Source organism: Klebsiella sp. CTHL.F3a (assembly GCF_019890895.1).
GTDB classification, from domain to species: Bacteria; Pseudomonadota; Gammaproteobacteria; order Enterobacterales; family Enterobacteriaceae; genus Klebsiella; species Klebsiella grimontii.
Window position 1 is genome coordinate 457035 of sequence record NZ_CP082360.1, and the last position, 53023, is coordinate 510057.

At 51.6% G+C, this 53023-nt stretch carries 68 protein-coding genes, 2 tRNA genes and 4 rRNA genes (2 of these 74 only partly in view); 61 read left to right on the forward strand and 13 right to left on the reverse strand.

The annotated features are described in order from the left end of the window. A protein-coding gene (gene prs / locus K7H21_RS02050) for a ribose-phosphate diphosphokinase (RefSeq protein ID WP_004125959.1) crosses the window boundary here: on the forward strand, nucleotides 1-438 show its 3' portion. It extends 432 nt beyond the left edge of the window; the window shows 438 of its 870 coding nt (coding positions 433-870); its start codon lies beyond the left edge, outside the window; it ends in the stop codon at nucleotides 436-438. A 4-nt stretch (nucleotides 439-442) separates the two neighbouring features. Further along, nucleotides 443-1933 carry a nicotinate phosphoribosyltransferase gene (locus tag K7H21_RS02055; RefSeq protein WP_142445877.1) on the forward strand — a complete coding sequence of 497 codons (1491 nt, stop codon included), beginning with the start codon at nucleotides 443-445 and terminating at the stop codon, nucleotides 1931-1933. Nucleotides 1934-1994: 61 nt separating this feature from the next. Here the strand turns inward: K7H21_RS02055 and K7H21_RS02060 are convergent, their stop codons facing one another. Then, nucleotides 1995-3899: an ABC transporter ATP-binding protein gene (locus K7H21_RS02060; protein ID WP_004125957.1), complete on the reverse strand. Its 1905-nt coding sequence runs from the start codon at nucleotides 3897-3899 to the stop codon at nucleotides 1995-1997. Between the two features lie 175 nt (nucleotides 3900-4074). Here K7H21_RS02060 and kefG point away from each other — a divergent pair, with 175 nt between their 5' ends. From kefG to slyD, 4 genes are all read left to right on the forward strand, one after another. Beyond that, the gene (gene kefG, locus K7H21_RS02065; RefSeq protein ID WP_004125956.1) at nucleotides 4075-4635 is read left to right on the forward strand and encodes a glutathione-regulated potassium-efflux system ancillary protein KefG; all 561 of its coding nucleotides are present in this window, start codon (nucleotides 4075-4077) and stop codon (nucleotides 4633-4635) included. Beyond that, nucleotides 4622-6427, forward strand: coding sequence for a glutathione-regulated potassium-efflux system protein KefB (gene kefB, locus K7H21_RS02070; protein ID WP_004125954.1), 1806 nt, complete (start codon nucleotides 4622-4624; stop codon nucleotides 6425-6427). The genes kefG and kefB overlap by 14 nt, the downstream gene beginning before the upstream one ends. A gap of 11 nt (nucleotides 6428-6438) precedes the next feature. Continuing rightward, nucleotides 6439-6639: a YheV family putative zinc ribbon protein gene (locus K7H21_RS02075; RefSeq protein WP_004106389.1), complete on the forward strand. Its 201-nt coding sequence runs from the start codon at nucleotides 6439-6441 to the stop codon at nucleotides 6637-6639. Nucleotides 6640-6733: 94 nt separating this feature from the next. Next, on the forward strand, nucleotides 6734-7321 hold the full coding sequence (slyD, locus tag K7H21_RS02080; RefSeq protein ID WP_004125951.1) for a peptidylprolyl isomerase: 588 nt from the start codon (nucleotides 6734-6736) through the stop codon (nucleotides 7319-7321). A gap of 59 nt (nucleotides 7322-7380) precedes the next feature. Here the strand turns inward: slyD and K7H21_RS02085 are convergent, their stop codons facing one another. Then, the gene (locus K7H21_RS02085) at nucleotides 7381-7599 is read right to left on the reverse strand and encodes a protein SlyX (protein WP_004106384.1); all 219 of its coding nucleotides are present in this window, start codon (nucleotides 7597-7599) and stop codon (nucleotides 7381-7383) included. Nucleotides 7600-7821: 222 nt separating this feature from the next. Between K7H21_RS02085 and fkpA the strand changes: the two genes are divergently transcribed. From fkpA to bfr, 11 genes are all read left to right on the forward strand, one after another. Continuing rightward, nucleotides 7822-8640 (forward strand): FKBP-type peptidyl-prolyl cis-trans isomerase, encoded by an 819-nt coding sequence (gene fkpA, locus K7H21_RS02090; RefSeq protein WP_004125943.1) that lies wholly within the window; start codon nucleotides 7822-7824, stop codon nucleotides 8638-8640. A gap of 166 nt (nucleotides 8641-8806) precedes the next feature. Beyond that, a complete protein-coding gene (locus K7H21_RS02095) occupies nucleotides 8807-9529 on the forward strand; it encodes a helix-turn-helix transcriptional regulator (protein ID WP_004125940.1) in 723 nt (240 codons plus the stop codon). Further along, the gene (gene tusD / locus K7H21_RS02100; protein WP_087828653.1) at nucleotides 9529-9915 is read left to right on the forward strand and encodes a sulfurtransferase complex subunit TusD; all 387 of its coding nucleotides are present in this window, start codon (nucleotides 9529-9531) and stop codon (nucleotides 9913-9915) included. Before K7H21_RS02095 ends, tusD begins: the two co-directional genes overlap by 1 nt. Beyond that, the gene (gene tusC, locus K7H21_RS02105) at nucleotides 9915-10274 is read left to right on the forward strand and encodes a sulfurtransferase complex subunit TusC (protein WP_004125933.1); all 360 of its coding nucleotides are present in this window, start codon (nucleotides 9915-9917) and stop codon (nucleotides 10272-10274) included. Before tusD ends, tusC begins: the two co-directional genes overlap by 1 nt. 7 nt (nucleotides 10275-10281) lie before the next feature. Next, on the forward strand, nucleotides 10282-10569 hold the full coding sequence (tusB, locus tag K7H21_RS02110) for a sulfurtransferase complex subunit TusB (protein WP_004125931.1): 288 nt from the start codon (nucleotides 10282-10284) through the stop codon (nucleotides 10567-10569). A gap of 124 nt (nucleotides 10570-10693) precedes the next feature. Continuing rightward, nucleotides 10694-11068 (forward strand): 30S ribosomal protein S12, encoded by a 375-nt coding sequence (gene rpsL, locus K7H21_RS02115; protein ID WP_002920115.1) that lies wholly within the window; start codon nucleotides 10694-10696, stop codon nucleotides 11066-11068. Nucleotides 11069-11163: 95 nt separating this feature from the next. Further along, nucleotides 11164-11634: a 30S ribosomal protein S7 gene (gene rpsG / locus K7H21_RS02120; RefSeq protein ID WP_004106370.1), complete on the forward strand. Its 471-nt coding sequence runs from the start codon at nucleotides 11164-11166 to the stop codon at nucleotides 11632-11634. A gap of 95 nt (nucleotides 11635-11729) precedes the next feature. Further along, on the forward strand, nucleotides 11730-13844 hold the full coding sequence (fusA, locus tag K7H21_RS02125; protein ID WP_004115957.1) for an elongation factor G: 2115 nt from the start codon (nucleotides 11730-11732) through the stop codon (nucleotides 13842-13844). A 70-nt stretch (nucleotides 13845-13914) separates the two neighbouring features. Next, nucleotides 13915-15099, forward strand: a complete 1185-nt coding sequence (gene tuf / locus K7H21_RS02130; protein ID WP_004097636.1) for an elongation factor Tu — start codon at nucleotides 13915-13917, stop codon at nucleotides 15097-15099. A 173-nt stretch (nucleotides 15100-15272) separates the two neighbouring features. Beyond that, nucleotides 15273-15467 carry a bacterioferritin-associated ferredoxin gene (bfd, locus tag K7H21_RS02135; protein ID WP_004125913.1) on the forward strand — a complete coding sequence of 65 codons (195 nt, stop codon included), beginning with the start codon at nucleotides 15273-15275 and terminating at the stop codon, nucleotides 15465-15467. Nucleotides 15468-15541: 74 nt separating this feature from the next. After that, on the forward strand, nucleotides 15542-16018 hold the full coding sequence (bfr, locus tag K7H21_RS02140) for a bacterioferritin (RefSeq protein ID WP_004125910.1): 477 nt from the start codon (nucleotides 15542-15544) through the stop codon (nucleotides 16016-16018). On the opposite strand, the gene K7H21_RS02145 is transcribed toward bfr, so the two are convergent. Next, nucleotides 16002-16478, reverse strand: a complete 477-nt coding sequence (locus K7H21_RS02145; RefSeq protein WP_004125908.1) for a prepilin peptidase — start codon at nucleotides 16476-16478, stop codon at nucleotides 16002-16004. The two genes, bfr and K7H21_RS02145, sit on opposite strands and share 17 nt — an antisense overlap. Nucleotides 16479-16858: 380 nt before the next feature. Here K7H21_RS02145 and rpsJ point away from each other — a divergent pair, with 380 nt between their 5' ends. The 31 genes from rpsJ to K7H21_RS02300 all read left to right on the forward strand — a co-directional run bounded on the left by rpsJ (nucleotide 16859) and on the right by K7H21_RS02300 (nucleotide 31737). Further along, a complete protein-coding gene (gene rpsJ / locus K7H21_RS02150) occupies nucleotides 16859-17170 on the forward strand; it encodes a 30S ribosomal protein S10 (protein WP_001181005.1) in 312 nt (103 codons plus the stop codon). Nucleotides 17171-17202: 32 nt separating this feature from the next. Then, nucleotides 17203-17832, forward strand: coding sequence for a 50S ribosomal protein L3 (gene rplC, locus K7H21_RS02155; protein ID WP_004106354.1), 630 nt, complete (start codon nucleotides 17203-17205; stop codon nucleotides 17830-17832). Between the two features lie 10 nt (nucleotides 17833-17842). Beyond that, nucleotides 17843-18448: a 50S ribosomal protein L4 gene (gene rplD / locus K7H21_RS02160; RefSeq protein WP_003031119.1), complete on the forward strand. Its 606-nt coding sequence runs from the start codon at nucleotides 17843-17845 to the stop codon at nucleotides 18446-18448. Then, nucleotides 18445-18747 carry a 50S ribosomal protein L23 gene (gene rplW / locus K7H21_RS02165; RefSeq protein ID WP_000617546.1) on the forward strand — a complete coding sequence of 101 codons (303 nt, stop codon included), beginning with the start codon at nucleotides 18445-18447 and terminating at the stop codon, nucleotides 18745-18747. The genes rplD and rplW overlap by 4 nt, the downstream gene beginning before the upstream one ends. Nucleotides 18748-18764: 17 nt before the next feature. Then, the gene (rplB, locus tag K7H21_RS02170) at nucleotides 18765-19586 is read left to right on the forward strand and encodes a 50S ribosomal protein L2 (protein ID WP_000301869.1); all 822 of its coding nucleotides are present in this window, start codon (nucleotides 18765-18767) and stop codon (nucleotides 19584-19586) included. A gap of 16 nt (nucleotides 19587-19602) precedes the next feature. Next, the gene (gene rpsS, locus K7H21_RS02175) at nucleotides 19603-19881 is read left to right on the forward strand and encodes a 30S ribosomal protein S19 (protein WP_001138115.1); all 279 of its coding nucleotides are present in this window, start codon (nucleotides 19603-19605) and stop codon (nucleotides 19879-19881) included. A gap of 14 nt (nucleotides 19882-19895) precedes the next feature. Then, entirely contained in the window at nucleotides 19896-20228 is a 333-nt protein-coding gene (gene rplV, locus K7H21_RS02180; protein WP_002919773.1) for a 50S ribosomal protein L22, read from the forward strand. 17 nt (nucleotides 20229-20245) lie between these two features. Further along, a complete protein-coding gene (rpsC, locus tag K7H21_RS02185) occupies nucleotides 20246-20944 on the forward strand; it encodes a 30S ribosomal protein S3 (protein WP_004106350.1) in 699 nt (232 codons plus the stop codon). 12 nt (nucleotides 20945-20956) lie between these two features. Beyond that, a complete protein-coding gene (gene rplP, locus K7H21_RS02190) occupies nucleotides 20957-21367 on the forward strand; it encodes a 50S ribosomal protein L16 (RefSeq protein WP_002919759.1) in 411 nt (136 codons plus the stop codon). Then, nucleotides 21367-21558, forward strand: coding sequence for a 50S ribosomal protein L29 (rpmC, locus tag K7H21_RS02195; RefSeq protein ID WP_002919754.1), 192 nt, complete (start codon nucleotides 21367-21369; stop codon nucleotides 21556-21558). The genes rplP and rpmC overlap by 1 nt, the downstream gene beginning before the upstream one ends. After that, a complete protein-coding gene (gene rpsQ, locus K7H21_RS02200) occupies nucleotides 21558-21812 on the forward strand; it encodes a 30S ribosomal protein S17 (protein ID WP_004106347.1) in 255 nt (84 codons plus the stop codon). The genes rpmC and rpsQ overlap by 1 nt, the downstream gene beginning before the upstream one ends. Nucleotides 21813-21977: 165 nt before the next feature. After that, nucleotides 21978-22349 carry a 50S ribosomal protein L14 gene (rplN, locus tag K7H21_RS02205; protein WP_000613954.1) on the forward strand — a complete coding sequence of 124 codons (372 nt, stop codon included), beginning with the start codon at nucleotides 21978-21980 and terminating at the stop codon, nucleotides 22347-22349. 10 nt (nucleotides 22350-22359) lie between these two features. After that, nucleotides 22360-22674, forward strand: coding sequence for a 50S ribosomal protein L24 (gene rplX, locus K7H21_RS02210; protein WP_004106345.1), 315 nt, complete (start codon nucleotides 22360-22362; stop codon nucleotides 22672-22674). A gap of 14 nt (nucleotides 22675-22688) precedes the next feature. Then, the gene (gene rplE / locus K7H21_RS02215; protein ID WP_001096202.1) at nucleotides 22689-23228 is read left to right on the forward strand and encodes a 50S ribosomal protein L5; all 540 of its coding nucleotides are present in this window, start codon (nucleotides 22689-22691) and stop codon (nucleotides 23226-23228) included. Between the two features lie 14 nt (nucleotides 23229-23242). Further along, complete coding sequence (gene rpsN, locus K7H21_RS02220) at nucleotides 23243-23548, forward strand: 30S ribosomal protein S14 (protein WP_002919667.1); 306 nt, start codon at nucleotides 23243-23245, stop codon at nucleotides 23546-23548. A gap of 33 nt (nucleotides 23549-23581) precedes the next feature. After that, nucleotides 23582-23974: a 30S ribosomal protein S8 gene (rpsH, locus tag K7H21_RS02225; RefSeq protein ID WP_004106343.1), complete on the forward strand. Its 393-nt coding sequence runs from the start codon at nucleotides 23582-23584 to the stop codon at nucleotides 23972-23974. Between the two features lie 12 nt (nucleotides 23975-23986). Beyond that, on the forward strand, nucleotides 23987-24520 hold the full coding sequence (gene rplF, locus K7H21_RS02230) for a 50S ribosomal protein L6 (protein WP_004106341.1): 534 nt from the start codon (nucleotides 23987-23989) through the stop codon (nucleotides 24518-24520). A 9-nt stretch (nucleotides 24521-24529) separates the two neighbouring features. Beyond that, nucleotides 24530-24883: a 50S ribosomal protein L18 gene (gene rplR / locus K7H21_RS02235; protein WP_000358960.1), complete on the forward strand. Its 354-nt coding sequence runs from the start codon at nucleotides 24530-24532 to the stop codon at nucleotides 24881-24883. Between the two features lie 14 nt (nucleotides 24884-24897). After that, complete coding sequence (gene rpsE / locus K7H21_RS02240) at nucleotides 24898-25401, forward strand: 30S ribosomal protein S5 (RefSeq protein ID WP_004106339.1); 504 nt, start codon at nucleotides 24898-24900, stop codon at nucleotides 25399-25401. A 3-nt stretch (nucleotides 25402-25404) separates the two neighbouring features. Then, on the forward strand, nucleotides 25405-25584 hold the full coding sequence (gene rpmD, locus K7H21_RS02245) for a 50S ribosomal protein L30 (protein WP_001140434.1): 180 nt from the start codon (nucleotides 25405-25407) through the stop codon (nucleotides 25582-25584). Nucleotides 25585-25587: 3 nt separating this feature from the next. Next, nucleotides 25588-26022 (forward strand): 50S ribosomal protein L15, encoded by a 435-nt coding sequence (rplO, locus tag K7H21_RS02250; RefSeq protein WP_004106336.1) that lies wholly within the window; start codon nucleotides 25588-25590, stop codon nucleotides 26020-26022. Nucleotides 26023-26029: 7 nt separating this feature from the next. Further along, a complete protein-coding gene (gene secY, locus K7H21_RS02255) occupies nucleotides 26030-27361 on the forward strand; it encodes a preprotein translocase subunit SecY (protein ID WP_004106334.1) in 1332 nt (443 codons plus the stop codon). A gap of 31 nt (nucleotides 27362-27392) precedes the next feature. Continuing rightward, complete coding sequence (gene rpmJ, locus K7H21_RS02260; protein WP_000868187.1) at nucleotides 27393-27509, forward strand: 50S ribosomal protein L36; 117 nt, start codon at nucleotides 27393-27395, stop codon at nucleotides 27507-27509. Between the two features lie 146 nt (nucleotides 27510-27655). Continuing rightward, nucleotides 27656-28012, forward strand: a complete 357-nt coding sequence (gene rpsM, locus K7H21_RS02265) for a 30S ribosomal protein S13 (protein ID WP_004106333.1) — start codon at nucleotides 27656-27658, stop codon at nucleotides 28010-28012. Between the two features lie 16 nt (nucleotides 28013-28028). Then, nucleotides 28029-28418, forward strand: a complete 390-nt coding sequence (rpsK, locus tag K7H21_RS02270; RefSeq protein ID WP_004138423.1) for a 30S ribosomal protein S11 — start codon at nucleotides 28029-28031, stop codon at nucleotides 28416-28418. A gap of 33 nt (nucleotides 28419-28451) precedes the next feature. Next, nucleotides 28452-29072, forward strand: coding sequence for a 30S ribosomal protein S4 (gene rpsD / locus K7H21_RS02275; RefSeq protein ID WP_004125897.1), 621 nt, complete (start codon nucleotides 28452-28454; stop codon nucleotides 29070-29072). Nucleotides 29073-29097: 25 nt separating this feature from the next. Continuing rightward, nucleotides 29098-30087 (forward strand): DNA-directed RNA polymerase subunit alpha, encoded by a 990-nt coding sequence (locus tag K7H21_RS02280; protein ID WP_002919219.1) that lies wholly within the window; start codon nucleotides 29098-29100, stop codon nucleotides 30085-30087. Between the two features lie 40 nt (nucleotides 30088-30127). Beyond that, nucleotides 30128-30514: a 50S ribosomal protein L17 gene (gene rplQ, locus K7H21_RS02285; RefSeq protein WP_001216372.1), complete on the forward strand. Its 387-nt coding sequence runs from the start codon at nucleotides 30128-30130 to the stop codon at nucleotides 30512-30514. Nucleotides 30515-30621: 107 nt separating this feature from the next. Beyond that, nucleotides 30622-30990 carry a DnaJ family domain-containing protein gene (locus K7H21_RS02290; RefSeq protein ID WP_004125895.1) on the forward strand — a complete coding sequence of 123 codons (369 nt, stop codon included), beginning with the start codon at nucleotides 30622-30624 and terminating at the stop codon, nucleotides 30988-30990. A gap of 2 nt (nucleotides 30991-30992) precedes the next feature. Beyond that, complete coding sequence (zntR, locus tag K7H21_RS02295; protein WP_004125893.1) at nucleotides 30993-31418, forward strand: Zn(2+)-responsive transcriptional regulator; 426 nt, start codon at nucleotides 30993-30995, stop codon at nucleotides 31416-31418. Nucleotides 31419-31476: 58 nt separating this feature from the next. Next, complete coding sequence (locus K7H21_RS02300) at nucleotides 31477-31737, forward strand: alternative ribosome-rescue factor A (protein ID WP_004125891.1); 261 nt, start codon at nucleotides 31477-31479, stop codon at nucleotides 31735-31737. On the opposite strand, the gene mscL is transcribed toward K7H21_RS02300, so the two are convergent. The 5 genes from mscL to def form a co-directional block, all read right to left on the reverse strand. Next, nucleotides 31691-32104, reverse strand: coding sequence for a large-conductance mechanosensitive channel protein MscL (mscL, locus tag K7H21_RS02305; protein ID WP_004125889.1), 414 nt, complete (start codon nucleotides 32102-32104; stop codon nucleotides 31691-31693). The two genes, K7H21_RS02300 and mscL, sit on opposite strands and share 47 nt — an antisense overlap. A 140-nt stretch (nucleotides 32105-32244) precedes the next feature. Next, nucleotides 32245-33621, reverse strand: coding sequence for a Trk system potassium transporter TrkA (gene trkA / locus K7H21_RS02310; RefSeq protein WP_004125888.1), 1377 nt, complete (start codon nucleotides 33619-33621; stop codon nucleotides 32245-32247). Between the two features lie 21 nt (nucleotides 33622-33642). After that, a complete protein-coding gene (gene rsmB / locus K7H21_RS02315) occupies nucleotides 33643-34932 on the reverse strand; it encodes a 16S rRNA (cytosine(967)-C(5))-methyltransferase RsmB (protein ID WP_223035543.1) in 1290 nt (429 codons plus the stop codon). 52 nt (nucleotides 34933-34984) lie between these two features. After that, nucleotides 34985-35932 (reverse strand): methionyl-tRNA formyltransferase, encoded by a 948-nt coding sequence (gene fmt / locus K7H21_RS02320; protein ID WP_139529544.1) that lies wholly within the window; start codon nucleotides 35930-35932, stop codon nucleotides 34985-34987. 14 nt (nucleotides 35933-35946) lie between these two features. Further along, entirely contained in the window at nucleotides 35947-36456 is a 510-nt protein-coding gene (gene def / locus K7H21_RS02325; protein WP_049113989.1) for a peptide deformylase, read from the reverse strand. Nucleotides 36457-36585: 129 nt separating this feature from the next. Here def and dprA point away from each other — a divergent pair, with 129 nt between their 5' ends. From dprA to K7H21_RS02355, 6 genes are read left to right on the forward strand one after another with little or no spacing between them, the layout of a single operon-like run. Then, entirely contained in the window at nucleotides 36586-37710 is a 1125-nt protein-coding gene (dprA, locus tag K7H21_RS02330; protein WP_004125875.1) for a DNA-protecting protein DprA, read from the forward strand. After that, a complete protein-coding gene (gene smg, locus K7H21_RS02335; protein WP_004125874.1) occupies nucleotides 37682-38155 on the forward strand; it encodes a DUF494 family protein Smg in 474 nt (157 codons plus the stop codon). The genes dprA and smg overlap by 29 nt, the downstream gene beginning before the upstream one ends. 27 nt (nucleotides 38156-38182) lie before the next feature. Further along, nucleotides 38183-38725: a DNA topoisomerase family protein gene (locus K7H21_RS02340; RefSeq protein ID WP_004125871.1), complete on the forward strand. Its 543-nt coding sequence runs from the start codon at nucleotides 38183-38185 to the stop codon at nucleotides 38723-38725. A 4-nt stretch (nucleotides 38726-38729) separates the two neighbouring features. Continuing rightward, the gene (gene tsaC, locus K7H21_RS02345; RefSeq protein ID WP_004125868.1) at nucleotides 38730-39302 is read left to right on the forward strand and encodes an L-threonylcarbamoyladenylate synthase type 1 TsaC; all 573 of its coding nucleotides are present in this window, start codon (nucleotides 38730-38732) and stop codon (nucleotides 39300-39302) included. A 3-nt stretch (nucleotides 39303-39305) separates the two neighbouring features. After that, a complete protein-coding gene (gene aroE, locus K7H21_RS02350) occupies nucleotides 39306-40124 on the forward strand; it encodes a shikimate dehydrogenase (protein ID WP_004125865.1) in 819 nt (272 codons plus the stop codon). Next, nucleotides 40121-40378 carry a DUF1488 family protein gene (locus K7H21_RS02355; protein ID WP_004125863.1) on the forward strand — a complete coding sequence of 86 codons (258 nt, stop codon included), beginning with the start codon at nucleotides 40121-40123 and terminating at the stop codon, nucleotides 40376-40378. The genes aroE and K7H21_RS02355 overlap by 4 nt, the downstream gene beginning before the upstream one ends. On the opposite strand, the gene K7H21_RS02360 is transcribed toward K7H21_RS02355, so the two are convergent. Continuing rightward, nucleotides 40354-40908: a gamma carbonic anhydrase family protein gene (locus K7H21_RS02360; RefSeq protein ID WP_004125862.1), complete on the reverse strand. Its 555-nt coding sequence runs from the start codon at nucleotides 40906-40908 to the stop codon at nucleotides 40354-40356. The genes K7H21_RS02355 and K7H21_RS02360 overlap by 25 nt on opposite strands. A 471-nt stretch (nucleotides 40909-41379) precedes the next feature. Here K7H21_RS02360 and K7H21_RS02365 point away from each other — a divergent pair. The 6 genes from K7H21_RS02365 to rrf (K7H21_RS02390) all read left to right on the forward strand — a co-directional run bounded on the left by K7H21_RS02365 (nucleotide 41380) and on the right by rrf (K7H21_RS02390) (nucleotide 46737). Further along, nucleotides 41380-42919, forward strand: a 16S ribosomal RNA gene (locus tag K7H21_RS02365). A gap of 85 nt (nucleotides 42920-43004) precedes the next feature. Continuing rightward, a tRNA-Glu gene (locus K7H21_RS02370) sits at nucleotides 43005-43080 on the forward strand. 190 nt (nucleotides 43081-43270) lie between these two features. Then, nucleotides 43271-46176 (forward strand): 23S ribosomal RNA (locus K7H21_RS02375). A 201-nt stretch (nucleotides 46177-46377) separates the two neighbouring features. Beyond that, nucleotides 46378-46493 (forward strand): 5S ribosomal RNA (gene rrf, locus K7H21_RS02380). Nucleotides 46494-46507: 14 nt separating this feature from the next. Then, nucleotides 46508-46583 (forward strand) — tRNA-Thr (locus K7H21_RS02385). Between the two features lie 38 nt (nucleotides 46584-46621). After that, nucleotides 46622-46737: ribosomal RNA gene (rrf, locus tag K7H21_RS02390) — 5S ribosomal RNA — on the forward strand. The 16S, 23S and 5S rRNA genes sit together here with 2 tRNA genes alongside, the layout of an rRNA operon. A 227-nt stretch (nucleotides 46738-46964) precedes the next feature. Here rrf (K7H21_RS02390) and K7H21_RS02395 read toward each other — a convergent pair. The 3 genes from K7H21_RS02395 to K7H21_RS02405 all read right to left on the reverse strand — a co-directional run bounded on the left by K7H21_RS02395 (nucleotide 46965) and on the right by K7H21_RS02405 (nucleotide 51732). Then, nucleotides 46965-47186 carry a putative periplasmic lipoprotein gene (locus tag K7H21_RS02395; RefSeq protein ID WP_004125860.1) on the reverse strand — a complete coding sequence of 74 codons (222 nt, stop codon included), beginning with the start codon at nucleotides 47184-47186 and terminating at the stop codon, nucleotides 46965-46967. A 282-nt stretch (nucleotides 47187-47468) separates the two neighbouring features. Continuing rightward, nucleotides 47469-50579: an efflux RND transporter permease subunit gene (locus K7H21_RS02400; protein ID WP_049114899.1), complete on the reverse strand. Its 3111-nt coding sequence runs from the start codon at nucleotides 50577-50579 to the stop codon at nucleotides 47469-47471. Nucleotides 50580-50592: 13 nt separating this feature from the next. After that, complete coding sequence (locus K7H21_RS02405) at nucleotides 50593-51732, reverse strand: efflux RND transporter periplasmic adaptor subunit (protein ID WP_087829066.1); 1140 nt, start codon at nucleotides 51730-51732, stop codon at nucleotides 50593-50595. Nucleotides 51733-52110: 378 nt separating this feature from the next. Here K7H21_RS02405 and envR point away from each other — a divergent pair, with 378 nt between their 5' ends. After that, nucleotides 52111-52761, forward strand: coding sequence for an acrEF/envCD operon transcriptional regulator (gene envR, locus K7H21_RS02410; RefSeq protein WP_004125855.1), 651 nt, complete (start codon nucleotides 52111-52113; stop codon nucleotides 52759-52761). A 64-nt stretch (nucleotides 52762-52825) separates the two neighbouring features. Here the strand turns inward: envR and fis are convergent, their stop codons facing one another. Next, nucleotides 52826-53023: the 3' portion of a DNA-binding transcriptional regulator Fis gene (gene fis / locus K7H21_RS02415; RefSeq protein WP_000462905.1), read on the reverse strand. 99 nt of this gene lie beyond the right edge of the window; only the last 198 of its 297 coding nucleotides appear in the window; the start codon falls outside the window, past its right edge — the gene reads right to left on this strand; its stop codon occupies nucleotides 52826-52828.

A 53023-nucleotide genomic window follows, 5' to 3' on the forward strand; every position in this document is an offset into this window, starting at 1 on the left:
CGTCAGGCTATTGCTGCCGGGGAGCTGATGCTGGTGGCGCCGGACGCCGGCGCGCTCAAGAAGATTCACCCTGTGGCTAAAGCCTGCGGTGCCGGAGAGTTCGCGATCCTCGGTAAAGAGCGTGACCTTGCCAGCGGCGCGTTAACCGGATTTTCCCTGTTGGCCGGAAATGTAGCGGGGAAAGCAGCGCTTATTGTTGACGACCTGTGCGACGCTGGCGGCACCTTTATCGGCTCGGCGAAGGTGCTGCGCGAGGCGGGCGCCCGCAGCGTGAGTCTGTATGTCACCCACGGTATTTTTTCCAAAGGCGTAGAGCATCTATTGAATAACGGCATCGATGCCGTTTACACCACCACCTCTTTGACTTCTCCTGCCCTGACTCATCCGCAGCTGGAGCTTATCGATATTGACGCCATCTACCGCGCACATTGGGGATAACATGATGAAAATAAATCCGATTCTGGCTATTGATGGTTATAAAGTTTCCCATCGCGTGCAGTATCCGCAGGGGACTACGAAGGTCTACTCAAACTTTACTCCGCGCAGCGATCGTTTTTTCCAGTCGCCGCAGGCCGACGGCAAGCTGGTATTTTTCGGCCTGCAGGGCTTTCTGCAGTGGTTCCTGGTCGATCTGTTTAACGAGGCGTTTTTCGCCCGCCCGGAAGAGGAGGTCGTCAACGAGTATAAGCAGGTGATGGACGGCTATCTGGGGCGCGATACAGTTGGGGTGGAGCCTATTCGTGCTCTGCATCGACTTGGCTATTTACCATTGCATATCAAAGCGCTGGATGAAGGCACCAAGGTGCCGATGAAAGTACCGGTGCTGACCATCACCAATACGCAACCTGAGTTCTTCTGGCTGGTAAACTATCTGGAAACGGTGCTTTCGGCGGAGCTGTGGAAAGCGTCAACCAACGCAACCATCGCCCACCACTATCGCCTGATTTGCGAACGCTGGGCGGAGAAAACCTGTAGCGATCTGACGCACCTTGATTTCCAATGTCACGACTTTTCGTTTCGGGGAATGTCCGGGCTGCACGACACTGCGCAGTCGGGCTGCGGACATCTGGCCAGTTTCAAAGGTACCGATAGCCTGCCTTCGCTGCTGTATGCCCGTGATTATTACACTCGCGGTGACGATGAGCTCATCGGCGCCAGCATTCCGGCCACGGAACACAGCGTAATGTGTATGGGCGAGCGCGAGCGGGAAATTGAAACCTTTCGCCGGCTGATTACCGAAGTCCACCCGCAGGGTTTCGTCTCTATCGTCTCGGATACCTGGGACTACTGGCAGGTGCTGACCGAATACACCCGCGAGCTGAAGGCGATAATTATGCAGCGTCAGGGGCGAGTCGTATTCCGTCCGGACAGCGGCGATCCGGTGGCGATTCTGTGCGGCACCGCAGCTGACAATGACACCAGCAGCGAGCGCAGCGCCGAGGAGAAAGGCTCCGTAGAGGTTCTGTGGGAAATCTTCGGCGGTACGATTAACGAAAAAGGGTATAAGGTGCTGGATCCGCATGTCGGCCTGATTTACGGCGATTCCATTACCCTTGCCAGAGCGGATGAGATCCTGCGCCGTCTGGAAGCGAAAGGTTTTGCCAGCGCTAATGTGGTATTTGGCGTGGGTTCCTTTACCTACCAGTACAACACCCGCGATACCTTCGGCTTCGCGATGAAAGCGACCTGGGGGGAGGTGAACGGCGAGGGAAGAGCCCTCTTTAAGGAGCCGAAAACCGATAATGGCCTCAAACGCTCAGCGCGCGGTCTGCTGTGCGTGGAACGCGACGCCTTGGGGGAACTGCAGCTGTACGATGGGCAAACGCTGGAACAGGAGCAGCAGGGCGAGTTAAAAACGCGCTTTCTGGATGGCAAGCTGTACGGCTATGCCTCGCTGTCGCAGATCCGCGCCCGGCTGGCGGCACAGCGTTAAGCGGCTGTGAGAGGGATTAAAAAAGGCGGGCGTTCCCGCCTTTTGGTACTGCATCATGCCGTTAGCCTTCCTGGAGCATCTGTTCCAGCTGTTCCTGGGCATCCAGCCAGGCCATCTCACACTCTTCCAGCCCGGACTTCGCGCTAGCCTGCTGCTGTAAACACGCGGTGAGTTCCGCTTTGCGGCTTTGATCGTACAATTCGCTGTCGCCCAGCTTCTCTTCCGCCTGCGCCAGCTGCGCGTTGAACTTCTCCATCTCTTTTTCCAGGCGGGCAATCTCTTTGCGCAGCGGTTGGGTTTGCGTACGCAGCTCGGCTTCCCGGCGTTTCTGATCTTTACGCGCCTGGGCGCTGTTGCCGTTTTCCTTCGGCTCTTCTGAGGCTTGGTTTTCCTGCTTTTGCGTGTCGCTCAGCCACTGCTGGTAGTCTTCAAGATCGCCGTCGAAAGGTTCGACTTTGCTATCGTGCACCAGATAAAGGTCGTCGGTGGTGGAGCGAATCAGATGGCGGTCGTGCGAAACCACCACCAGCGCGCCTTCAAAATCGATTAACGCTTCGGTTAGCGCCTGACGCATATCGAGATCGAGGTGGTTGGTGGGTTCATCAAGCAGCAGCAGATTTGGCCGTTGCCAGACGATTAACGCCAGCACCAGGCGCGCTTTCTCGCCGCCGGAGAAACGCTGCGTCTGTTCGTTGACCTTATCGCTTTGGAAGCCGAAACCGCCCAGGTAGTCGCGCAGTTTCTGCTCTAACTCCTGCGGCGCGAGGCGGGCAAGATGCTGCAGCGGGGATTCATCCGCGCGCAGGAATTCCAGCTGATGCTGAGCGAAGTAGCCAAGCTTGATGCCTTTCGCCAGACCAATTTCACCCTGCAGCGGCTGTAGCTCACCGGCCAGCAGTTTAATCAGCGTTGATTTACCGGCGCCGTTGCGCCCCAGCAGACCGATGCGCGAACCGGGCACCAGATTCAGCTTGATTGAGTCTAAAATCACGCGCTCGCCATAGCCGGCGCTAACCTTTTCCATCTTCAGCAGCGGATTGGGCAGGCTTTCCGGCGCGCGGAAGCTAAAGTGGAACGGGTTATCCACGTGGGCAGGCGCGATGAGCTCCATGCGCTCGAGCATTTTGATACGGCTTTGCGCCTGTTTAGCTTTGGTGGCTTTAGCGCGAAAACGGTCGATGTAGCTCTGCAAATGCGCGACGCGCAGCTGCTGGCTTTCGTACATCGACTGTTGCTGCGAAAGACGGGTCGCGCGCTGCACTTCAAATGAGCTGTAGTTGCCGGTGTACTCGAACATCGTTTGCTGTTCGATATGGATAATTTTGTCGACGATCGGATCGAGAAAGTCGCGATCGTGGGAGATCAGAATCAGGGTTCCCGGGTAGCCTTTGAGCCACTTCTCCAGCCAGATAACCGCGTCGAGATCGAGGTGGTTAGTCGGTTCATCAAGCAGCAGCAGATCGGAACGGCAAATCAGCGCCTGAGCGAGGTTAAGGCGCATACGCCAGCCGCCGGAAAAGTCGCTCACTGGTCTTTCAAGCTGTTCGTTGCTGAAACCGAGCCCGTGGAGCAGGCTGGCCGCACGTGAGCGGATGGTCCAGGCGTCGATAGCGTCCAGCTTACCGTGTACCGTCGCGATGGCGTGACCGTCATTGCGTTCGTTGGCCGCGTGCAGATCCGCCTCCAGCTTGCGGAATTCGCGATCGCCATCAATAACATAGTCAATAGCCGGCTGCGCAAGCGCAGGTGTTTCCTGGTTAACCCAGGCCAGCTGCCAGCTGCCGGGGAAGGTCATCGAGCCGCCATCGGCGCTAATCTCGTTTTTCAAAAGCGAAAGCAGCGTGGATTTACCGCAGCCGTTTTTACCCACCAGGCCGACTTTTTGCCCTGGGTTGATGGTAGCGGTGGCGTTGTCCAGCAGGACGCGTACGCCGCGACGAATTTGTAAGGAGGAGAAAACAATCATAAGGCGCCGTATGTTCTGACTATGTTAATTTGTCATTATGATAATGTAGTGTGGAGCGAATCGCTCAACCGGGCCGCAATGGTAGCCCAAAATGAAGATGATACACAAAGTCATTCTGGTTGCGTCGGGACGCAGCCGCTGCACAGGCCGCCAGAAGACGTTCGGGAGGGGAAAGATGTCTCAGACAGCGAAAGTTTTGCTGCTGTATGCCCACCCAGAATCTCAGGATTCCGTGGCCAACCGGGTTTTGCTTGAACCGGCCTTACAGTTGTCGAATGTGACCGTGCACGATCTCTACGCGCACTATCCGGATTTTTTTATCGATATCGCCTGTGAGCAGGATCTCCTGCGCCAGCATGAGGTGATTGTTTTCCAGCATCCGCTCTATACCTGGAGCTGCCCGGCGCTGATGAAAGAGTGGCTGGACAGGGTGCTCAGCCGCGGCTTTGCCAGCGGGGCGGGAGGGAATCAGCTGGCGGGAAAGTACTGGCGTAGCGTCATTACCACCGGTGAGCCGGAGAGCGCCTACCGGCGCGATGCCCATCGTTATCCGATGAATGACATTCTCCGTCCTTTTGAATTGACTGCCGGCATGTGCCGTATGCACTGGATGAGCCCGATTATCGTCTACTGGGCGCGTCGGCAATCTCCCGAAGACCTGAAAAGCCGCGCTCGCGCCTACCGCGATTGGCTGGCTAATCCTGTAATGGCTGGAGGTCCAAATGGCGGGAGCTGATTTACTGCTGGCCGGGGTGTTATTTCTGTTTGCCGCGGTGGTGGCGGTACCGCTGGCGGCGAGGCTGGGTATTGGCGCCGTGCTGGGGTATCTGCTGGCCGGTATCGCCATCGGCCCCTGGGGATTAGGGTTCATCAGCGATGTTGATGAAATTCTTCACTTCTCAGAATTAGGCGTCGTCTTTCTGATGTTTATCATCGGACTGGAGTTGAATCCGTCCAAACTGTGGCGGCTGAGAAGCTCAATTTTCGGCGTCGGGGCCGCTCAGGTCGCCTTTAGCGCGCTCATTCTTGGCGGTTTGCTTATGCTGAGCGACTTCTCATGGCGCGCTGCGGTGGTCGGCGGGATTGGGCTGGCGATGTCTTCCACTGCGATGGCGCTGCAGCTGATGCGTGAGAAGGGCATGAGCCGCAGCGAGTCTGGACAGCTGGGTTTCTCGGTATTGCTGTTTCAGGATCTGGCCGTGATTCCGGCTCTGGCGCTGGTTCCATTGCTTGCGGGTTCTGGTGACGACCATTTTAACTGGCTCACCATAGGGATGAAGGTGCTGGCCTTCGGCGGAATGCTGGTTGGCGGTCGTTATCTGCTAAGGCCGGTATTTCGTTTTATCGCCGGATCCGGCGTGCGGGAAGTCTTCACCGCTGCAACGCTACTGCTGGTGCTCGGATCGGCTTTGTTTATGGATGCGCTCGGTTTGTCAATGGCGCTCGGGACCTTTATCGCCGGCGTTCTGCTGGCCGAGAGTGAGTATCGCCACGAGCTGGAAATCGCCATTGATCCATTTAAAGGTCTTCTCCTTGGGTTGTTCTTTATTTCCGTTGGCATGGCGCTGAATCTTGGGGTGCTTTATACCCATTTGCTGTGGGTTGTGGTCAGCGTCGCAGTGCTGGTGACGGTAAAAGGTCTTGTCCTGTATCTTCTGGCGCGGGTATACGGTTTGCGCAGTTCAGAGCGTGTGCAGTTTGCCGGCGTGCTGAGCCAGGGAGGGGAGTTCGCCTTTGTGCTTTTTTCACTACCCGCTTCGCTTCGTCTGTTTCAAAACGATCAGATGGCCCTGCTGCTGGTGACGGTGACGTTGTCGATGATGACCACGCCGCTGTTGATGACGCTAATCGATAAAGTGCTTTCGCGGCGATTGAATCAACCCGAAGAAGAGGGTGAGGCGCCGTGGGTTGAAGATGACAAACCGCAGGTCATTATCGTAGGGTTTGGGCGTTTCGGCCAGGTGATTGGCCGTCTGCTGATGGCGAACAAAATGCGCATCACGGTACTGGAGCGCGATATCAGCGCGGTCAATCTGATGCGTAAATATGGCTATAAAGTCTATTTTGGCGATGCGACGCAGCTGGAGCTCCTGCGCTCGGCGGGCGCTGAAGACGCGCAGTCGATCGTTATCACCTGTAACGAGCCGGAAGATACCATGAAGCTGGTGGAGATGTGTCAACAACACTTTCCACATCTGCACATTCTGGCGCGAGCGCGGGGACGCGTTGAGGCCCATGAGCTGTTGCAGGCGGGAGTGGCGCAATTTTCTCGCGAAACCTTCTCCAGCGCGCTGGAGCTGGGACGAAAAGCGCTGATCTCACTCGGTATGCATCCCCATCAGGCGCAGCGCGCTCAGCTCCACTTTCGGCGTCTTGATATGCGGATGCTGCGCGAGTTAATGCCGGTGCATAGTGATACCCTGCAGATATCCCGCGTGCGGGAAGCCAGACGCGAGCTGGAGGAGATCTTTCAGCGTGAGATGCAAAAAGAGAGCAGGCAGTTAGATGGCTGGGATGAATTTGAATAAAGGTAAATGATATGGCTGTGCGTAAACGTTTTATTGCCGGTGCGAAATGTCCGGCGTGCCAGGCTCAGGATTCACTGGCGATGTGGCGTGAGAATAATGTCGATATTGTTGAGTGCGTTAAGTGCGGGCATCAGATGCGTGAGGCGGATAAAGAGGTCCGCGAGCATGTTCGCAAAGAAGAGCAAGTGATAGGCATTTTTCATCCGGACTAGCGTTATCTATCGGCTTTTTTTAAGCTAGAGGGTACACGGCTGCAGAATTCCGCTACAATCTGCGCCACTATTCTTCCCATGCTCAGGAGATATCATGAAAGTAGCAAAAGACCTGGTGGTCAGCCTGGCCTATCAGGTACGTACAGAAGACGGTGTGTTGGTTGATGAGTCTCCGGTAAGCGCGCCGCTTGACTACCTGCATGGTCACGGTTCCCTGATTTCCGGCCTGGAAAACGCGCTGGACGGCCACGATGTAGGCGACAAATTTGACGTCGAAGTCGGCGCTAATGACGCGTACGGTCAGTACGACGAAAACCTGGTTCAGCGCGTGCCTAAAGACGTATTTATGGGCGTTGATGAGCTGCAGGTTGGCATGCGCTTCCTGGCGGAAACCGATCAGGGTCCGGTACCGGTAGAAATTACCGAAGTGGGTGACGAACACGTTGTTGTTGACGGTAACCACATGCTGGCTGGTCAGAATCTGAAGTTCAACGTTGAAGTTGTCGCAATTCGCGAAGCAACGGCGGAAGAGCTGGAGCATGGTCATGTACACGGTGCTCACGGCCACGATCATGGCCACGACCACGATCATGACGGTTGCTGCGGCGGTCACGGCCATGACCATGGCCACGAACACGGCAAAGGCGGTTGCGGCGGTAACGGCGGCTGTGGTTGTCATTAATTCCGCTACGCTCGCGTTGCGGAATAGAAAAAAGCGGGGAGACCCGCTTTTTTTACGTCTTAATAATGCGGAGGAGGCGTTTCTTCCGCCTGTGAAGCCATGTGTGATGGCTGAGTCGCTTTCAATTTTTCCACCATCAGGCGCATATGTTCGCGCATCCTTGCCATTTCTATCTCGTGGGCGGTGACGGTTTTGTTGAGGTCTTCAATAGTGATTTCCTGAAACGCTAGCCTGCTCTCCAGCTCGGCAAGGCGAGTCTCTAAAGTGCTATCGTGCATGAGTAACCTCTTCTGTCTTATTCTGCGGGCGGATTCTACTGAAGTTTCAGCATCCGTGCAGCATCGTTACGTCTGACGGGAAACTAATTTATACAAAAATAGTCTTAAATGAGGCGATATTCAGGTACGTCTGTATGTTGATTTGTTCTGCAACGTTCTATAGTACGTTTTTTGTTTTTTACGATAACCCTGGGGTGAGATGCCCCGGCCCTGGAGAAATGGATGAAATCACTGTTTAAAGTAACGCTGCTGGCGACCACAATGGCCGTCGCCCTGAATGCACCGCTGAGCTTCGCTGCTGAGACGACAGCGAAAGCGGCACCCGCAACGGACAGCAAATCGGCATTCAAAAATGACGATCAGAAATCTGCTTATGCGCTGGGTGCATCGCTGGGACGTTACATGGAAAACTCCCTGAAAGAACAAGAAAAACTGGGCATCAAATTAGATAAAGATCAGCTGATCGCCGGTGTTCAGGATGCTTTTGCTGATAAGAGCAAACTGTCCGATCAGGAGATCGAACAGACTCTGCAGACGTTTGAAACCCGTGTAAAAACGGCTGCTCAGCAGAAAATGGAAAAAGATGCCTCTGAGAATGAAGCGAAAGGCAAAGCTTACCGTGACGCCTTCGCGAAAGAGAAAGGCGTGAAAACCTCTAAATCTGGCCTGCTGTACAAAGTTGAGAAAGCCGGTACCGGTGAAGCGCCGAAAGACAGCGATACCGTTGTGGTTAACTACAAAGGTACGCTTATCGACGGTAAAGAGTTTGATAACTCCTACACCCGCGGCGAGCCGCTTTCCTTCCGCCTGGACGGCGTGATCCCGGGCTGGACCGAAGGCCTGAAGAACATCAAGAAAGGCGGTAAAATCCAGCTGGTCATTCCACCGGATCTGGCTTACGGCAAAACCGGCGTACCGGGTATCCCGGCGAACTCTACTCTGGTATTTGATGTAGAGCTGCTGGATATTAAACCGGCCCCGAAAGCGGATGCCAAGCCTGAAGCAGCCGCTGAAGCCCCTGCCGCTGACGCTAAGAAGTAATCGGTTTTAAGCCGCCGCCTCCAGAGGCGGCGGCTTTTTTATTGCGGGCAGATATAATTAAAACTGGAAAGAACCTCAGGCGCTGTATTACTTTAGATAGATTAATAATGATGATGAGCCTGCCCTGACGATAACGACAGGCTCCTGAAAAGGAGTGCTTTTTTCCATGTCCAGGTCGCTTTTAACCAACGAGACCAGTGAGCTTGATTTACTGGATCAACGTCCTTTTGACCAGACCGACTTCGATATCCTCAAATCCTATGAAGCGGTAGTGGACGGGTTAGCGATGCTCATCGGTTCCCACTGTGAAATCGTATTGCACTCATTGCAGGACTTAAAATGTTCCGCTATTCGTATCGCCAACGGTGAACACACCGGCCGACAAATCGGCTCGCCAATTACCGACCTTGCGCTGCGCATGCTGCACGATATGACTGGAGCCGATAGCAGCGTTTCCAAATGCTATTTTACCCGCGCCAAAAGCGGTGTGCTGATGAAATCGGTCACAATCGCCATCCGCAACCGTGACCATCGGGTTATCGGCCTGCTGTGCATCAACATGAATCTTGATGTGCCGTTCTCACAAATAATGAGCACCTTTATTCCGCCGGAAACGACGGAGGTAAACTCGCAGGTCAACTTTGCTTCATCGGTTGACGATCTGGTTGCCCAGACGCTTGAGTTCACGATTGAAGAGGTAAACGCTGACCGTAACGTTTCTAACAACGCCAAAAATCGGCAGATCGTCCTGAACCTCTATGAGAAAGGGATCTTTGATATCAAGGATGCCATTAACCAGGTGGCCGATCGGCTGAACATCTCTAAGCACACGGTCTATCTCTACATTCGTCAGTTCAAAAGCGGAGATTTCCAGGGGCTGGAAAAATAATGCGCTTTGCCATTACGGTGACGGGCCCCGCTTACGGTACCCAGCAGGCCAGCAGCGCATTACAGTTTGCCCGAGCCGTTTTGCAGGAAGGGCACGAGCTGCTAAGCATCTTTTTCTATCGTGAAGGCGTCTACAACGCGAATCAGCTTACGGCTCCCGCTAGCGACGAGTTTGATCTGGTTCGGGCCTGGCAGGCGCTGCATGACGAACACGCTGTTTCCTTGCATATCTGTGTAGCCGCAGCTTTACGCCGTGGAATCACTGATGAACAGGAGGCCCGGCAGCTGAGTTTGCCTGCGCATAATTTGCAGCTGGGCTTTACCCTGAGTGGATTGGGCGCGCTGGCGGAAGCCGCGTTAACCTGCGATCGCATGGTGCAGTTCTGATGAAACGCGTAGCCTTTATTTTTTCCTCTGCGCCCCATGGTTCAGCGTCGGGCAGGGAAGGGCTGGACGCCTTGCTGGCAACCTCAGCCCTGACCGAAGAGATCGGCGTTTTCTTCGTGGGCGATGGCGTATTTCAGCTGCTTCCAGAGCAGCGGCCTGCCGCGGTGCTGGCGCGCGACTATATCTCCACCTTCAAACTCTTATCGCTATACGATATCGAACAGTGCTGGATTTGCGCTGCTTCAGCACGGGAGCGCGGTCTGAATTCTGCTACGCCATGGGTCGTTGATGGTGAATGGTTGGAGCCAGAGGCTCTACGCGCCCGGCTTGATGATTTTAACGTGATACTGCGTTTCTGAGGCCTGAATGCTCCACACACTAAGCACATCCCCCTGGCACGCCGATATAGCGACGATGCGCCGTTTGATAAAAGAGGGTGACGATCTTCTCCTGCTGTCGGACGGCGTTATCGCCGCCATCGCGGAAGGGCGTTTCCTTGAAATCCTGCAATCTGCCCCCATCTCCATCTACGCTCTGCAAGAAGATATCGAAGCCCGCGGGCTGACTGGTCAAATTGCGGACAGCGTCATCAGGGTTAGCTATACTGAGTTCGTCAGACTGACCGTCAAACATGCGGGTCAGTTGGCCTGGTAATGGCGGGATTGTTGTATATTTCTTGACACCTTTTCGGCACCGCCCTAAAATTCTGCGTCCTCATATTATATGAGGCGATTTATTACGTGTTTACGAAGCAAAAGCTAAAACCAGGAGCTATTTAATGGCAACAATTAACCAGCTGGTACGCAAACCACGCGCGCGCAAAGTTGCAAAGAGCAACGTGCCGGCGCTGGAAGCCTGCCCGCAGAAACGTGGCGTATGTACTCGTGTATATACCACCACTCCTAAGAAACCGAACTCCGCACTGCGTAAAGTTTGCCGTGTGCGTCTGACTAACGGTTTCGAAGTCACCTCCTACATCGGTGGTGAAGGTCACAACCTGCAGGAGCACTCCGTGATCCTGATCCGTGGCGGTCGTGTTAAAGACCTTCCGGGTGTTCGTTACCACACCGTTCGTGGTGCGCTTGACTGCTCCGGCGTTAAAGACCGTAAGCAAGCTCGCTCCAAGTATGGCGTGAAGCGTCCTAAGGCTTAATGGTTCTCCGTTAAGTAAGGCCAAACGTTTTATATTAATGTCAAACTAAACTCTTAGAGTTTTGGACAATCCTGAATTAACAACGGAGTATTTCCATGCCACGTCGTCGCGTCATTGGTCAGCGTAAAATCCTGCCGGATCCTAAGTTCGGATCAGAACTGCTGGCTAAATTTGTAAATATCCTGATGGTAGATGGTAAAAAATCTACTGCAGAAGCAATCGTATACAGCGCGCTGGAGACCCTGGCTCAGCGCTCTGGTAAAAATGAACTGGAAGCTTTCGAAGTCGCTCTCGACAACGTGCGCCCGACTGTAGAAGTTAAGTCTCGCCGCGTTGGTGGTTCTACTTATCAGGTTCCAGTTGAAGTCCGTCCGGTTCGTCGTAATGCTCTGGCAATGCGTTGGATCGTTGAAGCTGCTCGTAAACGTGGTGATAAATCCATGGCTCTGCGTCTGGCGAACGAACTCTCTGATGCTGCAGACAACAAAGGTACTGCAGTTAAGAAACGTGAAGACGTTCACCGTATGGCAGAAGCCAACAAGGCGTTCGCACACTACCGTTGGTAATCCCTTCGGAGTCATAGTCACCAGACGGGCGCTTCAGATAAGTCGCCCGTTTTGGATAACTTAACTGAACGCCTAAAGAAATAACGAGGAATCAAATGGCTCGTACAACACCCATCGCACGCTACCGTAACATCGGTATCAGTGCGCACATCGACGCCGGTAAAACTACTACTACCGAACGTATTCTGTTCTACACCGGTGTAAACCACAAAATCGGTGAAGTTCATGACGGCGCTGCCACCATGGACTGGATGGAACAGGAGCAGGAGCGTGGTATTACTATCACCTCCGCAGCGACTACTGCATTCTGGTCAGGTATGGCTAAGCAGTATGAACCGCATCGCGTAAACATCATCGACACCCCGGGGCACGTTGACTTCACTATCGAAGTAGAACGTTCCATGCGTGTGCTTGATGGTGCAGTAATGGTTTACTGCGCAGTTGGTGGTGTTCAGCCTCAGTCTGAAACCGTATGGCGTCAGGCAAACAAATATAAAGTTCCGCGCATTGCGTTCGTTAACAAAATGGACCGTATGGGTGCGAACTTCCTGAAAGTTGTTGGTCAGATCAAAACCCGTCTGGGCGCGAACCCTGTTCCGCTGCAGCTGGCGATTGGCGCTGAAGAAGCGTTCACCGGTGTTGTTGACCTGGTGAAAATGAAAGCCATCAACTGGAACGAAGAAGATGCAGGTGTAACCTTCACTTATGAAGATATCCCGGCAGACATGCAGGAACTGGCCGAAGAATGGCACCAGAACCTGATCGAGTCCGCTGCTGAAGCTTCTGAAGAGCTGATGGAGAAATACCTGGGTGGTGAAGAACTGACTGAAGAAGAGATTAAAACTGCTCTGCGTCAGCGCGTTCTGAACAACGAAATCATCCTGGTAACCTGTGGTTCTGCGTTCAAGAACAAAGGTGTTCAGGCGATGCTGGATGCGGTAGTTGACTACCTGCCATCCCCGGTTGACGTACCTGCGATCAACGGTATCTTGGACGACGGTAAAGATACTCCGGCTGAGCGTCACGCTAGCGATGATGAGCCGTTTGCTGCTCTGGCATTCAAAATCGCTACCGACCCGTTCGTGGGTAACCTGACCTTCTTCCGCGTGTACTCCGGTGTGGTTAACTCTGGTGATACCATCCTGAACTCCGTGAAAGCTGCACGTGAGCGTTTCGGTCGTATCGTACAGATGCACGCTAACAAACGTGAAGAGATCAAAGAAGTTCGCGCGGGCGATATCGCTGCTGCTATCGGTCTGAAAGACGTAACTACGGGTGACACTCTGTGCGATCCTAATGCGCCGATCATTCTGGAGCGTATGGAATTCCCTGAGCCGGTAATCTCTATCGCTGTTGAACCGAAAACCAAAGCTGACCAGGAAAAAATGGGTCTGGCTCTGGGCCGTCTGGCTAAAGAAGACCCGTCTTTCCGCGTATGGACTGACGAAGAATCTAACCAGACCATCATCGCCGGTATGGGTGAGCTGCACCTCGACATCATCGTTGACCGTATGAAGCGTGAATTCAACGTTGAAGCGAACGTCGGTAAACCTCAGGTTGCTTACCGCGAAGCGATTCGCGCGAAAGTTACCGATATCGAAGGTAAACACGCTAAACAGTCTGGTGGTCGCGGTCAGTACGGTCACGTCGTTATCGACATGTACCCACTGGAGCCGGGCTCTAACCCGAAAGGTTATGAGTTCATCAACGACATCAAAGGTGGTGTAATTCCTGGCGAATACATCCCGGCCGTTGATAAAGGCATCCAGGAGCAGCTGAAAGCAGGTCCTCTGGCTGGTTATCCGGTAGTTGATCTGGGCGTGCGTCTGCACTTCGGTTCTTACCACGACGTTGACTCCTCTGAACTGGCGTTTAAACTGGCCGCTTCTATTGCCTTTAAAGATGGCTTTAAGAAAGCGAAACCAGTTCTGCTTGAGCCGATCATGAAGGTTGAAGTAGAAACTCCGGAAGAGAACACTGGTGACGTTATCGGTGACCTTAGCCGTCGTCGCGGTATGCTGCGCGGTCAGGAATCCAACGTGACTGGCGTTGTGATCCACGCTGAAGTTCCGCTGTCTGAAATGTTCGGATATGCAACTCAGCTGCGTTCTCTGACCAAAGGTCGTGCTTCTTACTCCATGGAGTTCCTGAAGTATGATGATGCGCCGAACAACGTTGCTCAGGCCGTAATCGAAGCCCGTGGTAAATAAGCCGCAGGGTTAAAACCAAAGTCCCGTGCTCTCTCCAGAAGGGGAGAGCACTATAGTAAGGAATATAGCCGTGTCTAAAGAAAAATTTGAACGTACAAAACCGCACGTCAACGTCGGTACTATCGGCCACGTTGACCATGGTAAAACTACTCTGACCGCTGCAATCACTACCGTTCTGGCTAAAACCTACGGTGGTTCTGCTCGTGCATTCGACCAGATCGATAACGCGCCGGAAGAAAAAGCTCGTGGTATCACCATCAACACTTCTCACGTTGAATATGACACCCCGACTCGCCACTACGCGCACGTAGACTGCCCGGGCCACGCCGACTATGTTAAAAACATGATCACCGGTGCTGCGCAGATGGACGGCGCGATCCTGGTTGTTGCTGCGACTGACGGCCCGATGCCGCAGACTCGTGAGCACATCCTGCTGGGTCGTCAGGTAGGCGTTCCGTACATCATCGTGTTCCTGAACAAATGCGACATGGTTGATGACGAAGAGCTGCTGGAACTGGTTGAAATGGAAGTTCGTGAACTTCTGTCTCAGTACGATTTCCCGGGCGACGACACTCCGATCGTTCGCGGTTCCGCTCTGAAAGCGCTGGAAGGCGACGCAGACTGGGAAGCGAAAATCATCGAACTGGCTGGCTACCTGGATTCTTACATCCCGGAACCAGAGCGTGCGATTGACAAGCCGTTCCTGCTGCCGATCGAAGACGTATTCTCCATCTCCGGTCGTGGTACCGTTGTTACCGGTCGTGTAGAGCGCGGTATCATCAAAGTTGGCGAAGAAGTTGAAATCGTTGGTATCAAAGAGACTGCGAAGTCTACCTGTACTGGCGTTGAAATGTTCCGCAAACTGCTGGACGAAGGCCGTGCTGGTGAGAACGTTGGTGTTCTGCTGCGTGGTATCAAACGTGAAGAAATCGAACGTGGTCAGGTACTGGCTAAGCCGGGTTCCATCAAGCCGCACACCAAGTTCGAATCTGAAGTGTACATTCTTTCCAAAGACGAAGGCGGCCGTCATACTCCGTTCTTCAAAGGCTACCGTCCGCAGTTCTACTTCCGTACAACTGACGTGACTGGCACCATCGAACTGCCGGAAGGCGTAGAGATGGTAATGCCGGGCGACAACATCAAAATGGTTGTTACCCTGATCCACCCGATCGCGATGGACGACGGTCTGCGTTTCGCAATCCGTGAAGGTGGCCGTACCGTTGGCGCGGGCGTTGTTGCTAAAGTTCTGGGCTAATAATTAGTTCTGAATTAAAAAGGGCGCTAAGGCGCCCTTTTTGCTGCCTGCTATTTGTGAGTTGCAGCACGATGACCAGCAGCAAATAGATTAAATGTTTATTTAATAGACACGCTATTGTAATCATAACTATTCTCATTTACACTTTGTTTGTAAGTTGAACGGGAGTATATATGTACGTTTGTCTGTGTAATGGTGTGAACGATAAAAAAATTCGCCAGGCTGTGCGCCAATTCAATCCTCAGTCTTTTCAGCAACTGAGAAAATTTATTCCCGTTGGAAATCAATGCGGTAAGTGCGTTCGCGCGGCGCGCGAAATTATGGAAGATGAATTAACCCGCATGCCGGAATATCAAGAGATCGCCTGAAGCCCCTCAGCTTTACTTTGACATCCCTATAGCTCGAACTACGCTTCAATAAGTGGAAGCGGAGGGACTATATAATGAAAGGTGATGTCAAAATCATAAGTTATCTCAATAAATTATTGGGAAATGAGCTTGTCGCAATTAATCAATACTTTCTCCATGCGAGAATGTTCAAGAACTGGGGCCTGATGCGCCTCAATGATGTCGAATACCACGAATCTATCGATGAAATGAAGCACGCCGATAAGTATATTGAGCGCATTTTGTTTCTCGAAGGGATCCCGAATCTGCAGGATCTCGGCAAACTCCGCATCGGGGAAGACGTCGAGGAGATGCTGCAATCCGACCTGAGGCTGGAGCTTGAAGGGGCGAAGGATCTACGCGAGGCCATTGCCTATGCCGATAGCGTCCATGACTACGTCAGCCGTGATATGTTAATCACCATCCTTGCAGATGAAGAGGGCCATATCGATTGGCTGGAAACCGAATTGGACCTGATAGGCAAAATTGGTCTGCAGAATTATCTTCAGTCGCAGATTAAAGTGGCTGACTGATAAACGCCTGCCATCCACAGAACACACCCGCTGCGGCCAGGAAAGGGCCAAAAGGCAGCGGGTAGTGTAGCGTCTGCCTTGTTCTTGTGCACAAAGTCAGCGCTGTTACGGCAGCGCAGGCCAGAATAGCTGCTATGAGAACAAGCTGCGGTAAAACTTTCCACCCATGCCATGCCCCAAGCGCGGCGAGAAATTTTATATCGCCGTAGCCAATGCCTTCTCGCCCGCGTATTCCCCTGTAGAGCCAATAGATCAACCCGAAGGCCAGATAGCCGCCTATCGCACCCCAGACGGCATGTACCAGATTAGCCGGCGACAGACAGAGATAATAAAGCAATCCACTCCACAGCAGAGGGCAGGTAAATTTATCGGGTAGCAAGCCGTAGCGCAGGTCGTGCCAACAAAGCGTGAGTAATAACCCGCCATGGATAATAAAGAATGCAAAGGTCGCTACTGTCATCGATTGTTCCCGCGTTGTGGCCTCAGTGACCGAGTGTGATGCTGATACGGGGTTTCTGGCAAAAGGCAATAAACAGGAGTGGATACCCTAATCCAGAGTTTTTACTGGTCTTTCATGGTATTGCAGTAAACGCGGATGCGTGCTCCCGGAAACAGGTGATGATTTTGTACGCAGCCCTTGCGTTGTATCTGAATTTGCGTATAATGCGCGGGCCTGTCAAAGTTGACGGCCGGTTCGATATGAACCCCGGTAGCAGCAACACGCTACCAAACAATGTTCCCAATTGGGGAACTATGTAAGAACGGTTACACTCTCCCATCAATCGTAATGGGTATGAGGAGTAACCATTTCGTCTATAAAATAATTGGAGCTCTGGTCTCATGCAGAACCAAAGAATCCGTATCCGCCTTAAAGCGTTTGATCATCGTCTGATCGATCAATCAACCGCGGAAATCGTCGAGACTGCTAAGCGCACTGGTGCGCAAGTCCGTGGTCCGATCCCGCTGCCGACCCGCAAAGAGCGCTTTACCGTTCTGATTTCTCCGCACGTCAACAAAGATGCGCGCGATCAGTACGAAATCCGCACTCATAAGCGTCTGGTTGACATCGTTGAGCCAACTGAAAAAACCGTTGATGCTCTGATGCGTCTGGATCTGGCTGCCGGTGTAGACGTGCAGATCAGCCTGGGTTAATCAGGTCATCGAGCGATTGAGAGGTTGAAACAATGATTGGTTTAGTCGGTAAAAAAGTGGGCATGACCCGCATCTTCACTGAAGATGGCGTATCTATCCCAGTAACCGTAATCGAAGTTGAAGCAAACCGCGTTACTCAGGTTAAAGATCTGGCTAACGATGGCTACCGTGCCGTTCAGGTTACCACTGGTGCTAAAAAAGCTAACCGTGTAACTAAACCGGAAGCGGGTCACTTCGCTAAAGCTGGCGTTGAAGCTGGCCGTGGTCTGTGGGAATTCCGTCTGGCTGACGGCGAAGAGTTCACCGTAGGTCAGGACATTAGCGTTGAGCTGTTTGCTGACGTTAAAAAAGTTGACGTAACCGGTACCTCTAAAGGTAAAGGTTTTGCTGGTACCGTTAAGCGCTGGAACTTCCGTACCCAGGACGCAACTCACGGTAACTCCTTGTCTCACCGCGTTCCGGGTTCTATCGGTCAGAACCAGACTCCGGGCAAAGTGTTCAAAGGCAAGAAAATGGCAGGTCAGCTGGGTAACGAACGTGTCACCGTTCAGAGCCTGGACGTAGTACGTGTTGACGCTGAGCGCAACCTGCTGCTGGTTAAAGGCGCGGTCCCGGGTGCAACCGGTAGCGACCTGATCGTTAAACCAGCTGTGAAGGCGTAAGGGGATAGCAATGGAATTAGTATTGAAAGACGCGCAGAGCGCGCTGACTGTTTCCGAAACTACCTTCGGTCGTGATTTCAACGAAGCGCTGGTTCACCAGGTTGTAGTTGCTTATGCAGCTGGTGCTCGTCAGGGTACTCGTGCTCAGAAGACTCGTGCTGAAGTAACTGGTTCAGGCAAAAAGCCGTGGCGCCAGAAAGGTACCGGCCGTGCGCGTTCAGGTTCTATCAAGAGCCCGATCTGGCGTTCAGGTGGCGTGACCTTCGCTGCGCGTCCGCAGGACCACAGTCAAAAAGTTAACAAAAAGATGTACCGCGGCGCGCTGAAAAGCATTCTGTCCGAACTGGTACGTCAGGATCGTCTGATCGTTGTCGAATCTTTCTCTGTAGAAGCGCCTAAAACTAAGCTGCTGGCACAGAAACTGAAAGACATGGCTCTGGAAGATGTGCTGATCATCACCGGTGAGCTGGACGAGAACCTGTTCCTTGCTGCGCGCAACCTGCACAAGGTTGACGTACGTGATGCAACTGGTATCGACCCGGTTAGCCTGATCGCCTTCGACAAAGTCGTAATGACTGCTGATGCTGTTAAGCAAGTTGAGGAGATGCTGGCATGATTCGTGAAGAACGTCTGCTGAAGGTGCTGCGCGCACCGCACGTTTCTGAAAAAGCGTCTACTGCGATGGAAAAAACCAATACCATCGTTCTCAAAGTTGCTAAAGACGCGACCAAAGCAGAGATCAAAGCTGCTGTGCAGAAACTGTTTGAAGTCGAAGTCGAAGTCGTTAACACCCTGGTTGTTAAAGGGAAAGTTAAACGTCACGGACAGCGTATCGGTCGTCGTAGCGACTGGAAAAAAGCTTACGTCACCCTGAAGGAAGGCCAGAATCTGGACTTCGTCGGCGGCGCTGAGTAAGTCGGAGGAGTAATACAATGGCAGTTGTTAAATGTAAACCGACATCTCCGGGTCGTCGCCACGTTGTTAAAGTGGTCAACCCAGAGCTGCACAAGGGCAAACCTTTTGCTCCGCTGGTTGAAAAAAACAGCAAATCCGGTGGTCGTAACAACAATGGCCGTATCACCACCCGTCATATCGGTGGTGGTCACAAACAGGCCTACCGTATTGTTGACTTCAAACGCAACAAAGATGGTATCCCGGCAGTTGTTGAACGTCTTGAGTACGATCCGAACCGCTCCGCGAACATCGCGCTGGTTCTGTACAAAGATGGTGAGCGCCGTTACATTCTGGCCCCTAAAGGCCTGAAAGCTGGCGACCAGATTCAATCTGGCGTTGATGCTGCAATCAAAGCAGGCAACACCCTGCCGATGCGCAATATCCCGGTTGGTTCTACCGTTCATAACGTAGAAATGAAACCAGGTAAAGGCGGTCAGCTGGCGCGTTCCGCTGGTACTTACGTTCAGATCGTTGCTCGCGATGGTGCTTATGTCACCCTGCGTCTGCGCTCTGGTGAAATGCGTAAAGTCGAAGCAGACTGCCGCGCTACTCTGGGCGAAGTTGGCAATGCTGAGCATATGCTGCGCGTTCTGGGTAAAGCAGGTGCTGCACGCTGGCGTGGTGTTCGTCCTACCGTTCGCGGTACTGCGATGAACCCAGTCGACCACCCACATGGTGGTGGTGAAGGTCGTAACTTTGGTAAGCACCCGGTAACTCCGTGGGGCGTTCAGACCAAAGGTAAGAAGACCCGCAGCAACAAGCGTACTGATAAATTCATCGTACGTCGCCGTAGCAAATAATTTTAGAGGATAAGCCATGCCACGTTCTCTCAAGAAAGGTCCTTTTATTGACCTGCACTTGCTGAAGAAGGTAGAGAAAGCGGTGGAAAGCGGAGACAAGAAGCCCCTGCGCACTTGGTCCCGTCGTTCAACGATCTTTCCTAACATGATCGGTTTGACCATCGCTGTCCATAATGGTCGTCAGCACGTTCCAGTTTTTGTTTCCGACGAAATGGTTGGTCACAAACTGGGTGAATTCGCACCGACTCGTACTTATCGCGGCCACGCTGCTGATAAAAAAGCGAAGAAGAAATAAGGTAGGAGGAAGAGATGGAAACTTTAGCTCAACATCGCCATGCTCGTTCTTCTGCTCAGAAGGTTCGCCTTGTTGCTGACCTGATTCGCGGTAAGAAAGTGTCGCAGGCCCTGGATATTCTGACCTACACCAATAAGAAAGCTGCTGTACTGGTCAAGAAGGTACTGGAATCTGCCATTGCTAACGCTGAACACAACGATGGCGCTGACATTGATGATCTGAAAGTTGCGAAAATTTTCGTAGACGAAGGCCCGAGCATGAAGCGCATTATGCCGCGTGCTAAAGGTCGTGCAGATCGCATCCTGAAGCGCACCAGCCACATTACTGTGGTTGTGTCCGATCGCTGAGACTCTGGAGACTAGCAATGGGTCAGAAAGTACATCCTAATGGTATTCGCCTGGGTATTGTAAAACCATGGAACTCAACCTGGTTTGCGAACACCAAAGAATTCGCTGACAACCTGGACAGCGATTTTAAAGTACGTCAGTACCTGACTAAGGAACTGGCGAAAGCGTCTGTATCTCGTATCGTTATCGAGCGTCCGGCTAAAAGCATTCGTGTGACCATTCACACTGCTCGCCCGGGTATCGTTATCGGTAAGAAAGGCGAAGACGTAGAAAAACTGCGCAAGGTCGTCGCGGATCTCGCTGGCGTGCCTGCACAGATCAATATTGCCGAAGTTCGTAAGCCTGAACTGGACGCTAAATTGGTTGCTGACAGCATCACTTCTCAGCTGGAACGTCGCGTTATGTTCCGTCGTGCGATGAAGCGTGCTGTACAGAACGCAATGCGTCTGGGCGCTAAAGGTATCAAAGTTGAAGTTAGCGGCCGTCTTGGCGGCGCGGAAATCGCACGTACCGAATGGTACCGTGAAGGTCGCGTTCCGCTGCACACTCTGCGTGCTGACATCGACTACAACACCTCTGAAGCGCACACCACTTACGGTGTAATCGGCGTTAAGGTATGGATCTTCAAAGGTGAGATCCTGGGTGGTATGGCTGCTGTTGAACAACCGGAACCGGCTGCTCAACCTAAAAAGCAGCAGCGTAAAGGCCGTAAATAAGGAGCGTCGCTGATGTTACAACCAAAGCGTACAAAATTCCGTAAAGTGCACAAAGGCCGCAACCGTGGTCTGGCGCAGGGTACGGATGTTAGCTTCGGCACTTTCGGTCTGAAAGCTGTTGGCCGTGGTCGTCTGACTGCACGTCAGATCGAAGCAGCACGTCGTGCTATGACCCGTGCAGTTAAGCGTCAAGGTAAGATCTGGATCCGTGTATTCCCGGACAAACCGATCACCGAGAAGCCGCTGGAAGTTCGTATGGGTAAAGGTAAAGGTAACGTGGAGTACTGGGTTGCCTTGATTCAGCCGGGTAAAGTCCTTTATGAAATGGACGGCGTACCGGAAGAGCTGGCCCGTGAAGCATTCGGCCTGGCAGCAGCGAAACTGCCGATCAAAACCACCTTTGTAACTAAGACGGTGATGTAATGAAAGCAAAAGAGCTGCGTGAAAAAAGCGTTGAAGAGCTGAACGCTGAGCTGCTGAACCTGCTGCGTGAGCAGTTCAACCTGCGTATGCAGGCTGCAAGTGGCCAGCTGCAACAGACTCATCTGCTGAAGCAAGTGCGTCGTGATGTTGCACGCGTTAAGACTTTACTGACTCAGAAGGCGGGTGCGTAATGACCGATAAAATCCGTACTCTGCAAGGTCGCGTGGTTAGCGACAAAATGGAGAAATCCATTGTTGTTGCTATCGAACGTATGGTGAAACACCCGGTATACGGCAAATTCATCAAGCGTACGACCAAACTGCACGTACATGACGAGAACAACGAATGCGGTATCGGCGACGTGGTTGAAATCCGCGAATGCCGTCCGCTGTCCAAGACTAAGTCCTGGACGCTGGTTCGCGTTGTAGAGAAAGCGGTTCTGTAATACAGTACGCATTCTCGATACGGATAAACGGCTCAGCGATGAGCCGTTTATTTTTTCTACCCATATCTGATTTGCGGTGTTATAATGCCGCGCCCTCGATATGGGGCTTTTTTAACGACCCTATTTTTGGGTCTCAGTAGTAGTTGACATTAGCGGAGCACTAAAATGATCCAAGAACAGACTATGCTGAACGTCGCCGACAACTCCGGTGCACGTCGCGTAATGTGTATCAAGGTTCTGGGTGGCTCGCACCGTCGCTACGCAGGCGTAGGCGACATCATCAAGATCACCATCAAGGAAGCAATTCCGCGTGGTAAGGTCAAAAAAGGTGATGTGCTGAAGGCGGTAGTGGTGCGCACCAAGAAGGGTGTTCGTCGCCCGGACGGTTCTGTCATTCGCTTCGATGGTAATGCATGCGTTATTTTAAACAATAACAGCGAGCAGCCCATCGGTACGCGTATTTTTGGGCCGGTAACTCGTGAACTTCGTAACGAGAAGTTCATGAAAATTATCTCTCTGGCCCCAGAAGTACTCTAAGGAGCGAATCATGGCAGCGAAAATCCGTCGTGATGACGAAGTTATCGTGTTAACCGGTAAAGATAAAGGTAAACGCGGTAAAGTTAAGAATGTCTTGTCTTCCGGCAAGCTCATTGTTGAAGGTATCAACCTGGTTAAGAAACACCAGAAGCCGGTTCCGGCTCTGAACCAACCAGGCGGCATCGTTGAAAAAGAAGCTGCTATTCAGGTTTCTAACGTTGCGATCTTCAATGCGGCAACCGGCAAGGCTGACCGTGTAGGCTTTAGATTCGAAGACGGCAAAAAAGTCCGTTTCTTCAAGTCTAATAGCGAAACTATCAAGTAATTTGGAGTAGTACGATGGCGAAACTGCATGATTACTACAAAGACGAAGTAGTTAAAAAACTCATGACTGAGTTTAACTACAATTCTGTCATGCAAGTCCCTCGGGTCGAGAAGATCACCCTGAACATGGGTGTTGGTGAAGCGATCGCTGACAAGAAACTGCTGGATAACGCAGCAGCAGATCTGACAGCAATCTCCGGTCAAAAACCGCTGATCACCAAAGCACGCAAATCAGTTGCAGGCTTCAAAATCCGTCAGGGCTATCCGATCGGCTGTAAAGTAACTCTGCGTGGCGAACGCATGTGGGAGTTCTTTGAGCGCCTGATCACTATTGCTGTACCGCGTATCCGTGACTTCCGTGGCTTGTCCGCTAAGTCTTTCGACGGTCGTGGCAACTACAGCATGGGTGTCCGTGAGCAGATCATCTTCCCAGAAATCGACTACGATAAAGTCGACCGCGTTCGTGGTTTGGATATTACCATTACCACTACTGCGAAATCTGATGAAGAAGGCCGCGCTCTGCTGGCTGCCTTTGACTTCCCGTTCCGCAAGTAAGGTAGGGTTACTTAATGGCTAAGCAATCAATGAAAGCACGCGAAGTAAAGCGCGTGGCTTTAGCTGATAAATTCTTCGCTAAACGCGCTGAACTGAAAGCTATCATCTCTGATGTGAACGCAACCGACGAAGATCGTTGGAACGCTGTTCTCAAGCTGCAGACTCTGCCGCGTGATTCCAGCCCGTCTCGTCAGCGTAATCGCTGCCGTCAAACAGGTCGTCCGCATGGTTTCCTGCGGAAGTTCGGGTTGAGCCGTATCAAGGTCCGTGAAGCCGCAATGCGCGGTGAAATCCCGGGTCTGAAAAAGGCTAGCTGGTAATTGTCACCAATTGAATCACGGGAGTAAAGACAGATGAGCATGCAAGATCCGATCGCGGATATGCTGACCCGTATCCGTAACGGTCAGGCCGCGAATAAAGCTGCGGTCACCATGCCTTCCTCCAAGCTGAAAGTGGCAATTGCCAACGTGCTGAAGGAAGAAGGCTTTATTGAAGATTTTAAAGTTGAAGGCGACATCAAGCCGGAACTGGAACTGACTCTTAAGTATTTCCAGGGTAAAGCTGTTGTAGAAAGCATTCAGCGTGTCAGCCGCCCAGGTCTGCGCATCTACAAACGTAAAGATGAGCTGCCGAAAGTTATGGCGGGTCTGGGTATCGCGGTTATTTCTACCTCTAAAGGTGTTATGACCGATCGTGCAGCGCGCCAGGCTGGTCTTGGTGGCGAAATTATCTGCTACGTAGCCTAATCGGAGGAAAAAATGTCTCGTGTTGCTAAAGCACCGGTCGTTGTTCCTGCCGGCGTTGATGTAAAAATCAACGGTCAGGTTATTACGATCAAAGGTAAAAACGGCGAGCTGACTCGTACCCTCAACAATGCTGTTGAAGTTAAACATGCAGATAATGCTCTGACCTTCGGTCCGCGTGATGGTTTCGTGGATGGATGGGCTCAGGCTGGTACCGCGCGTGCCCTGCTGAACTCAATGGTTGTTGGTGTTACCGAAGGCTTCACTAAAAAGCTTCAGCTGGTTGGTGTAGGCTATCGTGCAGCGGTCAAAGGGGATGTAGTAAACCTGGCTTTAGGTTTCTCTCATCCTGTTGAGCATAAACTGCCGGCCGGTATCACTGCAGAATGTCCGACTCAAACTGAAATCGTGCTGAAAGGCGCTGATAAGCAGGTGATCGGTCAGGTTGCAGCAGATCTGCGCGCCTACCGTCGTCCTGAGCCTTATAAAGGCAAGGGTGTTCGTTACGCCGACGAAGTCGTGCGTACCAAAGAGGCTAAGAAGAAGTAAGGTAACACTATGGATAAGAAATCTGCTCGTATCCGTCGTGCGACCCGCGCACGCCGCAAGCTCCAGGAGCTGGGTGCAACTCGCCTGGTGGTACATCGTACCCCGCGTCATATTTACGCACAGGTAATTGCACCGAACGGTTCTGAAGTTCTGGTAGCTGCTTCTACTGTAGAAAAAGCTATCGCTGAACAACTGAAGTACACCGGTAACAAAGACGCGGCAGCAGCTGTGGGTAAAGCTGTTGCTGAACGCGCTCTGGAAAAAGGCATCAAAGATGTTTCCTTTGACCGTTCCGGGTTCCAATATCATGGTCGTGTCCAGGCACTGGCAGATGCTGCCCGTGAAGCTGGCCTTCAGTTCTAAGGTAGAGGTGTAAGATGGCTCACATCGAAAAACAAGCTGGCGAACTGCAGGAAAAGCTGATCGCGGTTAACCGCGTATCTAAAACCGTTAAAGGTGGTCGTATTTTCTCCTTCACAGCTCTGACTGTAGTTGGTGACGGTAACGGTCGCGTTGGTTTTGGTTACGGTAAAGCGCGTGAAGTTCCAGCAGCGATCCAGAAAGCGATGGAAAAAGCCCGTCGCAATATGATTAATGTCGCGCTGAACCACGGCACCCTGCAGCACCCGGTTAAAGGTGTTCACACGGGTTCTCGTGTATTCATGCAGCCAGCTTCCGAAGGTACCGGTATCATTGCCGGTGGTGCAATGCGCGCCGTTCTGGAAGTTGCTGGAGTTCATAACGTTCTGGCCAAAGCATATGGTTCCACCAACCCGATCAACGTGGTTCGTGCAACTATTGATGGCCTGGAAAATATGAATTCTCCAGAAATGGTCGCTGCCAAGCGTGGTAAATCCGTTGAAGAAATTCTGGGGAAATAAACCATGGCAAAGACTATTAAAATTACTCAAACCCGCAGTGCAATCGGTCGTTTGCCGAAACACAAGGCAACGCTGCTTGGCCTGGGTCTGCGTCGTATTGGTCACACCGTAGAGCGCGAGGATACTCCTGCTGTTCGTGGTATGGTCAACGCGGTTTCCTTCATGGTTAAAGTTGAGGAGTAAGAGATGCGTTTAAATACTCTGTCTCCGGCCGAAGGCTCCAAAAAGGCGGGTAAACGCCTGGGTCGTGGTATCGGTTCTGGCCTCGGTAAAACCGGTGGTCGTGGTCACAAAGGTCAGAACTCTCGTTCTGGCGGTGGCGTACGTCGCGGTTTCGAAGGTGGTCAGATGCCTCTGTACCGTCGTCTGCCGAAATTCGGCTTCACTTCTCGTAAAGCGATGATCACTGCAGAAGTTCGTCTGTCTGATCTGGCTCACGTAGAAGGCGATGTTATCGACCTGAACACGCTGAAAGCGGCTAACATTATCGGTATCCAGATCGAATTCGCGAAAGTGATCCTGTCTGGTGAAGTATCTCGTCCGGTAACTGTTCGTGGCCTGCGCGTGACTAAAGGTGCTCGTGCTGCTATCGAAGCTGCTGGCGGTAAAATTGAGGAATAAGTAGCAGATGGCTAAGCAACCGGGATTAGATTTTCAAAGTGCCAAAGGTGGGATTGGCGAACTGAAGCGCAGACTGTTGTTTGTAATCGGTGCGTTGATTGTGTTCCGTATTGGCTCTTTTATTCCGATCCCTGGTATTGATGCCGCTGTACTTGCCAAACTGCTTGAGCAACAGCGAGGCACCATCATTGAAATGTTCAACATGTTCTCTGGTGGTGCTCTCAGCCGTGCTTCTATCTTTGCGTTGGGTATCATGCCGTATATTTCGGCATCGATCATTGTCCAGCTGTTAACGGTTGTTTATCAGCCGTTAGCAGAGCTGAAGAAAGAAGGGGAGTCTGGTCGTCGTAAGATCAGCCAGTACACCCGCTACGGTACTCTGGTGCTGGCGATATTCCAGTCGATTGGTATTGCTACCGGTCTGCCGAATATGCCTGGTATGCAGGGCCTGGTGATTAATCCAGGCTTTGCATTCTATTTCACCGCTGTTGTTAGTCTGGTCTCAGGAACGATGTTCCTGATGTGGCTCGGTGAACAGATTACTGAACGCGGTATCGGAAACGGTATCTCGATCATTATCTTCGCCGGTATCGTTGCGGGTCTCCCGCCGGCCATCGCCCATACTATCGAGCAAGCGCGTCAAGGCGACCTGCACTTCCTCCTGTTGCTGTTGGTTGCAGTATTAGTATTTGCAGTGACTTTCTTTGTTGTCTTTGTTGAGCGTGGCCAACGCCGCATTGTGGTAAACTACGCTAAGCGTCAACAGGGTCGTCGTGTCTATGCTGCACAGAGCACACATTTACCGCTGAAAGTGAATATGGCAGGGGTAATCCCGGCAATCTTCGCTTCCAGTATTATTCTGTTCCCGGCAACCATTACATCATGGTTCGGGGGCGGTACTGGTTGGAACTGGCTGACAACAATTTCGCTGTATTTGCAGCCTGGGCAACCGCTTTATGTGTTACTCTATGCGTCTGCAATCATCTTCTTCTGTTTCTTCTATACGGCGTTGGTTTTCAACCCGCGTGAAACAGCAGATAACCTGAAGAAGTCCGGTGCATTTGTACCAGGAATTCGTCCGGGAGAGCAAACGGCGAAGTATATCGATAAAGTAATGACTCGCCTGACTTTAGTCGGTGCGTTATACATCACTTTTATCTGCCTGATCCCGGAGTTCATGCGTGATGCAATGAAAGTACCGTTCTACTTTGGTGGGACCTCACTGCTTATCGTTGTTGTCGTGATTATGGACTTTATGGCTCAAGTGCAAACTCTGATGATGTCGAGTCAGTACGAGTCTGCATTGAAGAAGGCGAACCTGAAAGGCTACGGCCGCTAACAGGTCGCTCGAGAAGTTACGGAGAGTAAAAATGAAAGTTCGTGCTTCCGTCAAGAAATTATGCCGTAACTGCAAAATCGTTAAGCGTGATGGCGTCATCCGCGTGATTTGCAGTGCCGAGCCGAAGCATAAACAGCGCCAAGGCTGATTTATTCGCATATTTTTCTTGCAAAGTTGGGTTGAGCTGGCTAGATTAGCCAGCCAATCTTTTGTATGTCTGTACGTTTCCATTTGAGTATCCTGAAAACGGGCTTTTCAGCATGGTGCGTACATATTAAATAGTAGGAGTGCATAGTGGCCCGTATAGCAGGCATTAACATTCCTGATCACAAACATACCGTAATCGCATTAACTGCCATTTTCGGTATCGGCAAGACCCGCTCTAAAGCCATCTGTGCTGACACGGGTATCGCTGAAAATGTTAAGATCAGTGAGCTGTCTGAAGAACAAATTGAATCCCTGCGTGAAGCGGTTGGTAAATTTGTCGTTGAAGGTGATCTGCGCCGTGAAATCACCCTGAGCATCAAGCGTCTGATGGACCTTGGTTGCTATCGTGGTTTACGCCATCGTCGTGGTCTTCCGGTTCGCGGTCAGCGTACTAAGACCAACGCACGTACCCGTAAGGGTCCGCGTAAACCGATCAAGAAATAGTCGGGGTGATTGAATAATGGCAAAGGCACCAGTTCGTGCACGTAAGCGTGTAAGAAAACAAGTCTCTGATGGCGTGGCTCATGTCCATGCTTCTTTTAACAACACCATCGTTACCATTACCGATCGTCAGGGTAACGCGCTGGGTTGGGCAACAGCCGGTGGTTCCGGTTTCCGTGGTTCTCGCAAATCCACTCCGTTCGCAGCTCAGGTTGCAGCAGAGCGTTGCGCTGAAGCCGTAAAAGAATACGGCATCAAGAATCTGGAAGTTATGGTCAAAGGTCCGGGTCCAGGTCGCGAATCTACTATTCGTGCACTGAACGCCGCTGGTTTCCGCATCACGAATATTACTGATGTGACTCCGATCCCTCATAACGGTTGTCGTCCGCCGAAAAAACGTCGCGTATAACGCGTTCGTTTCTAGGATTGTTGGAGAAAGAAAATGGCAAGATATTTGGGTCCTAAGCTCAAGCTGAGCCGTCGTGAGGGCACAGACCTGTTCCTTAAGTCTGGCGTTCGCGCGATCGATACCAAGTGTAAAATTGAACAAGCTCCTGGCCAGCACGGTGCGCGTAAACCGCGTCTGTCTGACTATGGTGTGCAGTTGCGTGAAAAGCAAAAAGTTCGCCGTATGTACGGTGTGCTGGAGCGTCAGTTCCGTAACTACTATAAAGAAGCAGCGCGTCTGAAAGGCAACACCGGTGAAAACCTGTTGACTCTGCTGGAAGGTCGTCTGGACAACGTTGTATACCGTATGGGCTTCGGCGCGACTCGTGCTGAATCACGTCAGCTGGTTAGCCACAAAGCTATCATGGTAAACGGTCGTGTTGTTAACATCGCTTCTTATCAGGTTAAAGCGAATGACGTTGTCAGCATTCGTGAGAAAGCGAAAAAGCAATCTCGCGTGAAAGCCGCTCTGGAGCTGGCTGAGCAGCGTGAAAAGCCAACCTGGCTGGAAGTTGATGCTGGCAAGATGGAAGGTACGTTCAAGCGTCAGCCGGAACGTTCTGATCTGTCTGCGGACATTAACGAACACCTGATCGTCGAGCTTTACTCCAAGTAAAGCTTAGTACCAAAGAGAGGACACAATGCAGGGTTCTGTGACAGAGTTTCTAAAACCGCGCCTGGTCGATATCGAGCAAGTGAGTTCGACGCACGCCAAGGTGACCCTTGAACCTTTAGAGCGTGGCTTTGGCCATACTCTGGGTAACGCACTGCGCCGTATTCTGCTCTCATCGATGCCGGGTTGCGCGGTGACCGAGGTTGAGATTGATGGTGTACTTCATGAGTACAGCACCAAAGAAGGCGTTCAGGAAGATATCCTTGAAATCCTGCTCAACCTGAAAGGGCTGGCGGTGAGAGTTCAGGGTAAAGATGAAGTTATCCTTACTTTGAACAAATCTGGCATTGGCCCTGTGACCGCAGCCGACATTACCCATGACGGTGATGTCGAAATCGTCAAGCCGCAACATGTGATCTGCCACCTGACCGATGAGAACGCTGCTATTAGCATGCGTATCAAAGTTCAGCGCGGTCGCGGTTATGTGCCGGCTTCTGCCCGAATTCATTCGGAAGAAGATGAGCGCCCAATCGGCCGTCTGCTGGTCGACGCATGCTACAGCCCGGTAGAGCGTATTGCCTACAATGTTGAAGCAGCGCGTGTAGAACAGCGTACCGACCTGGACAAGCTGGTCATCGAAATGGAAACCAACGGCACAATCGATCCTGAAGAGGCGATTCGTCGTGCGGCAACCATCCTGGCAGAACAACTGGAAGCTTTCGTTGATTTACGTGATGTACGTCAGCCGGAAGTGAAAGAAGAGAAACCAGAATTCGATCCGATCCTGCTGCGCCCTGTTGACGATCTCGAATTGACTGTCCGCTCTGCTAACTGCCTTAAGGCAGAAGCTATCCACTATATCGGTGATCTGGTACAGCGTACCGAGGTTGAGTTGCTGAAAACGCCGAACCTGGGTAAAAAATCTCTTACCGAGATTAAAGACGTGCTGGCTTCACGTGGTTTGTCTCTGGGCATGCGCCTGGAAAACTGGCCACCGGCAAGCATTGCTGACGAGTAACCGGATCACAGGTTAAGGTTTTACTGAGAAGGATAAGGTCATGCGCCATCGTAAGAGTGGTCGTCAACTGAACCGCAACAGCAGCCATCGCCAGGCTATGTTCCGTAACATGGCTGGTTCGCTGGTTCGTCATGAAATCATCAAGACGACCCTGCCGAAAGCGAAAGAACTGCGTCGCGTAGTTGAGCCGCTGATTACTCTTGCCAAGACTGATAGCGTTGCTAATCGTCGTCTGGCATTCGCCCGCACTCGTGATAACGAGATCGTGGCAAAACTGTTTAACGAGCTGGGCCCGCGTTTCGCGAGCCGCGCCGGTGGTTACACTCGTATTCTGAAGTGTGGCTTCCGTGCAGGCGACAACGCGCCGATGGCATACATCGAGCTGGTTGATCGCTCTGAATCGAAAGCAGAAGCTGCTGCAGAGTAATCTGTAGTAACGTAAAAAAACCCGCTCCGGCGGGTTTTTTTATATCCTCCCTATTCCTGCTTGTTTACAATATCTGCATTATTTATGTTCATCGCCGGAGCCTTATGATGTGGTTACTGGATCAGTGGGCAGAACGTCATATTCTTGATGCGCAGCGCAAAGGTGAGTTAGATAATCTTCCGGGAAGCGGGGAACCCCTGTCTCTGGATGACGACTCGCATGTGCCAGCTGAGCTACGCGCAGGTTATCGATTACTCAAAAATGCGGGTTGTTTACCTCCAGAACTTGAACATCGTAAAGAAGCGGTAATGCTCACTGACTTACTAAAAGGTGTACAGGAGAGCGATCCGCGCTATGCGGAGCTGAGCCGTCGTTTGGCGCTACTCGAATTAAAGCTGCGACAGGCGGGCCTGAACACTGACTTCCTGCGCGGAGATTACGCTGATAAGTTGCTACATAAAATTAAAGAGGAGTAATCATGTACCGTATTGGTGAACTGGCAAAATTGGCTGATGTTACTCCCGACACCATCCGCTACTACGAAAAGCAGCAGATGATGGATCACAATGTGCGTACGGAAGGTGGATTTCGCCTCTATACGGACAACGACTTACAGAGGCTGCGTTTTATCCGCTATGCCAGGCAGCTCGGTTTCACGCTGGAATCGATCCGCGAACTTCTTTCGATCCGCATCGATCCTGAACATCACACCTGCCAGGAATCTAAAGGTATTGTGCAGGCTCGTTTAAGCGAAGTGGAATCCCGGATTAAAGAGCTACAAACCATGCGTCGTTCTTTGCAGCGCCTCAATGATGCTTGCTGCGGAACAGCGCACAGCAGCGTCTATTGTTCAATTCTTGAAGCGCTTGAGCAGGGTGCCAGCAACCAAAATACAGCACGTTGATTTTTGCATCAGTCGCGTCTACACTCAGGCCGATTTCTTTTACTAATCTGGAGAGTTTATGAGCCGCTATCAGCATACTAAAGGGCAAATTAAAGATAACGCCATTGAGGCATTACTTCATGACCCATTATTCAGGCAGCGAGTTGAGAAGAACAAGAAAGGGAAAGGGAGCTACCAAAGAAAAGAAAAACATGCAGGACGGAATGGTCGGGAGGCCAGTGGCAAGAAAGTAAATAACTTTTTTACCACTGGCCTTCTGCTTTTGACGCTTCTTAAGAACGATTGTTTTGTTCTTTCAACAGGTCACGAATTTCGCTAAGCAGGACTTCTTCTTTGGTCGGGGCCGGTGGTGCTGCCGGTATCTCTTCTTTTTTTCTATTCAATTTATTCATCAGTTTGATTGCCATAAAAATGGCAAACGCCACGATAATAAAATCGAAGACGTTCTGGATGAATACGCCATAATGCATTACGACCGCTGGGATGTCTCCCTGGGCGTCTCGTAGCGTGACAGCAAACTGTTTAAAGTCGATTCCGCCAATGAGTAAACCTAGTGGCGGCATAATAATATCGGCAACTAACGACGATACGATTTTACCAAATGCTGCACCAATGATGACACCGACTGCCAAATCAACCACGTTCCCGCGCATCGCAAATTCGCGAAATTCTTTTAAAAAACTCATTTTATTCTCCTTGAGCCAGCTAACACAGATAAGTTTAACAAATGTATTCTTATTTTCCATTACTGGGGAATAATTGCAGAAAAATATTATCCTTTGATATATAAGGGATAAAAGAAAGGCGTCTTGTCGACGCCTAAGAGCTACAGGAAGAAAGGACTTGGCTGGAATAGTCTCTCGACATCAGAGATGAATTTTTTGTCCGTCAGGAACATAACGACATGATCCCCTTGCTCAATACGCAGATTATTATTCGCGATCATGACATCATTACCGCGTACTACTGCGCCAATAATTGTTCCGGGGGGGAGTTTAATCTCATCGATAGCGCGACCAACGACCCGCGAAGTGCTTTCATCTCCGTGCGCTACAGCTTCAATGGCCTCCGCGACACCGCGGCGCAGAGAGGAAACGCCAACAATATCGGCTTTACGCACATGGCTGAGCAGAGCAGAAATTGTTGCCTGCTGCGGTGATATTGCAATGTCGATCACGCTCCCCTGAACAAGATCAACATAGGCCCGGCGCTGGATCAGTACCATTACTTTTTTGGCGCCCATGCGTTTTGCGAGCATGGCAGACATAATGTTAGCTTCATCATCGTTGGTGACGGCAATAAAAAGATCGACTTGATCGATGTGTTCTTCCGCCAGCAATTCTTGATCTGATGCATCACCGTAAAAGACAATTGTATTTTGCAACTTTTCTGCGAGCTCTGCGGCGCGCTGTTGATTACGTTCAATAAGCTTGACGCTGTAATCTTTCTCCAGCTTATGGGCGAGCCCGGCCCCAATGTTTCCCCCGCCAACTAACATGATGCGCTTGTACGGTTTTTCAAGACGCTGAAGTTCGCTCATCACTGCACGAATATGCTGTGATGCTGCGATGAAAAACACCTCATCACCGGCTTCTACGATTGTTGATCCTTGTGGCCTGATAGGACGATCGTGGCGAAAAATAGCTGCTACGCGTGTATCAATATGCGGCATATGCTCGCGCATAGTTGAAAGCGCGTTTCCCACCAAAGGACCGCCATAATAAGCTTTAACGACAGCAAGGCTGACTTTGCCTTCAGCAAAATTGACAACCTGCAGCGCGCCTGGGTACTCGATCAGACGGTGAATACTGTCAATTACCAGCTGCTCTGGAGCGATGAGGTGGTCAATAGGAACCGCTTCTGAATGGAAAAGTTTATCAGCATCGCGTACATAATCCGGGGAACGGATGCGGGCAATACGATTTGGCGTATTAAACAGCGAATAGGCGACCTGACAGGCCACCATGTTCGTTTCATCTGAGCTGGTCACTGCAACCAGCATGTCGGCATCATCCGCACCGGCCTCACGCAGCACGCGAGGATGCGAGCCGTGGCCCTGAACCACTCTGAGATCAAATTTGTCCTGAAGACTGCGAAGGCGGTCGCCATTCGTGTCTACCAGCGTAATATCGTTGTTCTCTCCGACAAGGTTTTCTGCCAGAGTTCCGCCGACCTGCCCTGCGCCCAATATGATAATTTTCATCAGTCGCGACTCGTTATCTCATTACTTTTTGATTAGCTTAGCGTAAAAGAAGCCGTCACCTTGCTCGGCGCCAGGCAAATTTTGCTGGCCCGGTAAATCAGCGTCGCCGGTTTCGCTGAGAACCGCATCAGCTGTACGTTGTAGGAAGGCTTTTATTTGCTGGCTGTTCTCTTCTGGCAATACTGAACATGTCGCGTAAACCAGAGTGCCGCCGGATTTCAGGTGCGGCCATACGGCATCCAAAATTTCAGCCTGGAGCTGGGCCAGTTCCGCGATATCGCGATCCCGGCGCAGCCATTTAATATCCGGGTGACGGCGAATAACACCGGTGGCGGAACAAGGGGCATCCAGCAGAATACGATCGAACTGTTGTTCGCCACACCATTGGGCTGGATAACGGCCATCGCCTTGCTTGACGGTTGCCTTCATGCCCAGACGCTTCAGGTTGTCGTAGACGCGGGAGAGTCGCTGCTCATCAACGTCGACAGCCAGAACTTGTGCTTCGGGCGCCGCTTCGAGAATATGGGTGGTTTTACCACCCGGGGCAGCGCACAGATCCAGAATTTGCTCGTCGTTTTGCGGATCAAGGAATGTCATGCAGCCCTGAGCAGAGGCATCCTGCACGGTCACCCAACCTGCCTCAAACCCGGGTAATGCGTGGACCGGTACCGGTGTTTCCAGGCGCACGGCGTCAGGGTAAGCGGGATGAGTAAAGCCTTTCATTCCCGCCGCCTCCAGTAATACCAGCCAGCTGTCGCGCGAATGGTGGGCGCGGTTTACGCGCAACCACATCGGCGGGCGCTGGTTGTTCGCTTCCACAATGGATTCCCACTGTGCTGGATAGGCTTTCTGCAGACGTTTCAATAACCAGGAAGGATGTAAAAAGCGGATCTCGCTACGAGAAAATTCAGCTAACAGCTCTTCCTGCTGACGCTGAAACTGGCGCAAGACACCATTTATCAACCCTTTGAGCTGTGGACGCTTAATAGCAACGGCGCCTTCAACGGTTTCCGCCAAGGCTGCATGAGGCGGGATGCGTGTGTATAACAGTTGATAAAAGCCCACCATAATCAGATAGTGCACAACGCGCTGCTTACCCGTCATCGGTCGGGACATGAGCTTGCCGATCAGCCAATCTAACTGTGAAAGTGTACGTAGCACGCCAAAGCATAGCTCCTGAAGCAGCGCTTTATCTTTATCCGAGACTTTTTGTTGCAGCGGGGGCAGAACGTTGCTTAAGGATTGCCCTCGTTCGAGAACCTGTTCAACGGCCTGTGCTGCCAGACTGCGTAAATTGAGTTGTTTTTTCATAAGTACAAAAATAAAAATGCCCGGTAACACCGGGCGTATTAAGAAGGGAGCGTCAGACCAGACGGCTGCCAGGTACAAACCATTCCCGGCGCGAGTTTAATAGATCCTGAGCACTCATGGCTTTTTTCCCGGGCGGCTGTAGCGACAGTAAATTCAGGACCCCGTCCCCGGTCGCGACCTGAATTCCCCGTTTGGTCGCTTCAAGAATGGTTCCCGGCTCGGCGGTTGTAGCCACATTGATAACCGACGCCTGCCAGACTTTTACCGGTTGGCCATCAATTTCTATCCAGCTCATTGGCCACGGGTTAAAGGCGCGAATGCAGCGTTCTAACTGAGCAGCGGAAAGAGACCAGTTGATATGCGCTTCTTCTTTGCTGAGTTTTTGCGCATGGGTAACCAGCGCTTCATCCTGTACAACCGGTTTTGCGGTACCTGTGGCAAGCTGCTTAAGGGTTTCGATAAGCCCCTGAGGGCCAAGGTTAGCCAGCTTGTCGTACAGCGTCCCGCTGGTGTCTTCTGCGGTGATCGGGCACGCAAGCTTATACAGCATATCACCCGTATCGAGACCAACATCCATCTGCATGATGGTTACACCCGTCTCGGCATCGCCAGCCCACAGCGAACGTTGAATCGGGGCCGCACCGCGCCAGCGCGGAAGCAGCGAGCCGTGAACGTTAATGCAGCCCAGGCGTGGAATATCAAGTACGGCTTTTGGCAGAAGGAGGCCATAGGCCACGACGACCATAACATCTGCGCGCAGGTCAGAGACGAGTTGCTGGTTTTCCTGCGGACGTAACGAAACTGGCTGGAATACCGGTATGCCTTTCTCTTCCGCCAGAACTTTTACCGGGCTGGGCATGAGTTTTTTACCGCGACCAGCCGGACGGTCCGGTTGGGTGAACACGCCAACAACGTTATGTCCAGAGGAGAGCAGCGCGTCGAGATGACGCGCTGCAAAGTCAGGTGTGCCCGCAAAAATAATACGTAGTGAATCTGACACGTTAATTCTCGTCCTTAAGCTCGGGCATTCAGGCGATCAAGTTTCTCAACTTTCTGACGAATGCGTTGTTGCTTGAGCGGCGACAGGTAGTCGATGAACAGCTTACCGACGAGGTGATCCATCTCATGCTGAATACAGATTGCCAGCAGACCGTCAGCTTCAAGCTCATAAGGTTTACCGTCGCGATCGAGCGCGCGGATTTTCACCTTTTCTGCACGCGGTACTAAAGCACGCTGTTCAGGAATAGAAAGGCAACCCTCTTCAATGCCTGTTTCTCCGCTCTTTTCCAGCAGCTCAGGGTTAATTAATACCAGCTGCTCTTCACGATTTTCTGATACGTCAATAACGATAATGCGCTGATGAATATCTACCTGCGTTGCGGCCAGACCGATACCTTCTTCAGCGTACATCGTCTCAAACATATCATCGACGATACGCTGAATTTCTGCATTTACTTCTTCTACCGGTTTTGCGACTTTGCGAAGGCGCTCGTCCGGAATATGTAACACTTGCAAAACTGACATAGTTATCCAGAGTTGTGTTCAGGAGTTGGAAAGATTATTACCTCTATTCTAGACAAAACCCCCTGCAATTGACAGTCTCACTGACCAATCGCAAAGATTGTTAAAGTCGCTTGTGGCAGGGGAACAGGGATGACGCCGAGGGAAATTTGGTTACGTTTGATGAGAGTGAGCAGCCTGTATGGCGAAGGTGCTATCAGTGCTGCACGCCAGCTATGTTCATCTCCGACGCTAGAGCGAGAAGAGTTGCGTGCCCGTGGTTTGAATCTGGCGCAATCGAAGCATTTCCTCGGCGTTAACCAATGCGAAATCGATGCCACGCTACAATGGCTGGAGCAACCCAATTGCTATTTACTGACTGCCGAAGATCCGCTTTTCCCACCTCAATTGCGGGCGATTGTCGACTTTCCATGCGCCCTTTTAGTATGTGGAGATCCTGCGCTACTCAGTAGCCGGCAGCTGTCCGTCATTGGGAGTCGGTCACACTCTTGGTATGGCGCTCGTTGGGGAAAACTATTTAGCGAAGCTTTAGCGCGGTATGACATTACGATCACGAGCGGTCTGGCCCTTGGCATTGATGGTATTGCTCATCGTGGTGCGCTGGAAGGGAAAGGTAAAACGGTGGCTGTTTTAGGGAATGGCTTAGGAGAGATCTATCCTCGTCGCCATCAGGCGTTAGCGGAGCAGATAATTAACGGTGGCGGAGCCGTCATTTCTGAGTTTCCGCTGTTCACTCCGCCCCTTCCGGGCAATTTTCCCCGCCGTAACCGGATTATCAGTGGCCTAAGCGCCGGTGTGTTGGTTATTGAAGCTGCGCTGAAAAGTGGCTCATTAGTGACGGTTCGTTATGCGCTGGAGCAGGGAAGGGATGTCTTTGCTCTGCCAGGGCCGATTGGCAGCCCGGGTTCAGAAGGCCCTCATTGGCTTATCAAGCAGGGCGCGATTCCCGTAACAGCCCCTGAAGATATCGTCGAATACTGGCGAGATGAGCTACCGAATATTCTTCCCGAGCCAAATGACGTAAATAATTGCGGTGATCGGCCTTCTGTAGCATTGCCATTTCCAGAGCTCCTGGCTAACGTAGGAGATGAGGTAACACCTGTTGACGTTGTCGCTGAACGTGCCGGCCAATCTGTGCCAGTAACCGTAGCCCAGCTACTAGAACTGGAGTTAGCAGGCTGGATCGCAGCTGTACCCGGCGGCTATGTCCGATTAAGGAGGGCAAGCCATGTTCGACGTACTGATGTATCTGTTTGAAACTTACATCCATAACGAAGCAGAAATGCGCGTGGATCAGGACAAGCTAACTCGGGATCTGACCGATGCCGGTTTTGAACGAGAAGATATCTATAACGCCCTAATGTGGCTCGAAAAACTGGCTGATTACCAGGAGGGGCTTGTTGCACCTATGCAGCTAGCTTCTGACCCACTCTCGTTACGAGTATATACTGACGAGGAGTGTCAGCGTCTTGACGCGAGTTGCCGGGGATTCTTACTGTTCCTTGAGCAAATTCAGGTGTTGAACCTCGAAACACGGGAAATGGTGATAGAGCGCGTGCTGGCGCTGGATACGGCAGAATTCGATCTGGAGGATCTCAAATGGGTGATTCTGATGGTGCTGTTCAATATTCCCGGTTGCGAAAATGCCTACCAGCAAATGGAAGAATTACTCTTTGAAGTAAATGAAGGTATGCTGCACTAACTTTTTTGCTGCGACATTAGAATTGTTATGACCAAAACAGCGCTGTTTTCGGTGCGTAAAAACGAACCTTGCCCGCAGTGTGGGGCTGAACTGGTAATACGCTCCGGGAAGCACGGGCCTTTTCTCGGCTGCTCGCATTATCCTGACTGTGACTATGTCCGGCCCCTGAAAAATCAGGCGGACGGGCATATTGTTAAAGTTCTGGAGGGGCAAACGTGTCCGTCTTGCGGCGCAGTGCTGGTGCTACGCCAGGGGCGTTTTGGTATGTTTATCGGTTGTAGCAGCTATCCTGATTGCGAACATACTGAACTTATCGATAAGCCGGATGAAACTGCAATAGCCTGCCCGCAATGCGGGCAAGGGCATCTGGTTCAGCGCCGTTCACGTTATGGAAAAAACTTCCATTCCTGCGATCGTTACCCCGATTGCCAGTTCGTCATTAACTTCAGGCCAGTGGCGGGCGAGTGTCCTGAGTGTCATTACCCGTTGCTAATCGAAAAGAAAACGGCGCAGGGCGTTAAGCGCTTTTGTGCCAGCAAACAATGTGGAAAGCCGATATCGGCGGAATAAATCTGTGAATAATAACCTGCCCTCAGAAGCCATCGTACGCGCTGTGGCGCTTCTGAATAATGAACATGTCATTGCCTATCCAACAGAAGCCGTTTTTGGCGTCGGTTGCGATCCCGATAGCGAAAAAGCCGTCATGAGTCTGCTCGCACTTAAGCGGCGTCCCGTTGAAAAGGGGCTGATTCTGATTGCTGCGAACTTTGAGCAACTCAAGCCGTATATTGACGATACGCAATTGAGCGATGAGCAGCTAGCGGCTATTTTTTCGTGTTGGCCTGGGCCGGTAACATTTGTCTTCCCGGCCTGCGCTTCAACGCCGCGTTGGTTGACCGGGCGCTTTAATTCATTGGCAGTACGAGTCACGGATCATCCGCTGGTGGTCGAACTGTGTAAGGCTTACGGGAAACCGCTTGTTTCTACCAGCGCAAATTTATCTGGTCTGCCACCTTGTCGCACGACGGCTGAGGTTTATACGCAGTTTGGCGCGGATTTCCCGGTAGTCGATGGGGCAACGGGAGGCCGTCAAAACCCATCTGAAATACGTGATGCCTTGACGGGCGAACTCTTCCGCCAGGGGTAACTCATGGAAACTTATGCCGTCTTCGGACACCCGATTGCCCATAGCAAGTCGCCATCTATTCATCGGCTTTTTGCGCAGCAGCTGCACATTACGCATCCCTATGGCCGTATCCTGGCTCCGCTCGATGATTTTGTTACCACGCTCGATACCTTCTTTAATGAAGGCGGTAAGGGAGCGAACGTCACCGTGCCTTTTAAAGAAGAGGCCTTCGCGCGAGCGGATGAGTTAACCGAACGTGCAGCGCTGGCTGGTGCGGTCAATACGCTTAAACGGTTGGAGGATGGCCGCCTGCTTGGGGACAATACCGATGGTATTGGACTACTGAGCGATCTGCAACGGCTTGGTTTTATTAAACCTGGATTCCGGGTGTTGCTCATTGGCGCAGGTGGGGCTTCACGCGGCGTATTGCTTCCTCTCTTGTCGCTGGATTGCGCCGTGACTATTGTTAATCGTACCTATTCTCGCGCCCATGAACTGGCTACGCTTTTTGCTCATACCGGCAGCGTCCACGCTTTGGATATAGAAGCATTAGGCGGCCAGGAATTTGATCTCATTATTAATGCGACGTCCAGCGGTATTGACGGCGATGTTCCCGCGATCCCTGTTACATTAATAAATCCCCGTGTCTGTTGTTATGACATGTTTTACCAGAAAGGCTGTACGCCATTTTTAACACTATGCCGGCAACATGGTGCCACCAAATGCGCTGATGGGCTGGGAATGCTGGTGGCGCAGGCTGCCCATGCGGTGCTGTTATGGCATGGCGTACTGCCAGAAATTACGCCAGTCATTGCGGCTTTGCAGAAGGAACTGAATGCATGAACCAGGCTATTCAGTTTCCAGACAGAGAGGTATGGGATGAAGCGCATCAATGTATCGCTTTTCCGGCATTAGTTAACGGCATGCAGCTAACCTGCGCCTTAACGCTAACCGGTCTCAAGAAGCGTTTTGGCGGTGAAGACCCTGCGCAATGGCTGGCCGCTTTTCGTGAACATCGCTGGGATCTGGAAGATGAAGCCCAGGTTCTCATTCTCGACCAGCAGGAAGATGCTCAGGGTTGGATCTGGCTTTCCTGATCGAGATAATCACCTTTCCACTTTACATAGTTATTCGCTGAATATATGAGCCCCGCGATTTCCGCCTCCGTCAGGGGGCGTATCTGTTTTACCGGGTTGCCAAAGTAAAGATAGCCACTCTTGAGACGTTTGTTCTGAGGAACCAGACTACCTGCGCCAATCATTATGTCGTCTTCAACAATCACGCCATCCAACAAAATCGAACCCATCCCCACCAGTACCCGATTACCAATAGTGCAGCCGTGTAGCATCACCTTATGGCCGACGGTAACATCATCGCCAATGATTAATGGATTGCCTTGCGGTTTGGAAGGAGACTTATGTGTGACATGTAAGACGCTACCGTCCTGAATATTGGTGCGAGCGCCTATTTCGACGTAATTCACATCACCGCGAATCGCGACCAGAGGCCAGATACTGACGTCATCAGCCATTCTGACATCACCGATCACCACGCTGCTGCTGTCGATCATCACGCGCAGGCCCGTTTTAGGGAATAAATCTTTATAACGACGCAAACTGGTGGTCATGGTTACCTCAATAAATGAAGGGAGTGCAGAGACTTTGGTTGCTTTTTTGGCCGTCTGCAACCCTTTATTGTGGTAAAAAGTGAGCGGATTGAGCAAGAACACCGCGAAGCGGCTGAAAAACCATCATTTGGAAAAAAAGATCGAAAAAAGGCTTGTGCAAAAAAATGGGATCCCTATAATGCGCTCCCACTGACACGGCAGATGTGAGTCACTTCACAAACAGCCCGGTCGGTTGAAGAGAAAAAATCCTGAAATAACGGGTTGACTCTGAAAGAGGAAAGCGTAATATACGCCACCTCGCAACGGTGAGCGAAAGCCGCGTTGCACTGCTCTTTAACAATTTATCAGACAATCTGTGTGGGCACTCAAAGTGACATGGATTCTTAACGTCGCAAGACGAAAAATGAATACCAAGTCTCTGAGTGAACATACGTAATTCATTACGAAGTTTAATTCACGAGCATCAAACTTAAATTGAAGAGTTTGATCATGGCTCAGATTGAACGCTGGCGGCAGGCCTAACACATGCAAGTCGAACGGTAGCACAGAGAGCTTGCTCTCGGGTGACGAGTGGCGGACGGGTGAGTAATGTCTGGGAAACTGCCTGATGGAGGGGGATAACTACTGGAAACGGTAGCTAATACCGCATAACGTCGCAAGACCAAAGAGGGGGACCTTCGGGCCTCTTGCCATCAGATGTGCCCAGATGGGATTAGCTAGTAGGTGGGGTAACGGCTCACCTAGGCGACGATCCCTAGCTGGTCTGAGAGGATGACCAGCCACACTGGAACTGAGACACGGTCCAGACTCCTACGGGAGGCAGCAGTGGGGAATATTGCACAATGGGCGCAAGCCTGATGCAGCCATGCCGCGTGTATGAAGAAGGCCTTCGGGTTGTAAAGTACTTTCAGCGGGGAGGAAGGCGATAAGGTTAATAACCTTGTCGATTGACGTTACCCGCAGAAGAAGCACCGGCTAACTCCGTGCCAGCAGCCGCGGTAATACGGAGGGTGCAAGCGTTAATCGGAATTACTGGGCGTAAAGCGCACGCAGGCGGTCTGTCAAGTCGGATGTGAAATCCCCGGGCTCAACCTGGGAACTGCATTCGAAACTGGCAGGCTGGAGTCTTGTAGAGGGGGGTAGAATTCCAGGTGTAGCGGTGAAATGCGTAGAGATCTGGAGGAATACCGGTGGCGAAGGCGGCCCCCTGGACAAAGACTGACGCTCAGGTGCGAAAGCGTGGGGAGCAAACAGGATTAGATACCCTGGTAGTCCACGCTGTAAACGATGTCGACTTGGAGGTTGTTCCCTTGAGGAGTGGCTTCCGGAGCTAACGCGTTAAGTCGACCGCCTGGGGAGTACGGCCGCAAGGTTAAAACTCAAATGAATTGACGGGGGCCCGCACAAGCGGTGGAGCATGTGGTTTAATTCGATGCAACGCGAAGAACCTTACCTACTCTTGACATCCAGAGAACTTAGCAGAGATGCTTTGGTGCCTTCGGGAACTCTGAGACAGGTGCTGCATGGCTGTCGTCAGCTCGTGTTGTGAAATGTTGGGTTAAGTCCCGCAACGAGCGCAACCCTTATCCTTTGTTGCCAGCGGTCCGGCCGGGAACTCAAAGGAGACTGCCAGTGATAAACTGGAGGAAGGTGGGGATGACGTCAAGTCATCATGGCCCTTACGAGTAGGGCTACACACGTGCTACAATGGCATATACAAAGAGAAGCGACCTCGCGAGAGCAAGCGGACCTCATAAAGTATGTCGTAGTCCGGATTGGAGTCTGCAACTCGACTCCATGAAGTCGGAATCGCTAGTAATCGTGGATCAGAATGCCACGGTGAATACGTTCCCGGGCCTTGTACACACCGCCCGTCACACCATGGGAGTGGGTTGCAAAAGAAGTAGGTAGCTTAACCTTCGGGAGGGCGCTTACCACTTTGTGATTCATGACTGGGGTGAAGTCGTAACAAGGTAACCGTAGGGGAACCTGCGGTTGGATCACCTCCTTACCTTAAAGAACCTGCCTTTGTAGTGTCCACACAGATTGTCTGATGAAAAGTAAATAGCAAGGCGTCTTGCGATTGAGACTTCAGTGTCCCCTTCGTCTAGAGGCCCAGGACACCGCCCTTTCACGGCGGTAACAGGGGTTCGAATCCCCTAGGGGACGCCACTTGCTGGTTCGTGAGTGAAAGTCACCTGCCTTAATATCTCAAAACTCATCTTCGGGTGACGTTTGAGATATTTGCTCTTTAAAAATCTGGATCAAGCTGAAAATTGAAACGACACACAGTTAATGTGTGTTCGAGTCTCTCAAATTTTCGCGACACGATGATGTTTTACGAAACATCTTCGGGTTGTGAGGTTAAGCGACTAAGCGTACACGGTGGATGCCCTGGCAGTCAGAGGCGATGAAGGACGTGCTAATCTGCGAAAAGCGTCGGTAAGGTGATATGAACCGTTACAGCCGGCGATGTCCGAATGGGGAAACCCAGTGCAATTCGTTGCACTATCGTTTGATGAATACATAGTCAAACGAGGCGAACCGGGGGAACTGAAACATCTAAGTACCCCGAGGAAAAGAAATCAACCGAGATTCCCCCAGTAGCGGCGAGCGAACGGGGAGCAGCCCGGAGTCTGAATCAGCTTGTGTGTTAGTGGAAGCGTCTGGAAAGTCGCAGGGTACAGGGTGATACTCCCGTACACTAAAACACACAGGCTGTGAACTCGAAGAGTAGGGCGGGACACGTGGTATCCTGTCTGAATATGGGGGGACCATCCTCCAAGGCTAAATACTCCTGACTGACCGATAGTGAACCAGTACCGTGAGGGAAAGGCGAAAAGAACCCCGGCGAGGGGAGTGAAAAAGAACCTGAAACCGTGTACGTACAAGCAGTAGGAGCCCACTTGTTGGGTGACTGCGTACCTTTTGTATAATGGGTCAGCGACTTATATTCTGTAGCAAGGTTAACCGTATAGGGGAGCCGCAGGGAAACCGAGTCTTAACTGGGCGTTAAGTTGCAGGGTATAGACCCGAAACCCGGTGATCTAGCCATGGGCAGGTTGAAGGTTGGGTAACACTAACTGGAGGACCGAACCGACTAATGTTGAAAAATTAGCGGATGACTTGTGGCTGGGGGTGAAAGGCCAATCAAACCGGGAGATAGCTGGTTCTCCCCGAAAGCTATTTAGGTAGCGCCTCGTGAATTCATCTTCGGGGGTAGAGCACTGTTTCGGCTAGGGGGTCATCCCGACTTACCAACCCGATGCAAACTACGAATACCGAAGAATGTTATCACGGGAGACACACGGCGGGTGCTAACGTCCGTCGTGAAGAGGGAAACAACCCAGACCGCCAGCTAAGGTCCCAAAGTCATGGTTAAGTGGGAAACGATGTGGGAAGGCCCAGACAGCCAGGATGTTGGCTTAGAAGCAGCCATCATTTAAAGAAAGCGTAATAGCTCACTGGTCGAGTCGGCCTGCGCGGAAGATGTAACGGGGCTAAACCATGCACCGAAGCTGCGGCAGCGACACTATGTGTTGTTGGGTAGGGGAGCGTTCTGTAAGCCGTTGAAGGTGGCCTGTGAAGGTTGCTGGAGGTATCAGAAGTGCGAATGCTGACATAAGTAACGATAATGCGGGTGAAAAACCCGCACGCCGGAAGACCAAGGGTTCCTGTCCAACGTTAATCGGGGCAGGGTGAGTCGACCCCTAAGGCGAGGCCGAAAGGCGTAGTCGATGGGAAACAGGTTAATATTCCTGTACTTGGTGTTACTGCGAAGGGGGGACGGAGAAGGCTATGTTGGCCGGGCGACGGTTGTCCCGGTTTAAGCGTGTAGGTGTGTGTTCCAGGTAAATCCGGTTCACTTTAACACTGAGGCGTGATGACGAGGCACTACGGTGCTGAAGTGACAAATGCCCTGCTTCCAGGAAAAGCCTCTAAGCATCAGGTAACATCAAATCGTACCCCAAACCGACACAGGTGGTCAGGTAGAGAATACCAAGGCGCTTGAGAGAACTCGGGTGAAGGAACTAGGCAAAATGGTGCCGTAACTTCGGGAGAAGGCACGCTGATATGTAGGTGAAGTGGTTTACCCATGGAGCTGAAATCAGTCGAAGATACCAGCTGGCTGCAACTGTTTATTAAAAACACAGCACTGTGCAAACACGAAAGTGGACGTATACGGTGTGACGCCTGCCCGGTGCCGGAAGGTTAATTGATGGGGTTATCCGTAAGGAGAAGCTCTTGATCGAAGCCCCGGTAAACGGCGGCCGTAACTATAACGGTCCTAAGGTAGCGAAATTCCTTGTCGGGTAAGTTCCGACCTGCACGAATGGCGTAATGATGGCCAGGCTGTCTCCACCCGAGACTCAGTGAAATTGAACTCGCTGTGAAGATGCAGTGTACCCGCGGCAAGACGGAAAGACCCCGTGAACCTTTACTATAGCTTGACACTGAACACTGGTCCTTGATGTGTAGGATAGGTGGGAGGCTTTGAAGCGTGGACGCCAGTCTGCGTGGAGCCATCCTTGAAATACCACCCTTTAATGGCTGGTGTTCTAACGTGGGCCCCTAATCGGGGTTGCGGACAGTGTCTGGTGGGTAGTTTGACTGGGGCGGTCTCCTCCTAAAGAGTAACGGAGGAGCACGAAGGTCAGCTAATCCTGGTCGGACATCAGGAGGTTAGTGCAATGGCATAAGCTGGCTTGACTGCGAGCGTGACGGCGCGAGCAGGTGCGAAAGCAGGTCATAGTGATCCGGTGGTTCTGAATGGAAGGGCCATCGCTCAACGGATAAAAGGTACTCCGGGGATAACAGGCTGATACCGCCCAAGAGTTCATATCGACGGCGGTGTTTGGCACCTCGATGTCGGCTCATCACATCCTGGGGCTGAAGTAGGTCCCAAGGGTATGGCTGTTCGCCATTTAAAGTGGTACGCGAGCTGGGTTTAGAACGTCGTGAGACAGTTCGGTCCCTATCTGCCGTGGGCGCTGGAGAATTGAGGGGGGCTGCTCCTAGTACGAGAGGACCGGAGTGGACGCATCACTGGTGTTCGGGTTGTCATGCCAATGGCATTGCCCGGTAGCTAAATGCGGAAGAGATAAGTGCTGAAAGCATCTAAGTACGAAACTTGCCCCGAGATGAGTTCTCCCTGACCCTTTAAGGGTCCTGAAGGAACGTTGAAGACGACGACGTTGATAGGCCGGGTGTGTAAGCGCAGCGATGCGTTGAGCTAACCGGTACTAATGAACCGTGAGGCTTAACCTTACAACGCCGAAGATGTTTTGGCGGATTTGAGAAGACAACAATTTCAGCATTGATTACAGATTTTCGGGAACGAAAGATTTTACGCTGAGGCAAGGCGGCAAATGAAGTAAAGGAAGGAGCATACTGAGGTATGTGACTGACTTTACGAATGCAGCCAACGCAGCATCGGTGTAAAAGATTCGTTTCTGACAACAGAATTTGCCTGGCGGCGATAGCGCGGTGGTCCCACCTGACCCCATGCCGAACTCAGAAGTGAAACGCCGTAGCGCCGATGGTAGTGTGGGGTCTCCCCATGTGAGAGTAGGGAACTGCCAGGCATCAAATTAAGTGTGCTGATATGGCTCAGTTGGTAGAGCGCACCCTTGGTAAGGGTGAGGTCCCCAGTTCGACTCTGGGTATCAGCACCAGTTTTTAGGTTAAAGTTCGGCGATTTAAAAAGAATTTGCCTGGCAACGATAGCGCGGTGGTCCCACCTGACCCCATGCCGAACTCAGAAGTGAAACGCCGTAGCGCCGATGGTAGTGTGGGGTCTCCCCATGTGAGAGTAGGGCATTGCCAGGCATCAAATAAGTGAAAAGCCCATCCGCCAGGATGGGCTTTTTGCGTTTTTGCGTCTACGAAAAAATTATATCCGGCAATGACGTTTCATCCGCTCGATGTTATTCGAGGGAGCTTTGCCCGAGCTTCAGCAGCGGGCAATGTAGTTTAAGCATGGTGGGGCTTACCCTTCGGGGAAAGCGGTACCGGATATTACTCCGGTACCTGCCATGGTAGAGAAGAGAAAGGAATTAACGCGTCAATGCCACAATACCGAGCGTCAGGCCAGCTATCGCGGCTGCGCCACCGGCAATCGCGCCAGCAGTTTCCCAGTTATCCTGGGTCGTTCCTTTCATACAGGTATTAGTGTGGACTAATCTACCTTCAGAATCATAGACCGGCACGCACGGAGAGTCGTGCGCACAGCCAGCGAGCAGAGTCGCCAGCAATGCCACTATAATAAATTTATTCATGATGTTACCTCTAAATAATCCGCTTCGCTGTATTGGAGAACCCATACACCTACGGAACGGTTTATTTTATCATCAGCAATACAGGGCGCCGCTAGAGTAAATAATCTCAATTTATGAGTAACGTAAATATCGTGAAGAAAGTCAGAAGACTATAGGTAAATAATGTGTATGGGAAACTGCGGTAATTATTAAATAGTAATAAATACATTTAATATCATTAGGATAGGTTACCGATACGCAGACGAAAAAAGGCACCAGAAAGGTGCCTTTAGAAAAGAATATTTACTCTGCGTGTTTCGTAAAACGGCGTCTTACCACCACGAAGAAGACCGGGACGAAGAAGATAGCCAGCAATGTTGCCATCAGCATTCCGCCCATAACACCGGTACCAACCGCGTTTTGGGCGCCGCTGCCAGCTCCATGGCTAATTACCAGAGGCAGAACCCCCAGGATAAAGGCCAGCGAAGTCATCAGGATAGGGCGTAAACGCATACGCGATGCTTCAAGTGTGGCTTCAATAATTCCTTTGCCTTCTTTATCCATCAGGTCTTTCGCAAACTCAACGATAAGAATAGCGTTTTTCGCAGATAGGCCGATAGTTGTTAATAAACCCACCTGGAAATAAACGTCATTATTAAGCCCGCGTAACGACGCTGCCAGTAGTGCTCCAACCACCCCTAATGGAACGACGAGCATGACGGAGAAGGGAATAGACCAGCTTTCATAAAGCGCCGCGAGACACAAAAAGACAACAATAAGAGAAATGGCATATAAGGCTGGCGCCTGATTACCGGATAAACGTTCTTGATAAGACATTCCCGTCCAGTCGTAGCCGATCCCAGCAGGAAGCTTGCTGGCCAACTGTTCCATTAAAATCATCGCATCACCGGTACTTTTTCCGGGCGCCGCTTCGCCAAGCATTTCCATAGAGGGCAGACCGTTGTAGCGCTCAAGGCGCGGGGAGCCATAAACCCAGCGCGAAGTCACAAAAGCGGAGAATGGGACCATTTCGCCATTCGCGCTGCGGACGTACATATTATTGATATCGCTCGGCAGCATACGGAATTTAGCATCGGCCTGAACGTAGACTTTTTTCACTCGTCCATGGTCAATAAAGTCGTTGACGTAATATCCCCCCAGCGCCGCGGAAATAGTCTCATTGATATCGGATAGCGAAATCCCCAGAGCCTGAGCTTTCTCCTGATCGACATCCAGCTTGAATTGTGGTGTATCTTCAAGCCCGTTTGGACGAACGCGTACCAGCTGATCCGGATGCTCTCTCACCATACCAAGGAGCTGATTACGAGCCTGGGTTAGCGCGCTATGGCCGAGGTTACCCTGATCGATAAGCTCAAAGTCAAAACCCGTGGCCGTACCCAGCTCGATAATGGCCGGTAGGTTGAAAGGGAAGACCATGGCATCTTTAATCTGGCTGAAGGCGGCGGTTGCTCGTTTGATGATGGCCTCAACGCCATTTTCGGAACCACTACGTGCTTCCCATGGCTTCAGGCTGACAAACGCCATACCGGAGTTTTGACCCTGACCGCTAAAGCTAAAGCCGTTAACGGTAAAGACGCTTTCAACGTTCGCCTTCTCTTTATGCAGGTAGTAATCGGTAACCGTATCGAGCACTTTTTGCGTGCGCTCCTGCGTTGCGCCTGAAGGCAGTTGGATCATGGTCATAAATACCCCTTGATCCTCATCCGGCAAGAAGGAGGTGGGCAGACGCACAAAGAGCGCGGCCATACCCACAACGATCAGCAAGTAGATGATGAGATAGCGTCCGGTACAGCGCAGGATCCCGCTAACGCTGTTAGTGTAGTGGTTTACGCTACGATCGAATTTCGCGTTAAACCAACCAAAAAAACCTTTTTTCTCATGATGATCGGCTGATGTTGGTTTCAATAATGTAGCGCAAAGCGCGGGGGTCAGGATCAGCGCAACCAGTACGGACAGCGCCATGGCGGAGACGATGGTGATAGAGAATTGCCGATAAATCGCTCCCGTAGAACCACCAAAGAAGGCCATCGGGACAAACACCGCCGAAAGCACCATGGCAATGCCAACCAGCGCCCCCTGTATTTGCGCCATCGATTTTTCCGTCGCCTCTTTTGGCGGAAGCTTCTCTTCAACCATGACGCGTTCGACGTTTTCCACCACCACGATAGCATCGTCAACCAGGAGGCCTATTGCCAGCACCATGCCAAACATCGTTAGCGTATTGATGGAGTAACCAAACGTTGCCAGGACGGCAAAGGTGCCGAGCAGGACGACCGGAACCGCAATGGTGGGGATCAGCGTGGCCCGGATATTCTGTAAGAACAGATACATCACCAGGAAGACGAGGATAATCGCTTCAAAAAGCGTCTTCACAACCTCATGAATAGAGATTTTCACAAACGGCGTAGTGTCGTAGGGATAGACGACCTTCATCCCCTGTGGGAAGTACGGCTGCAGCTCGGCAAGCTTCGCTTTAATCGCGGCGGCGGTATCGAGGGCATTGGCGCCGGTAGCGAGCTTAATTCCCAGGCCTGAAGCCGGTTTTCCATTGATTTTTGCGACAACGTTGTAGTTTTCACCTCCCAGCTCAATACGTGCCACATCTTTCAGATGTACCACTGAGCCATCCGCGTTCACGCGCAAAGTCACTTTGCCAAACTCTGCCGGGTCCTTCAGCCGCGTCTGAGCAATAATGGATGCATTTAGCTGCTGGCCTTTAAGAGCCGGCGTACCACCAAGCTGGCCTGCTGCGATCTGATCGTTCTGTATCTGTAGCTGGTTAATGACGTCGACAGGCGTGAGGTTGTACTTATTCAGGAGATTACCGTCCAGCCAGACGCGCATGGCATACTGCGCGCCGAAGAGCTGTACATCGCCTACGCCGTTAAGGCGGCTAATGGTATCTTTGACGTTCGATGCTACATAGTCAGAGATATCATCCTGAGTGGTACTGGGGTTATCCGAGATGAATCCAGCAACCATCAAGAAACTACTGCTTGATTTCTCGACGCTAATCCCTTGCTGCTGCACTTCCTGAGGCAGAAGCGGCGTCGCCAGTTGGAGTTTATTCTGCACCTGAACTTGCGCAATATCCGGATCCGTACCCGACGTAAAGGTCAGGGTGATGGTCACGCCGCCTGCAGAATCGCTGGTTGAGGACATGTACATCAGATTATCGATACCGTTCATGTTCTGTTCGATAACCTGAGTCACCGTATCCTGAACGGTTTGTGCGTCCGCACCTGGATAGGTTGCGGAGATGGCCACCGCTGGCGGCGCGATAGTCGGGTATTGTGCAATCGGTAGCTGCATAATTGCGAGGCCACCGGCAATCATCATGATGATCGCCAGCACCCAGGCGAAGACCGGTCGATGAATAAAAAACTTAGACATAGGGGTTCGTACCTTATTGCGCGACGGACGTCGCGGTATCCTCTTCGGCCTTCACGGTGACGCCGGGACGTACTTTCTGCAGACCGCTGACGATAACCTTTTCACCGGCTTTCAGACCGCTCGTGATTAACCACTTATCGCCAATCGCCTGTGAGGCGGTGACGGCTCGCGTTTCCACCTGGTTTTTGTCATTAACGATCATCACGCTGGCATCGCCGCGCGGCGTCCGGGTGACTCCCTGCTGGGGCACGAGAATGGCATTCGGCGAAACTCCCTCATCAATGCGGGCGCGAACAAACATACCTGGCAGCAGAGCGTGCTGTGGGTTAGGGAAGATGGCACGAAGCGTAATGGAGCCGGTACTCTCATCCACGGTGACATCAGAGAACTGCAAAGTGCCCTGAAGCGTATACGGCTCACCATTTTCCATAATCAGCTGCACGTTTTTGGTGTCATTGCCGTGCTGCAGACTTTCCTGTTTCAGGCGCATGAAATCATTACTGGATTCGGTAACGTCCACATAAATAGGATCGAGCTGCTGTACCGTCGCCATCGCGTCGGCCTGACCGTTTGTCACCAGGGCGCCTTCGGTCACGCTGGATTTGCCGATACGGCCGCTGATGGGAGAGGTCACTTTGGTGTAGGCCAGATTAATACGCGCGCTTTCAACGGCCGCTTTTGCAGCGATAACATCGGCATCAGCCTGGCGTGCTGTCGCCACCGCCTGATCGTATTCTTGCTGGCTGATATATTTTGTGCCGAGAAGAGGCGCGTAGCGTTTTACCGTTAAATGGGCGATGGCGGCTGCCGCCTCTGCTTTCGCTTCATCACCCTTTGTACTGTTGTAAGCCGCCTGATAGGTCGCCGGATCGATTTGATAAAGCGACTGTCCTGCGCTGACATCGCTACCCTCGACAAAGTTACGCTGCAGGATAATTCCGTTCACCTGCGGGCGGACTTCCGCGACGCGGTAGGCTGATGTGCGGCCGGGTAGCTCCGTGGTGACGGACAGCGGCGCGCTGTGTACCACATAGACGGAGACCTGAGGTGTCTGCGCATGCGGTTGCTCATCGCCTGAATTATCGCAACCGCTGAGCAAGATAGCCGAGATGATAAGGCTGGATAAAAGTGTAACCCTGACATGAGGTGTCATTGCTGTTCCTTATAGATTATGAGCCTGACCTGGCCACGAATCTGTGCAAGAAATAATGAATTAAAATGCGGTTTGTTATCCTACAAATAAAAAACGATGGATGTAAGAAATAGTTATTTTTTAGCCATCAGCAAGGCACGTAAAAACAAAATATCAGGGCTAATGTTTTTATAATGATCTGAAATTAAAATTTGCTTACATTGATATTTAATTCATGAATGAATTAGAATTAATTATTTGTTGTGTGTATTTATTTTATTTTGGTTTGAGATTTAACTTATCTGTGTTTTTGCTAAACAATATTGATTGTCAGATGCTAGGTTTATACCTATTCAGCTATTTCCCACACTCTCAATCTGGCGTTGAGTGGAGCACCGTATGCCTAGAAGAACGAAAGAAGATGCGCTAAAGACCCGGCAGCTTCTGATTGAGTCTGCCATTCAGCAGTTTGCCCTACGCGGCGTGACCAGCACCACCTTGGCCGATATTGCTGATGCTGCTGGTGTCACGCGCGGAGCGGTGTACTGGCACTTTGCGAGCAAAGCGGAGCTATTTAATGAAATGTGGCAACAGCAGCTGCCGCTACGTGACCTGCTTCAGCATGAATTTCCCCAAAAAGAGAGCCAGGATCCGCTCAGTACGCTCCGAGAGAAATTTATTATTGGCTTACAATATATCGCCAATAACCCCCGTCAACGTGCGTTGATGCAAATTCTGTATCAGAAATGCGAGTTTTCCAGCGACATGATGCCGGAAGCTGAGATTCGTAAGAGAATTGGATTTAGTTACCCGATTATTCGCGGGGTTTTGCAGCTCTGTATTCGTAACGGTTTATTACCAGCGGAAACTAATGTTGAAATTTCATTAATTGTCTTACACAGCGCGTTTACGGGTATTATTAAAAACTGGCTGGTGGAACCCGGGCAATTTGATCTGTATCGCCAGGCGCCCGCTTTGGTTGATAATATTATGTCGATCCTTTGTGGGGCTACCCGACAGCTGGCGACAGTTAGCCATTATAATCAATGAAATAAAAAAGGCGCTTCCCCATGCCGAAGAGCGCCTTTTATATCAAACACTTAACTGATTAGTATCAGTTCATGCCGTATTTTTTCAATTTTTTACGCAGAGTACCACGGTTGATGCCCATCATCAGGGCAGCACGGGTCTGGTTACCGCGGGTGTATTGCATCACCATGTCCAACAGGGGCTGTTCTACTTCAGCCAGTACCAGCTCATACAGGTCATTAACATCCTGACCATTCAGTTGAGCAAAATAGTTCTTCAGTGC

Bases quoted from the DNA above. Each gene is read 5' to 3' on its own strand.
- K7H21_RS02055 (WP_142445877.1), top strand. From the start codon at position 443: ATGAAAATAAATCCGATTCTGGCTATTGATGGTTATAAAGTTTCCCAT.
- K7H21_RS02060 (WP_004125957.1), bottom strand. From the start codon at position 3,899: ATGATTGTTTTCTCCTCCTTACAAATTCGTCGCGGCGTACGCGTCCTG.
- kefG (WP_004125956.1), top strand. From the start codon at position 4,075: ATGTCTCAGACAGCGAAAGTTTTGCTGCTGTATGCCCACCCAGAATCT.
- kefB (WP_004125954.1), top strand. From the start codon at position 4,622: ATGGCGGGAGCTGATTTACTGCTGGCCGGGGTGTTATTTCTGTTTGCC.
- K7H21_RS02075 (WP_004106389.1), top strand. From the start codon at position 6,439: ATGGCTGTGCGTAAACGTTTTATTGCCGGTGCGAAATGTCCGGCGTGC.
- slyD (WP_004125951.1), top strand. From the start codon at position 6,734: ATGAAAGTAGCAAAAGACCTGGTGGTCAGCCTGGCCTATCAGGTACGT.
- K7H21_RS02085 (WP_004106384.1), bottom strand. From the start codon at position 7,599: ATGCACGATAGCACTTTAGAGACTCGCCTTGCCGAGCTGGAGAGCAGG.
- fkpA (WP_004125943.1), top strand. From the start codon at position 7,822: ATGAAATCACTGTTTAAAGTAACGCTGCTGGCGACCACAATGGCCGTC.
- K7H21_RS02095 (WP_004125940.1), top strand. From the start codon at position 8,807: ATGTCCAGGTCGCTTTTAACCAACGAGACCAGTGAGCTTGATTTACTG.
- tusD (WP_087828653.1), top strand. From the start codon at position 9,529: ATGCGCTTTGCCATTACGGTGACGGGCCCCGCTTACGGTACCCAGCAG.
- tusC (WP_004125933.1), top strand. From the start codon at position 9,915: ATGAAACGCGTAGCCTTTATTTTTTCCTCTGCGCCCCATGGTTCAGCG.
- tusB (WP_004125931.1), top strand. From the start codon at position 10,282: ATGCTCCACACACTAAGCACATCCCCCTGGCACGCCGATATAGCGACG.
- rpsL (WP_002920115.1), top strand. From the start codon at position 10,694: ATGGCAACAATTAACCAGCTGGTACGCAAACCACGCGCGCGCAAAGTT.
- rpsG (WP_004106370.1), top strand. From the start codon at position 11,164: ATGCCACGTCGTCGCGTCATTGGTCAGCGTAAAATCCTGCCGGATCCT.
- fusA (WP_004115957.1), top strand. From the start codon at position 11,730: ATGGCTCGTACAACACCCATCGCACGCTACCGTAACATCGGTATCAGT.
- bfd (WP_004125913.1), top strand. From the start codon at position 15,273: ATGTACGTTTGTCTGTGTAATGGTGTGAACGATAAAAAAATTCGCCAG.
- bfr (WP_004125910.1), top strand. From the start codon at position 15,542: ATGAAAGGTGATGTCAAAATCATAAGTTATCTCAATAAATTATTGGGA.
- K7H21_RS02145 (WP_004125908.1), bottom strand. From the start codon at position 16,478: ATGACAGTAGCGACCTTTGCATTCTTTATTATCCATGGCGGGTTATTA.
- rpsJ (WP_001181005.1), top strand. From the start codon at position 16,859: ATGCAGAACCAAAGAATCCGTATCCGCCTTAAAGCGTTTGATCATCGT.
- rplC (WP_004106354.1), top strand. From the start codon at position 17,203: ATGATTGGTTTAGTCGGTAAAAAAGTGGGCATGACCCGCATCTTCACT.
- rplD (WP_003031119.1), top strand. From the start codon at position 17,843: ATGGAATTAGTATTGAAAGACGCGCAGAGCGCGCTGACTGTTTCCGAA.
- rplW (WP_000617546.1), top strand. From the start codon at position 18,445: ATGATTCGTGAAGAACGTCTGCTGAAGGTGCTGCGCGCACCGCACGTT.
- rplB (WP_000301869.1), top strand. From the start codon at position 18,765: ATGGCAGTTGTTAAATGTAAACCGACATCTCCGGGTCGTCGCCACGTT.
- rpsS (WP_001138115.1), top strand. From the start codon at position 19,603: ATGCCACGTTCTCTCAAGAAAGGTCCTTTTATTGACCTGCACTTGCTG.
- rplV (WP_002919773.1), top strand. From the start codon at position 19,896: ATGGAAACTTTAGCTCAACATCGCCATGCTCGTTCTTCTGCTCAGAAG.
- rpsC (WP_004106350.1), top strand. From the start codon at position 20,246: ATGGGTCAGAAAGTACATCCTAATGGTATTCGCCTGGGTATTGTAAAA.
- rplP (WP_002919759.1), top strand. From the start codon at position 20,957: ATGTTACAACCAAAGCGTACAAAATTCCGTAAAGTGCACAAAGGCCGC.
- rpmC (WP_002919754.1), top strand. From the start codon at position 21,367: ATGAAAGCAAAAGAGCTGCGTGAAAAAAGCGTTGAAGAGCTGAACGCT.
- rpsQ (WP_004106347.1), top strand. From the start codon at position 21,558: ATGACCGATAAAATCCGTACTCTGCAAGGTCGCGTGGTTAGCGACAAA.
- rplN (WP_000613954.1), top strand. From the start codon at position 21,978: ATGATCCAAGAACAGACTATGCTGAACGTCGCCGACAACTCCGGTGCA.
- rplX (WP_004106345.1), top strand. From the start codon at position 22,360: ATGGCAGCGAAAATCCGTCGTGATGACGAAGTTATCGTGTTAACCGGT.
- rplE (WP_001096202.1), top strand. From the start codon at position 22,689: ATGGCGAAACTGCATGATTACTACAAAGACGAAGTAGTTAAAAAACTC.
- rpsN (WP_002919667.1), top strand. From the start codon at position 23,243: ATGGCTAAGCAATCAATGAAAGCACGCGAAGTAAAGCGCGTGGCTTTA.
- rpsH (WP_004106343.1), top strand. From the start codon at position 23,582: ATGAGCATGCAAGATCCGATCGCGGATATGCTGACCCGTATCCGTAAC.
- rplF (WP_004106341.1), top strand. From the start codon at position 23,987: ATGTCTCGTGTTGCTAAAGCACCGGTCGTTGTTCCTGCCGGCGTTGAT.
- rplR (WP_000358960.1), top strand. From the start codon at position 24,530: ATGGATAAGAAATCTGCTCGTATCCGTCGTGCGACCCGCGCACGCCGC.
- rpsE (WP_004106339.1), top strand. From the start codon at position 24,898: ATGGCTCACATCGAAAAACAAGCTGGCGAACTGCAGGAAAAGCTGATC.
- rpmD (WP_001140434.1), top strand. From the start codon at position 25,405: ATGGCAAAGACTATTAAAATTACTCAAACCCGCAGTGCAATCGGTCGT.
- rplO (WP_004106336.1), top strand. From the start codon at position 25,588: ATGCGTTTAAATACTCTGTCTCCGGCCGAAGGCTCCAAAAAGGCGGGT.
- secY (WP_004106334.1), top strand. From the start codon at position 26,030: ATGGCTAAGCAACCGGGATTAGATTTTCAAAGTGCCAAAGGTGGGATT.
- rpmJ (WP_000868187.1), top strand. From the start codon at position 27,393: ATGAAAGTTCGTGCTTCCGTCAAGAAATTATGCCGTAACTGCAAAATC.
- rpsK (WP_004138423.1), top strand. From the start codon at position 28,029: ATGGCAAAGGCACCAGTTCGTGCACGTAAGCGTGTAAGAAAACAAGTC.
- rpsD (WP_004125897.1), top strand. From the start codon at position 28,452: ATGGCAAGATATTTGGGTCCTAAGCTCAAGCTGAGCCGTCGTGAGGGC.
- K7H21_RS02280 (WP_002919219.1), top strand. From the start codon at position 29,098: ATGCAGGGTTCTGTGACAGAGTTTCTAAAACCGCGCCTGGTCGATATC.
- rplQ (WP_001216372.1), top strand. From the start codon at position 30,128: ATGCGCCATCGTAAGAGTGGTCGTCAACTGAACCGCAACAGCAGCCAT.
- K7H21_RS02290 (WP_004125895.1), top strand. From the start codon at position 30,622: ATGTGGTTACTGGATCAGTGGGCAGAACGTCATATTCTTGATGCGCAG.
- zntR (WP_004125893.1), top strand. From the start codon at position 30,993: ATGTACCGTATTGGTGAACTGGCAAAATTGGCTGATGTTACTCCCGAC.
- K7H21_RS02300 (WP_004125891.1), top strand. From the start codon at position 31,477: ATGAGCCGCTATCAGCATACTAAAGGGCAAATTAAAGATAACGCCATT.
- mscL (WP_004125889.1), bottom strand. From the start codon at position 32,104: ATGAGTTTTTTAAAAGAATTTCGCGAATTTGCGATGCGCGGGAACGTG.
- trkA (WP_004125888.1), bottom strand. From the start codon at position 33,621: ATGAAAATTATCATATTGGGCGCAGGGCAGGTCGGCGGAACTCTGGCA.
- rsmB (WP_223035543.1), bottom strand. From the start codon at position 34,932: ATGAAAAAACAACTCAATTTACGCAGTCTGGCAGCACAGGCCGTTGAA.
- def (WP_049113989.1), bottom strand. From the start codon at position 36,456: ATGTCAGTTTTGCAAGTGTTACATATTCCGGACGAGCGCCTTCGCAAA.
- dprA (WP_004125875.1), top strand. From the start codon at position 36,586: ATGACGCCGAGGGAAATTTGGTTACGTTTGATGAGAGTGAGCAGCCTG.
- smg (WP_004125874.1), top strand. From the start codon at position 37,682: ATGTTCGACGTACTGATGTATCTGTTTGAAACTTACATCCATAACGAA.
- K7H21_RS02340 (WP_004125871.1), top strand. From the start codon at position 38,183: ATGACCAAAACAGCGCTGTTTTCGGTGCGTAAAAACGAACCTTGCCCG.
- aroE (WP_004125865.1), top strand. From the start codon at position 39,306: ATGGAAACTTATGCCGTCTTCGGACACCCGATTGCCCATAGCAAGTCG.
- K7H21_RS02355 (WP_004125863.1), top strand. From the start codon at position 40,121: ATGAACCAGGCTATTCAGTTTCCAGACAGAGAGGTATGGGATGAAGCG.
- K7H21_RS02360 (WP_004125862.1), bottom strand. From the start codon at position 40,908: ATGACCACCAGTTTGCGTCGTTATAAAGATTTATTCCCTAAAACGGGC.
- K7H21_RS02395 (WP_004125860.1), bottom strand. From the start codon at position 47,186: ATGAATAAATTTATTATAGTGGCATTGCTGGCGACTCTGCTCGCTGGC.
- K7H21_RS02400 (WP_049114899.1), bottom strand. From the start codon at position 50,579: ATGTCTAAGTTTTTTATTCATCGACCGGTCTTCGCCTGGGTGCTGGCG.
- K7H21_RS02405 (WP_087829066.1), bottom strand. From the start codon at position 51,732: ATGACACCTCATGTCAGGGTTACACTTTTATCCAGCCTTATCATCTCG.
- envR (WP_004125855.1), top strand. From the start codon at position 52,111: ATGCCTAGAAGAACGAAAGAAGATGCGCTAAAGACCCGGCAGCTTCTG.